Consider the following 57,272-nt stretch of genomic DNA (forward strand, 5'->3'; position numbering starts at 1 on the left):
CTGCTGATCCAGCGTAATGCCTAATGTTTGTGCACCCTGCTGCAGGCTCGCTTCCAGCGACGCGGTCTGCGTTGAACTCATGCTGCCACTCCTTGATTATCCCGGCAATTACCTGGGCGGTCGTTGTTTTTCATGCAATGCGCTTTTTCTAGGCCGCCTGGTCATCCGCATTCAGGCGCTTCATGCCGCCCTTTTTCAGATGCACCAGCAGCAGCGACAAGGCCGCCGGCGTGACGCCTGAAATGCGCGAAGCCTGGCCGAAGGTTTCCGGCCGGTGCAGGTTCAGCTTCTGCCGCACTTCGATCGACAGGGCCTGCACTTCCATATAGTCGAGATCGGCCGGCAGCTTGAGGTTTTCATTGTGCTCGTGACGCTCGACTTCGCGCGCCTGGCGGTCGATATAGCCGGCGTACTTGACCTGGATCTCGACCTGTTCCTTGACGCTGTCATCCTGCACGCCCGGACCGCCGAGTTCCTGGCCATCGACGCCCTTCAGCGTCATTAATTGTTCATAAGTAACATTTGGCCGGCGCAGCAGATCGACCAATGCATATTCGCGCTCCATCGGCTTGCCCAGCAAGCGCTCGGCTTCCGCAGCGGCGACGATGCGCGGATTCACCCACGTGGAACGCAGGCGCTCCATCTCGACCGCAACCGCTTCGCGCTTCTTTTCAAACTGAGCCCACTGGACATCGCCGACGCAGCCAAGCTGGCGGCCGATTTCCGTCAGACGCAGGTCGGCATTGTCTTCACGCAAACTCAAGCGGTATTCGGCGCGGCTGGTGAACATGCGATACGGCTCCTGCACCCCTTGGGTGATGAGGTCGTCGACCAGCACGCCGAGATAGGCTTCATCGCGGCGCGGTGTCCAGGCATCGCGCTCTTGTGTCTGCAAGGCGGCGTTCAGGCCAGCCAGCATGCCTTGCGCAGCGGCTTCTTCGTAACCGGTAGTGCCGTTGATCTGGCCGGCAAAGTACAAGCCCTGGATCTGCTTGGTTTCCAGCGAAGCCTTCAAGCCGCGCGGATCGAAGTAGTCGTATTCGATGGCGTAGCCGGGGCGCAGGATATGCGCATTCTCCAGCCCGCGCATCGAGTGCACCAGCGCCAGCTGGACGTCGAACGGCAGGCTTGTCGAAATACCATTAGGGTAAAACTCATTGGTGGTCAGGCCTTCCGGCTCGAGGAAGATCTGATGCGAATCCTTGCTGGCGAAACGATGGATCTTGTCCTCGATCGATGGGCAGTAGCGCGGCCCCACTCCTTCGATAACACCGGTGTACATCGGGCTGCGGTCGAGGCCGGCGCGGATGATATCGTGCGTTTGCTGGTTGGTATGGGTAATCCAGCATGGCAGTTGCTGCGGGTGCATGGCGGCGTTGCCCATGACGGAAAATACCGGTACTGGATCAAGATCGCCAGGCTGCGGTTCCATCACGGAAAAATCGATGGTGCGACCGTCGATGCGCGGCGGCGTGCCGGTCTTGAGGCGCCCTTGCGGCAGCTTCAATTCCTTCAGGCGCGCCGACAGCGAAATCGCCGGAGGGTCGCCGGCACGTCCGGCCGAATAGTTATTCAGGCCGACGTGGATCTTCCCATCCAGGAAAGTACCTGCCGTCAGCACCACTGCCCGGCTGCGAAACTGGATGCCGACCTGGGTGACGGCGCCGACGACACGGTCGCCTTCCACCAGCAAATCATCTACCGCCTGCTGGAACAACCACAGGTTTTCCTGGTTTTCCAGGCGTGAGCGGATGGCTTGCTTGTACAGGATGCGGTCGGCTTGCGCCCGCGTCGCCCGCACTGCCGGGCCTTTGGAGGAATTCAGGATACGGAACTGGATACCCGCTTCATCGGTGGCGATGGCCATCGCGCCGCCCATGGCATCGACCTCCTTCACAAGATGGCCCTTGCCTATCCCACCAATCGACGGGTTGCACGACATCTGGCCGAGTGTCTCGATATTGTGTGTCAACAATAGCGTTTTTTGGCCCATGCGGGCGGACGCCAGCGCGGCTTCGGTGCCGGCGTGACCGCCGCCAACAACGATTACATCAAAATGTGTAGGAAAAAGCATAGTGCGCCTCTTGGAGACGATGAATAATGGTAAGCAGAGGGGTGATTATAAAGCATGCAGCCCTGCCATACATTCGTATGCCGGACATACAACAGATGTTTCACGTGGAACATATGAATATTGTGCGGTAAAAACAAAAGCGGCGATTGTTTCACGTGGAACAATCGCCGCTTTGTTAGAAATTCTCAGCCTTATTTTAGGAAGGCATCGTAGCCAGTTTTTAGAATCAACACCGATACCACGAATAAGAACAACTTCCTGACAAAACCACTTCCGTGTTTCAGCGCCAATCTGGTGCCCACCAAAGAACCGCCGACATTACAGATAGCCATAACCAATCCAAGCTGCCAGATGATATGCCCGCTATATCCAAACCACAGCAAGGCCGCCAGGTTAGTCGCAACATTGATAACCTTGGATACAGCCGACGCCGCCAGGAAATCGAAACCGAAAAACCGCACAAATAGGAAAATCAGGAAGCTACCTGTACCAGGGCCGAAAACACCGTCATAAAATCCGATGCCGCCGCCAATCAGCATCGCCAACAGCTTCTCTTTGGAACCTGTATGCAGCGGTGCGTGAATACTGCCGAAATCTTTCTTCTTCACCGTGTAGACGGCAACAGCCAACAAGATAAAGGGCAAAGACTTGCGGATCGCTTCGGTCGGGATGTGGGTAACGGTATAGGCACCAAGGAAGGCAAACAGGAAAGCCGCCCCGGCCGCAGGCAACGCAGAGTTCCAGGCTATCTTTACCCGTCGTGCAAAATTTACCGCCGCGGCGCCAGTGCCGAAGATACCCGCCAGTTTATTGGTGCCAAAAATAGTGGCGGGTGCGCCATTGGGCAGCATCGCGAACAGAGCGGGGATCTGGATCAGTCCCCCTCCTCCGACCACCGCATCAATCAAACCGGCAAGGAAACTGGCAAGCGCCAGAATGAGAAAATCAGGGAATAACTCAGGCATGGATGTACAGATAAAAAATTGGAAGGCTGTCAGCCAAAGGGGCGCTGGCTCAGGAAGGAAATAAAACAGGCAATTCTACTTCCGGCATGTGGCATTGGCTTAGCTTCCGGCTATGTTATTTCGTCATAGCTACCCAAGTAATTCCGTCATCTGGCATGGAGCGCTAAGTTCAAATAGGCAACATATCGTGTGTGCCGTTATCTGCCTATTATTTAAGCAATCAAACCTAGTGCTTGCCTAAAGAAAAAGCCCGTACATAACTTCTCATGTACGGGCTTTTCGCCAGCGGCAAACTGCGCAATAAAGAATCAACTGCTGCCAGAAGACCAGCGCTTGTTTAATGCGGCGGAAATCTCGCCGACGATCCCGCGCCGGAATGCCAGCACGCACACGATGAAGATGAAGCCAGTGACGATCGTCACCGATTCGCCCAGGCCGCTGAACCATTCGATATGCGTCACTCCTGCCAGCCAGTTGCCGATATCGCCCAGCTTGTTTTCCAGCATGATAATGATCAACGCACCGACAATCGGCCCGATGATGGTGCCGAGGCCGCCCACCAGCGTCATCAACACCACCAGTCCGGACATGGTCCAGTGCACATCGGTCAGCGTTTCAAAGCCCAGCACCAGGGTCTTGGTAGAACCGGCCAGGCCCGACAGCGCCGCCGACAGCACGAAGGCCAGCAGCTTGTAGCGGTTGACGTCGTAGCCCAGGGAAATCGCGCGCGGCTCGTTTTCCTTGATCGCTTTCAGCACCTGGCCGAAAGGAGAATTGACGGTACGCACGATCAGGGCAAAGCCAGCCACGGCGATCGCCAGCACCACGTAGTACAAGGTGAAGTCGTTGCCAAGGTCGATAAAGCCCAGCAGGCGGCCGCGCGGCACGCCTTGCAAGCCATCCTCGCCGCCGGTGAAGGGCATCTGCAGACAGACGAAATACAGCATCTGCGCCAGCGCCAGCGTGATCATGGTGAAGTAGATCCCCTGCCGCCGGATCGCCAGGCTGCCCATCACCAGGCCGATCAGCGCACCGGCAGCGGTGCCGGCCAGCAGTCCAACTTCGGTCGGCAAGCCCAAGGTCTGCAAGGCATAGCCGGCGACATAACCGGCGCCGCCAAAGAACGCAGCATGTCCAAACGACAACAGTCCGGTAAAGCCGATCAGCAGATTGAATGCGCAGGCGAACAGCGCAAAGCAGATGATCTTCATCAGGAATACTGGATAGACACCGAACGGCGCCGCCAGCGCGGCGGCCAGCAGCAGGCCGTAACCGATTTTCTTATTCATCATGACTGCTCCGTCTCTTATTTCTCTTTACCGAACAGGCCGGCTGGCCGGATCATCAATACGATCGCCATCACGATAAACACCACCGTGGCCGACGCTTCCGGATAGAACACCCGGGTCAGTCCCTCAATCACGCCGAGCGCCAGGCCGGTGACGATGGAACCCATGATGGAACCCATGCCGCCGATCACCACAACCGCGAAGACGACGATAATCAGGTTGGAACCCATCAGTGGCGAGACCTGGATCACCGGCGCCGCCAGCACCCCGGCAAAGGCCGCCAAAGCGACGCCGAAGCCGTAGGTCAGCGTCACCATCAGCGGCACGTTGATGCCGAACGCTTCCACCAGCTTCGGATTCTCGGTACCGGCGCGCAGGTAAGCGCCGAGCTTGGTCTTCTCGATCACGAACCAAGTGGCGAAACACACCGTCAATGAGGCCAGGACCACCCAGGCGCGATAATTCGGCAGCACCATGAAGCCGAGGTCGGTGGCGCCGCTCAAAGCGTCAGGCACCGAATACGGCTGCCCGGAGACGCCGTAGAACGAGCGGAAGATGCCTTCCACCATCAAGGTGATGCCGAAGGTCAGCAGCAAGCCGTACAGATGGTCCAGCTTGTACAGCCAGCGCAGCATGGTCTTTTCGATGACAATGCCGAACAGCCCCACCAGCAGCGGCGCCAGGGCCAGCATCACCCAGTAGTTGAGGTTGAAATAGGTCAGCCCGATCCAGGCCAGGAAAGCGCCCATCATGTACAGCGCGCCGTGCGCGAAGTTGATCACGTTGAGCAGGCCGAAGATCACCGCCAGGCCGAGCGACAGCATGGCATAAAAAGAGCCGTTGACCAGTCCCAGCAACAGCTGGCTCATCAAGGCTTGCAAGGGAATGCCGAAAATTTCCATGGCAATATCATCTAAAAATCACTCGTGCGAGTGAAGAACAATCAAACAGCGCAAAGGCGCGCGGATCTCCTAAGAGACCCACGCGCGCCCAGAACTGGCCAGGCCAGGCATAACGCTCAGAGAATCAGCGCGCCATCACTTCCACAACGCGCACTTGCTCTCGGCCTTGGGCGTGAATGCCTGCTCGCCCGGGATGGTTTCGATCTTGTTCAGATAGTCCCAAGGATATTTGGAATCGGCCGGCGCCTTGACCTGGTACAGCATCATGTCGTGCACCACGCGGCCGTCAGGGCGCAGATACGCATTCTTCGCATACATGTCGTTGAACTTGCTCTTGCGCAGCTGCGCCATCACCTTGTCGCCATCGTCAGTGCCGATGGCTTTAACCGCTGTCAGGTACTGCATCGCCGCCGAGTAATCGCCAGCCTGCAGGCTGGAAGGTTCCTTCTTCATCTTTTCAAAATAGCGCTTGGCCCAGGCACGCGATTCCGCATTCTGGTCCCAGTACCAGCTGTCGGTCAGGTACATGCCCTGCGTCTGCTTCAAGGTCAGCGAATGGATATCGTTGATGAACACCAGCAGGCCAGCCAGCTTGGCGTTCTTGGTGACGCCGAATTCATTGGCCGCCTTGACCGCATTGATCAGGTCGCCGCCGGCGTTGGCCAGGCCGATGATCTGCGCCTTGGACGATTGCGCCTGCAGCATGAAGGAAGAAAAATCAGAAGCGTTGAGCGGATGCTTGACCGAGCCCAGCACCGTGCCGCCGGACGACTTCACTACCGCGGTGGTGTCTTTTTCGAGCGAAGCGCCGAAAGCATAGTCGGCAGTGATGAAGTACCAGCTCTTGCCGCCCTGCTTCACCACCTGCGAACCGGTGCCATGCGCCAGCGCGTAGGTATCGTAGGCATAGTGCACAGTATACGGCGTGCATTCTTCATTGGTCAGGCGGGTGCTGCCGGCGCCGATTTCAAAGAACGGCTTTTTCTTTTCCGCCGCGATCTTGGCCATCGCCAGCGCCGTGCCGGAGTTGGTGCCGCCGATCAGCATGTCCAGCCCTTGCTGGTCGAACCACTCGCGCGCCTTGCTCGACGCGATATCCGCCTTGTTCTGATGATCCGCCACGATCAGTTCGATCTTCTTGCCGTTGATGCTGCCGCCCATGTCAGCGATCGCCATCTTGATTGCTTCCGCGCCGCCGGGGCCGTCGATATCGGAATAGACGCTCGACATGTCGGTGATGAAGCCGATCTTGATCACATCGCCCGAAACCTGCGCCGACGCCGGCAGTGCTGCGCCGAAAGCGATTGTGCTGCCCACCGCAACTGCCAAGGTCTTCAATTTGATATTCATTGTCTTCTCCATTTTTAAACCACCCGTGTTCCTTTAGCGCGCTGCCGCGCAATCAAGGACGCTCCCTAACGTCAACCTGCAGACCTACACACCTAGCAAAGCATTCAGTACCGGCATCTTCTCTTCCAGCTGCGACGACGCAAACGACTCGACGATCTGGCCATGTTCCATCACGTAAAAGCGGTCTGCCAGCGGCGCGGCAAAACGGAAGTTCTGCTCCACCATCACGATCGTATAACCCTTCGCTTTCAGGGTCGTGATCATGCGCGCCAGCGTCTGCACGATCACCGGCGCCAGGCCTTCGGAAATCTCGTCCAGCAGCAGCAAGCGCGCGCCTGTGCGCAAGATGCGCGCGACCGCCAGCATCTGCTGCTCGCCGCCGGAAAGCCGCGTGCCCTGGCTGTTCCTGCGCTCTTTCAGATTGGGAAACATGTCGTAGATTTCTTCCACCGACATGCCCTTTTCCGTGGTCGACAAGGACGGCGGCAACAGCAGGTTTTCTTCAGTCGACAGGGACGAAAAAATGCCCCGCTCTTCGGGGCAATAGCCAACGCCATGGTGGGCGATCTTGTAAGTCGGCAGCGCGATGGTTTCGACGCCGCCGATCTTGATCGAGCCCTTGCGCGTCCCGGTCAGGCCCATGATCGCGCGCATGGTGGTGGTGCGGCCAGCGCCGTTGCGCCCCAGCAGCGTCACCACTTCGCCCTTGTGCACACTCAGGTTGACGTTGTGCAGGATGTGCGATTCGCCATACCAGGCTTGCAGGTTTTCAATGCTGAGTGCAATCGTGCCCTGGGCAGATGCTGCGGCTGCGGGCGACGAGGAATGAACAGCGGCCATCAATGCGCTCCCACCAGTGCTTCGGCGCTGGTGCCCATATAGGCCTCCATCACCAACGTATTCTTCGATACTTCTTCGTAGCGGCCCTCAGCCAGCATGGCGCCGCGCTGCAGTACGCTGATCTTGTCGCAGATGCCGGATACCACATTCATGTTGTGCTCCACCATCAGGATGGTGCGGCCGACAGACACCTTCTTGATCAGCGCCGTGACACGATCGACGTCTTCATGGCCCATGCCCTGGGTCGGTTCGTCCAGCAGCATCAGCTCCGGCTCCATGCCGAGCGTGGTGGCGATTTCCAATGCCCGCTTGCGGCCGTAAGGCAGGTCGACAGTGAGGGTATCGGCGAACTCGGTCAGGTCGACTTCCGCCAGCAGCTCCATGGCGCGCTGGTTCAGCTGCGCCAGCGACTTGCCGCTTTTCCAGAAATGATAGGAGGTACCAAGCTTGCGCTGCAGGCCGATACGGACGTTCTCCATCACGCTCAGGTGCGGAAACACTGCAGATATCTGGAAGGAACGGATAATGCCCTGGCGCGCGATCTGGGCCGGCGCATCGGGCGTAATGTCGCGGCCGTTGAAGAGAATCTGGCCGGTGGTCGGAATCAGGAATTTGGTCAGCAGATTGAAGCAAGTCGTCTTGCCGGCGCCGTTAGGGCCGATCAGGGCATGGATATGGCCACGCTCCACCTGCAGGTTGACGGCATTGACGGCCGTAAACCCCCTGAACTCCTTCGTCAGGTTTTTTGTCTCCAAGATGATGTCGGTCATCTGGTCTCCCATTGATGTTGCTTTATTCGGAACATCCCGCGCCGATAGATGATATGGCATCCACCTTATCAGCCTTATATTTTTTTACGGATACTACCGGTGCCACTCTGACGGGGCAATACGTAGAAATACTATACAAAAACTGAGCTGAAAATCAGCTATGTCTTACAAAATAATTTAAAACACACAATATGCGGCCAATTAAGGGCTGCTTTCCATGATGAACTTCGCCGCCATCTCTGCAATCATCAAGGTGGGCGAATTGGTGTTGCCGGAAGTAATGGTAGGCATCACGGAAGCGTCCACCACGCGCAAGCCCGCCACGCCCTTGAGCCGCAACTTGCTGTCGACCACCGCCAGCGGATCGTCCGGCCGTCCCATCTTGCAGGTCCCCACTGGATGAAAGATGGTGGTGCCGACTTCGCCCGCCGCCTTGATCAAGTCGTCTTCAGTCCGGTACTGCAAGCCAGGCTTGAATTCTTCCGGCGCAAAGGGCCGCAAAGCCGGCGCCGCGGCGATTTTACGGGTCAGCAGTACCGAAGCCGCGGCAACCTTACGATCTTCTTCGGTAGCCAGGTAATTCAGCGTGATCTTGGGCGCAGTTTCCGCATTGCCGGAGGCAATCCGCACATGGCCGCGCGAACTCGGCCGCAGGTTGCAGACACTGGCGGTGAAAGCCGGAAAATCGTGCAAGGGATCGCCGAATTTTTCCAGCGACAGGGGTTGCACGTGATACTCCAGATTGGCGCTAGCTTGTGTCGCATCCGACTTCGCGAAAGCGCCCAGCTGCGAGGGCGCCATCGACATCGGACCGCTCTGCGTCAGCAGATATTGCATGCCGATCCTGGCCTTGCCCAGCCAACTGCTGCTCATCGTATTCAAGGTCTGTACGCCATTGACCTTGAACGCCATGCGGATCTGCAAATGGTCTTGCAGATTTTCGCCGACGCCAGGCGCATCCAGCATGACAGGGATCTGATATTGCTGCAGCAAAGCGGCCGGCCCGATGCCGGACATCTGCAAGATCTGCGGCGAGCCGACCGCGCCGGCGCTGAGCAGGGTTTCGCGGCTGGCTTCCGCAGTCCACTGCTTGCCGCCGCCGGAAAATTCCACGCCTTTGCAGACCAGCCCCTGCTCGCCGCGCTCAAGCAGCAGGCGCTGCACCTGGCAGCCGGTCATGATTTCCAAATTGCCGCGACGGGTCGCCGTACGCAAAAAAGCCTTGGATGCATTCCAGCGGATGCCGCGCTTCTGGTTGACGTCGAAATAGCCGCAGCCTTCGTTATCGCCACGGTTGAAATCATCGGTTTTAGGAATGCCCGTTTCGGCCGCAGCATCGCGGAATGCGTCCAGTATTTTCCATGACAGCCGCTGCTTCTCAACTCGCCATTCGCCGCCGGCACCGTGGAATTCACTGGCGCCGTTGTAGTGATCTTCGCTCTTCTTGAACAGCGGCAGTACATGCTCCCAGCGCCACGATTCATCGCCGCTCAGCTGCGCCCATTGCTCGTAATCGCGGGCCTGTCCGCGCATGTAGATCATGCCGTTGATAGAGGAACTGCCGCCCAGCACTTTCCCGCGCGGATACAGCAGGCTACGGCCATTCAGGCCGGCATCGGGCTCCGTGCGATACAGCCAGTCGGTACGCGGATTATTGATGCAATACAGATAGCCGACCGGAATATGGATCCAGATGTAATCGTCTTTTGCGCCCGCTTCAATCAGCAGCACCTTGCGCGAACTATCTTGTGTCAAACGATTCGCCAGCACGCAGCCGGCGGTTCCCGCGCCGATGATGATGTAATCGTATTTGCCTGCTGATTCCATGCGTCTCTTTCTATTTTCAGATCGCTGAAAAAATCTGTTCCGAGAATGCCAGCATGGCTGCAAGCGGCGTAAAAAATTCACCGCTTGCAGCCACAAAATAAACAATAATATTATTTACACCAAAAAACTTACTTTATTATTTATACCATTTATTTTGCCACTGGCATGGTGAATTCCGCCCCCTTTGAAATCGTCTGCGGCCAACGCTGCATGATCGATTTGTAGCGCGTATAAAAGCGCAATCCTTCTTCGCCATAGGCATGCGCATCGCCAAACAAAGAGCGCTTCCAGCCGCCAAAAGAATGCCATGCCATCGGCACTGGAATCGGCACGTTGACGCCCACCATGCCGACCTCGACGCGGCGTGAAAATTCGCGCGCGGTATTGCCGTCGGAGGTAAACAAGGACACGCCGTTGCCGAATTCATGGGCGTTGATCAGGTTCACGGCGGCAGCGAAATCGGGCACGCGCACGATGCACAAAACCGGTCCGAAAATTTCTTCCTGATAGATCTTCATCTCAGTCGTCACCTGGTCGAACAGGGATCCGCCGAGGAAGAAGCCGTTTTCCAATCCAGCCACTTTCAAGCCGCGGCCATCGACCAGCAACTTGGCGCCGGCAGCAACGCCACCCTCTATATATCCTTCGATTTTTTCCTTGTGCGCGGCAGTCACCACCGGTCCCATTTCGGCATCGGCTTCCATGCCGTTCTTGATCTTCAAAGCCTTCACCCGTGGTATCAATGCTTCGATCAATTTGTCAGCGACATTGCCCACCGCGACTGCCACCGAAATCGCCATGCAGCGTTCGCCGGCAGAGCCGTAAGCCGCACCCATCAAGGCATCCACGGCCTGGTCGAGATCCGCATCCGGCATCACCACCAGGTGGTTCTTGGCGCCGCCCAGCGCCTGCACCCGCAAGGGATACGCGCCCTTGCGCTTGGCGCCTTCCTGGTAGATATATTCTGCAATCGGCGTCGAGCCGACAAACGACACTGCCTTCACTTCCGGGTGCTGCAGCAAGGTGTCGACCGCCAGCTTGTCGCCCTGCACCACATTGAAGACGCCATCCGGCAAGCCGGCTTTCTTGAACAGCTCAGCCATCATCAGCGACGGCGACGGATCGCGTTCCGACGGCTTCAGAATAAAGGTATTGCCGGCCGCGATCGCCATCGGCGCCATCCACAGCGGCACCATCACTGGAAAATTGAAAGGCGTGATGCCGACCGTCACACCGAGCGGCTGGCGCAGGTTCCAGTTATCGATGCCGCCGCCGATATTGTCGGTAAATTGCGTCTTCAGCAGCTGCGGAATGCCGCAGGCGAATTCGACAATTTCCAGGCCGCGCGTGACTTCTCCCCTGGCGTCGGACAGCACTTTGCCATGTTCGCGCGTAATCGCCGCCGCCAGCGCCTCGTGATTTTGCTCCATCAACTCCTTGAACTTGAACATCACCCGCGCACGCTTCAGCGGCGCAGTCTCTGCCCAGGCCGGCGCTGCTGCTGCTGCTGCCGCAACCGCAGCATTGACTTCTTCGACGCTGCCCAGCACGACTTTGGCGGCAACCGCGCCGGTCGCAGGATTGAACACATCTTGCTGGCGGCCGCTGGACGATTCCGTCACCTTGCCGTTGATGTAATGCTGGATCAAAGGGGTGGCGCTTGATGAGGTAGTCATAAGGATTCCTTTTATTGAGTCTGGGTTGAATTCGATCTGTATTATTTTTTGCCCAGAATATCGTGTGGCATGCCAACAATCCAATGAGTTATGATCAATAACATTATAAGAAATGCTAATAATGAAACCTTCATGATGAAAATTTAAGCACATGGACCTCATCCAACTTCGCGCCTTTGTCACGGTCGCCCGTGAAGGCAATCTGACGCGTGCAGCCGAATTGCTACATGTCACCCAGCCCGCCGTCAGCTTGCAAATCAAATCCCTGCAGAGCAGCTTGAACCTGCAGTTATTCAACCGCATCCCCAGCGGCATGGCGTTGACCGACGAAGGCATCAAGTTACTGCCTTTTGCCGAACGCGCCATTGCCATCATGTCGGAGCTGCGCCAGCAAGCGGCAAGTTTGCATCCAGGTAATTCAAAAACATTGAGTGGAAAACTCGCGATCGGCACCATCCTCGATCCGGAATTCACTCGCCTCGGCGCCTTTCTGCGGCGCCTGGTGGAAAGTTATCCACAGCTTTCTACACAGTTGCAGCACAGTATGTCAGGCGATGTTTTACAGCAAATCAAGTCCGGCCATCTCGATGTCGGCTACTACCTCGGTACGCCGAACAAGAGTTTTCACCGGCTCACACTGACACAATTTACTTACTGCGTGCTTGCACCGTCGGGCTGGAAAAACCGGGTTTCCGGAAAAGATTGGCCGGCATTGGCAAAATTGCCCTGGATCTGGACGCCGCCGGAATCCGCACATCATCGTTTACTGAGCAAAACGTTTGCACAATATAAAGTGACGCCGAATAAAGTTGCCCTGGTAGACCAGGAACCATCGATGCTGGATCTGGTGAAATCGGGCGTCGGACTTTCTCTTGTCAGAGAATCAATTGCTTTACGAGAAGCGCATGCGCATGGCCTGGTTATTTCCGATACGGTCAATTTATCCACCGAATTGTCGTTCATCACACTGGAAAAACGTAAAGACGAACCGGTAATTGCAGCTGTATTTGCCATATTGGAAACAATTTGGAGAAACTGACATTCCGAAAGCTGGTTTTAAGGGGGTTAAATCCCCCTTTTTCAGGTTTCACTGCTCTTTGTGTTTACATTTATAGGTTTATATATATGAATAGTAGTAGTAGTTAACGCCCTGCTTTTCTGTGGATAACTATGAATTTGACTATTCATTCAAGCACTTACGACTTGGATAAGCGCTGAGTAAACCTTGTATCTGAAAAGAACATTTCTTGGATAAAAATGGGGTTGTAGATAACTGCTTTGCTTATGCACATTAGATTCCTGTAGTTATCCAAAGACTTATCCACAGTTGGAAATTTTCATTCTTTCTTTATCTACCTTCCGTGTAGATTATTTTCAGCTTTTTCCTCAATTGCAATTCTTGAAAAAAGAGATTTTTTGAGAAAAATTGCCTTTTTTACTTCGTTTTTGATTTTGTTTTTTTAAGGCAACTTCAAAAGAAAAGGCTTTTTGGTTTTGTATTTAAAGATTTATATATAAAAATAGTAATAGTAGTTAACACCCTGCTTTTCTGTGGATAACGACAAATTTGACTATTCATTCAGGCACTTACGAACTGGATAACAGCTTGGTAATCGGTGTATCCCGGCAGAATAATTCTTGGATAAAAAAACAGTTGTGGAAAACTATCTCTGATATCCACAATTCAAAAACAGGATATCCACAGCCTTATCCACAAAACCGCGAAAATTCGTGAATTTCGCTATTTTTTTTTGCAACGCAAAGCTATTTTTTTGGAAATTTCATTCGCTGCTTAAATGCTAGGCAGCGCCAATGCAAGAAAAATTTCTAGACAAGCTGAATCGAAAGCATTAATGTACGCAAAGCGTATATTTGGAGAAGCGAATGCTCGATCAGCAGACTTTTTTGCGCGACGCCATGCGTCGTCTGAACCTTACCCGGGAAAACTTTTCGGACCGGATCGGCATCCGAAAACGCGCATTGGATACCTGGTTGTTGCCGGAAACATCTGGTGAATACAGGGTCATGCCGGATATCGTGACAAAATTTGTCACTGAAATTCTTGGCGGCAGCGTGGCTACACAAGGGGATACGCAGAGCGTATACGTTCCGGATCCGAACGCACCGTTGCGCTCCCGCATCGGCTATCACGGTAAGCCGCAGCTATTGACGGTCGACCAGTTCTCCCGCGATTCGCTGGAAGAACTGTTCCGCATCGCCGACATCATGCAGCCCATTGCAAGGCGCCAGAAGGTCTCGCGCATCCTCGAGGGTGCCGTACTAGCCAATTTGTTCTTTGAGGCCAGCACGCGCACCCGTATCAGCTTTGGCGCGGCGTTTTGCCGCCTGGGAGGATCGGTTTGCGACACCACCGGGTTTACCTTCTCTTCCATGACCAAGGGCGAATCGATCTACGACACCAGCCGCGTCATCAGCGGTTACGTCGATGCACTGGTGGTGCGGCACCCGGAACAAGGCGCGGTGGATGAATTTGCGCGCGCCACTAACATTCCTGTGATCAATGGCGGCGACGGGCCTGGCGAGCACCCTAGCCAGGCGATTCTCGACCTGTACACCATCCAGCGCGAGTTCTCCCGGCTGGGCAAGCTGATCGACGGCGCCCACATCGTCATGGCCGGCGACCTCAAGTACGGCCGCACCGTACATTCGCTGATCAAGCTGCTGGCCCTGTACCGCAATCTGCGCTTTACCCTGATCGCTCCGGCTGCCTTGGAGATGCCGCCGCATATCCTGGAGCGCATCGCCCGTGCCGGCCATGTAGTGGAACAATCGACTTCTCTGGCGCAAGGCTTGAAGGGGGCGGATATCGTGTACGCCACGCGGATCCAGAAAGAGCGTTTCGGCGACGAGGCCATCGAGGGCTATACTCCGGATTTCCAGATCAACCAGGCCATGATCAACGCCAACTGCGGCGCCGATACCATCGTCATGCACCCGCTGCCGCGCGACGGCCGCCCCGGCGCCAACGATCTCAGCACCGACCTTAATCACGACCCGCGGCTGGCGATTTTCCGCCAGACCGACAATGGCATTCCGGTGAGAATGGCGATCTTCGCCACCTTGCTAGGCGTGGAGAACCAGGTTCAGCATTCGATGCGTGACGTCAGCTGGCGCTCGCCGCATCATGTCGGACCGGATGACGCCGCTTTCGATGGCCTGGATTGAAATCGGGGATAGCTCTGTAGATCTACAGTTCTATACAGATGTAGCTGTAGGGTGGGCACAAGTACCCACGCAGATATGGATGACGTGACGAACCGCGTGGCCAAAACGACTTGCCCACCCTACAGAATCGGCGAAGCGAGCGGACTACTTTGCCTTGCTTTGCTTCAGGATTTTCCCCGGCGGCGGCGCCACCGGTTTTTGTTTCGCCCGCGCAAGTAAAGCAGCGCAATCGTTTTCCTGTGCCGGTGTGATGTTAATCAGGGGCAGCACCGCCGCCACCGGCGCCAGCACACCCAGCGCAATGGCACCGCCGGCCTTCAGCGCCAGTATGCCCTTGTCGACGCCGACGTCCGGATTCTTGAACGTGCCGGAGACGTGCAGCGGCGATCTGAGCGAGAAAATCCGCATGCCCTTGGTTTCCGGCTTGACCGTCAGCGCCAGCGATTCCTGCGCCAGGTTGATCTGACCCTGGACGTTGATGACTGCGTCGTCGGTATCCATCACGAAAGTGCGGGCATCCATCACTCCTTTGGTCACCGCAAAGTCGCTGGCCAGGCAGTTCAGCTTGACCTGCTTGTCGCCGAACAGCTTGGTGATGAGCACGTTGCCGATATTCAGGCCGGCAGCTTCCAGCAGGAATTTGCTGATGGTGCCCTGGTTGATCAGGGTTTTCAATTCGCCATTGGAACTGCCCAGCAGACTGGCGACCGAATTGCCGACCGCCGACAAGGAGGCATCGCCATTGACTTCGCCGAGGCTGGCCTGGGCTGATTCAAAGGTAGGGAACAACTGTTTGATCTTCAGGTGGCGCGCCGAAATTTTCATGTCGGCCTTGATCAACTTGCCGCTGCCGTCCAGCTTGATGTTGGAAATCAGATTGCCGCCGGCGACGCCGAAATTCAAAGGCGTCAGCGACAGCACGCTGTCTTTCAGATGCAGGTCGGCGACCAGGTCCTGGATCGGCAATTCCTTGTCGCGCACGATCTTGCGGCCGGTGAACTTGACGTCGGCGTCGATGCTGCCCCAGCGGCTGGTATCGAACTGTTCCACCGGCAGCACCTTGTTGCTGGGCTGCGCCGCACCGTCGCCGCGATTCGCCTTGCTGGCGTTGGAATCGGCGCCGATCAGCGGCGCCAGGTCTTCCAGCCTGAGCTGGTTGGATAGCAGCGTGCCTTTCAGCAAAGGCCGCGGTTTTTGCGCGACATATTCCAGCGTGCCGGACAAATCGCTGGAGCCGACGCGGCCGCTGAACTTGTCGTAAGTCCAGTCGCCGCCGGCGCTGCTGAGCTTGCCGATCAGCCGCCCTTCGGTGGAAAACGGCGGCGTCGCCGGCAACACGATGCCGGTCAGCGGATACAGGTTGGACATGCTGGCGCCGGACAGTTTCAGGCGCAGGTCGAGCGCAGCCAGGTCACTGGGCTTGGTCAGTGTTCCTTTGACGCCGATCGCGGTCTTGCCGACGCGCACATTGGCTTGCAGCGGATAGGGCGTGCTGCTGTTCTGCAAGGACAGTACGGCGCCTGCCTTGCCGTCGCCGCTGACCGCCGCCTTGTTGAAGCTGCCGCTGACTTTCCAGCCAATGCCGTAGCCTTCCGGACTGGTCGCCGGCAAGCTGTCGATATCCGCTTTGATATCCAGCTTGCTGACTGGATCCAGCAAACGCACGGTGCCTTTGGCCAGCACCAGCTTTTGCAGATCCAGCTGCCAGGCTGACGGTCCGCTTGACTGGAAGGTCCAGTTATTGACGCCGTCCGGCTTGCGTTCCAGCGCCAGCACCGGCGATTCCAGTTCCAGCGACGGCAGCACGATGCGGTGCGCCAGCAAGGGCAAGGGGCTTAGCGAAAACGTCAATTGACCGATTTCCGCCATGTGCGGGCCGGTCTTGGCCCAATCCGGATTATCCAGCACGATGTCCTTCGCGCTCAGGCGTGGCCAAGGCACCCAGCGCCGCCAGCTATCGAGGTCGCTCTGCGATTTTTGCCAGGTCAGCGCCAGGTCGCCGCGAATTGCGAACGGCCGGCCGGCGGCTTCGCTGACACGCTGGTTGAGCCATGGCTTGGCGCGGTTCCAGTCGAAAGTGAGGACCAGTGCCGCTGATATGGCCATCAACAGCGCCAGCACCGCCAGCAACCATAAAAAGACGCGTCCCGGACGAAATTTGGAGGTAGTCATAGCTTTGTGAGGTTGGCATTGTTTAAAGGTTCAATCCGGCAAGTATCCCCGGATCTCGTCATTAATGCTTTAACAAGTGTAAATATTCTGACTGATGTCAGTGTCCGTGTATGTCATCGAGATCCCTTAAGCAGGCGTTAACCGTGAATATGAGAGCAGCTGGTTTGCATAGTGTGAGATATGCAAGAGTTTGTAACCCATTGTAGGCGATGCAAACTGACGTGCTAGCTTGTAAACATCACCCATTCCCGTTGTCTGGAGCAAAAAATGAACAAGAATAAGAAACCAGTGTCGTTATTGCTTGGCGCTTCTGTTTGCGTAGCGCTGATGTCGCTCGCCGGCTGCGATAAAAAAACCGATGCCGGCGCGCCTGTTGCAGCGCCGGCCGCGCCGCAGGCGCAAGCCGCACCGGCCTATGTGCCGCCTACCGCCGATCAGCTGTACCAGCTGGTCGGACCGATTGCCCTGTTCCCGGACAAGCTGGTGGCGCAAGTGCTGGCCGCATCCAGCTATCCCGACCAGGTCACCGCGGCCGATAACTGGCTGGGCCAAAACAAGAACCTGAAAGGCACACAACTGCAGGACGCGGCCAACCAGCAGCCTTGGGACGTCAGCGTCAAGGGCTTGACGCAGTTCCCTAGCGTGCTGGACCAGATGGCGCACAATATTCCCTGGACCTCGGCGCTCGGTGATGCTTATGTCAACGATCCGACCGATGTCATGAATGCGATCCAGGTGATGCGCCAGCGCGCCGCCGCCAGCGGCAACCTGAAGAACAACAAACAGCAGCGCATCGCCACGACGCCGCGCGTGCAGGCAGCGCCGCCGATCGGTTACGCGCCGCCGCCCGGCGAGCCGGCCTACTACGACGGACCGGAAATGGTGCCGCCGCCGCCGGAAACCATCGTCATCGAACCGGCCGAACCGGACGTGGTCTACGTGCCAGCCTACAATCCGGGCGTGGTCTACGGCGAGCCGCAGCCGGTGTATCCGGGCTATTCCTATGAACCGCCGCCGGCTTACTACCCGCCAGGTGAAATCGTCACCGCAGGCGTGCTGACCTTCGGCCTGGGGATTGCCGTCGGCGCGCTGATCGAACATCACAACTGGGGCTGGAATTCCTGGGGCGTGCACTGGGGCGGCGATGGCGGCGGCGGCAACTGGCGCGGCGATGGCGACCGTGATCACGGCGGCTGGCACCGGCCGGCTGTGGTGTACAACAACAACACCTATGTGTCGCGTTCCACCACGATCGTCAACCGCGTGACCAACAATTACAACAACACTGTCATCAACAACAATAGCAATAACAATAACAATAACAACAATACCCGCAACAACTTTGCGCCAGGCCAGGCGAACAACCCGGCTTTCCCGAATGGCCGCCCGGGTGGCCAGCCGGGCAACGGCGTTGCCAATTTCAATACGGCGCGGCCGAATTTTGCCCCGCAAAACAATCCGCAACAGGTACGTCCCGGCCTGAATGCGGCACCGAATGCCGCCGCGCCGAGGCCGAACCACGGCCAGCCGGATTTCAGCAACATGACAAGGCCGAATTTCGGCCGGGCCGCGGAAGGCAAGCTCCCGCCGGGAGGACCGTCGGCCGCAGCGACTGCAAACCAGCTGGCGCGGCCAGGCTTCGTACATCCGGCGCCGAACCAGGCCGAGCCAGGCGGCGCGGGGCAGCATCCTGGCTTCGGCCAGCCCGGACAGAACGGCCGGCAGGTGCCCAACCAGCTGCAGCAAAACGCCTTGACCCACGTGCCTGCCGTGCCGAAGAATCTAGAGGAACGGCCGCCGGTCAACCTGAACCAGCATCCATTTGGCGACAACCAGCAGCGGCCGAATTTCGAGCGGCCGGCTGAAATGCCGAAACCGCAGCCGCAAAACGTGCAAAACCGGCCGCCGCAGCAGTTCGAGAACCGGCCTAACGGTGGCCAGATACATCCGGAAATGAATCGCCCCGCGCCCGCCCCGGCGCCAGCGTTTAACCGTCCGGAAGCGCGGCCACAACCGCAACCACAGCCACAGCCTATGGCCCGGCCTGAACCGCGCCCGCAACCGCAGCCTATGGCGCGACCTGAGCCGCGTCCGCAGCCACAGGCGCAAGCTCCGCATCCGGCGGCGCAGCCGCAAAATCACGAAGCTCATCGTGAGGGTGACAAGCACCCTGACGACCGCAAGTAATCTCGCCGAGAGCTGTTGATCAGGCTGGCGGCAACTGCAATGCCGTCATCCAAAAAAAAACTGGCTGAACCACGGTTCAGCCAGCTTTTTTTGCACTGCAAGCCAATGACTCAGGCGGTGGCAGTCTCGGCTTCGGCGGCGCTATCTTCTTCATCCGACACCGAACTGCGGATCAGGTGATCGAATGCGCTCAGCGACGCCTTGGCGCCCTCGCCGACCGCGATCACGATCTGCTTGAACGGCACGGTAGTGACGTCGCCGGCGGCGAACACGCCGGGGATCGAGGTCTGGCCCTTGGCGTCGACTTCGATTTCGCCATGGCGCGACAAGGCAATCGTGCCTTTCAGCCATTCGGTGTTCGGCACCAGGCCGATCTGCACGAACACGCCTTCCAGCTCGACCGTGTGCACGGCATCGCTCTTGCGGTCCTTGTAGACCAGGCCGTTGACTTTCTTGCTGTCGCCGGTGATTTCGGTGGTTTGCGCCGAAGTGATCACGGTGACGTTTTTCAGGCTATGCAGCTTGCGTTGCAGCACTGCATCGGCACGCAGCTCATCGCCGAATTCGATCAGCGTCACGTGCGACACCAGGCCAGCCAGGTCGATCGCCGCTTCCACGCCGGAGTTGCCGCCGCCGATCACCGCCACCCGCTTGCCCTTGAACAGCGGGCCGTCGCAGTGCGGGCAGTAGGCGACGCCGTGGTTACGGTATTCGCGTTCGCCCGGCACGTTGATTTCGCGCCAGCGGGCGCCAGTGGCCAGCACCACGGTCTTGCTTTTCAGCGAACCGCCGTTGGCCAGCTTGATTTCGATCAGCTTGCCGGGAATCAGGGCCGACGCCAGCTGTACATTCATGATGTCGACTTCGTAGCTCTTGACGTGCTGCTCCAGCGCAGTGGCGAATTTTGGCCCTTCGGTTTCCTGGACGGAGACGAAGTTTTCGATCGCCAGCGTATCCAGCACCTGGCCGCCGAAGCGTTCCGACACCACGCCGGTGCGGATGCCCTTGCGCGCGGCATAAATCGCCGCTGCCGCGCCGGCAGGGCCGCCGCCGACGATCAGCACGTCGTAAGGCGCCTTGGCGCTCAGTTCGACCGCCTTGCGGGCGCCGGCGCCGGTATCCAGCTTGGCGAGGATTTCTTCGACGCTGGTGCGGCCCTGGCCGAACACTTCGCCGTTGAGGTAAGTGGTTGGCACGGCCATGATTTCGCGTTTTTCCACTTCGTCCTGGAACAATGCGCCATCGATGGTGGACTGGCGGATGCGCGGATTGATCAGCGCCATCACGTTCAGGGCCTGCACGACTTCAGGGCAGTTCTGGCAAGACAGGGAAATATAGGTTTCGAATACATAATCGCCGTCCAGGTTGCGGATCTGCTCGATCACGGCTTCATCCAGTTTCACCGGGTGGCCGCCGACTTGCAGCAGGGCCAGCACCAGCGAAGTGAATTCGTGGCCCATTGGAATCGCGGCAAAGCGGATGCCGCTATCGACGCCTGGGCGATTGATGGAGAACGAGGGCTTGCGTTCCTTGTCGTCGCTGCGCTCGATCAGCGTGATGCGCTCCGACAGCGCCGTGATTTCCTGCAACAGCGCTTGCAGTTCACGAGACTTGTCACCGTTGTCCAGCGACGCAACGATCTCAATCGGTTGCACGATTTTTTCCAAATAGCTTTTCAATTGGGTTTTGAGATTTGCATCCAGCATGGCGGTTCCTTGCATTCGTGACAATAAATTTGGGGTGCTGCAGGTCCGGACACCGTTTGGCGTCCGGACCGTAAAACACTTGCGGGGATTAGATCTTGCCGACCAGGTCCAGCGATGGTGTCAGGGTTGCTTCGCCTTCTTTCCACTTGGCTGGGCAAACTTCACCTGGGTGAGATGCAACGTATTGCGCTGCCTTGACCTTGCGCAGCAGTTCCGACGCGTCGCGGCCGATGCCGTTGTCGTGGATTTCGTACAGCTTGATCAGGCCTTGTGGATTGATCACGAAGGTGCCGCGCAGCGCCAGGCCTTCTTCTTCGATCAGTACTTCAAAGTTGCGCGACAGCGTAGTAGTTGGATCGCCGATCAGCGGATATTTCACTTTCCGGATCGCGTCCGAGGTGTCGTGCCAGGCTTTGTGAGCGAAATGGGTATCGGTCGAGATACCGTAGATTTCCACGCCCAGCTTCTGGAATTCAGCGTAGTTGTCGGCCAGGTCTTCCAGTTCTGTCGGGCAGACGAAAGTGAAATCAGCTGGGTAGAAAACGAATACCGACCATTTGCCCTTCAGGGTTTCCTGGGTGACCGGCACGAACTTGCCGTTATGGAGAGCAGTTGCGGAGAATGGCTTAATGTGGGTATTAATCAAAGACATAGAATTTCCTTACTAAGGCTGGGTTGGAGAAGTCTAAAGAGCAACAATAAATGAGATTGGGGAATTTGTATAATTGATTTATTTTTCAATTTCAATTCGAAAAAACTATCAACAACAGATAAACGCATCCTTTATGCGTTTGCAGCAATGTTGGTGCAAAGAAGTTGCCAGACATGCATGAATCGCAGGTTTTTGCCGGATGCATTTCCCAATTAAATGATAACAGGCCCTCGCCGCGGCGATATTTTGACGCTCGGGTGATGCGCCGCAGCATCCGGCGAGCAGCGACGGCGGACGTGAATCAGCGTGTTGGAGAGCGGTGCAGCGGCTGACGGGCTAAAACGGCGATCCAAAAAAAGCAGGCTGAACCGAGGTTCAGCCTGCTTTTCATCGCCCGCGTCAAATGTGCATTACAGCATTCAAGCCTGCAAGGTCATCAGGCTGGCGTTGCCGCCGGCGGCCGTGGTGTTGACGCATACCGCGCGCTCCGCCAGCAAGCGCCAGAGCGGAATCGAGACGTACTCGGAGGTTTCCAGCAGCGGCACCAGCGCGCCCGACTTCTCGCTCAATGCCGTCAGCAAAGGGCGCAGGCGCCCGGTGCCGGCGCCATCCACCAGCGCCAGCTGCAAACGCGCGGCGCCGCTGTCGGCGTCGAGCTTGTCGATCATCCGGATGGCAGCGCGCACTGCTTTCGGCAAACCTTCCGGAATCATCGCCGCGGCTGCCGTTTCCACTACCGGGAAATTGCCGGTGGCGAACACCGCTGCCAGCTGGTTCAGCATGGCGCCGACATTGTCCGCACTGCACAAGATGGCGCCGCGTGGGGCAAACGACAGGCTGTTGCGCTCGCCGGTCGGGCCTGGCAGCACCAGCGAAGTGCCGAGCCAGCTGGCGTGCATGTATTCCTCGCCCAGCGCGGCGATGCGTTGATGGCCGTGGGTCTTGGCCCAGCCCAGCAAGGCTTGCAGGACCGGCGTATCGATTGCCGCGTCGGCGTTCGGCGCATGAATCGTGTGCGCGCCCAGCGACACCAGCGGATTGCGCTGCAGCCGCTTCAGGTACAAAGGGCCGCCGGCTTTGGGGCCGGTGCCGGATTTTCCTTCGCCGCCAAACGGCTGCACGCCGACCACGGCGCCGACGATATTGCGGTTGACGTAGATATTGCCGACGTGCGCATGGCCGACGATGTAATCGATGGTTTCATCGATGCGCGAATGGATCCCCAACGTCAGGCCGTAGCCGCTGCCGTTGATCGCTTCGATCAGCTGCGGCAGCTCGTTGCGGGCATAGCGCAAGACGTGCAGGACTGGCCCGAACACTTCACGCTTCAGCTCCGCCATGGAGCCGATTTCGATCAGGGTCGGCGCCACGAAAGTACCGTTGGCCTGTTCCGGCGGCAGCGGCAGCTGGAAAAAATCCTTGGCGGTGCCGCGCATTTTTTCTATATGCGCCAGCAGCTGGCCCTGGGCGTCGGCATCGATCACCGGGCCGATATCGGTCGCCAGGCGGTCCGGGCTGCCGACCCGCAATTCCTGCATGGCGCCCTTCAGCATATGCAAGGTGCGGTCGGCGATATCGTTTTGCAGGCACAGCACGCGCAAGGCCGAGCAGCGCTGGCCGGCGCTGTCGAAGGCGGAATTCAGCACGTCTTGCACCACTTGCTCGGGCAACGCGCTGGAATCCATGATCAGCGCGTTCTGGCCGCCGGTTTCGGCGATCAGCGGCAGGTCGACCGATTCTTCCAGCGAACGCTTGGCCAGCGTGCGGTTGATGATCTGCGCGACCTCGGTCGAACCGGTGAAAATCACACCCTTGACGCGCGCATCGGCGGTCAGCGTGGCGCCGACGGTATCGCCCTGTCCCGGCAGGAATTGCAAGGCCGCATGCGGCACGCCGGCTTCATGCATCAGCTGCACGGCGCGCGCGGCGATCAGCGGCGTCTGCTCAGCCGGCTTGGCCAGCACCACATTGCCGGCGGCCAGCGCGGCGCTGACTTCGCCGACAAAAATCGCCAGCGGGAAATTCCACGGGCTGATGCAGACTACCGGGCCCAGCGCCAGCGCGTTCTGGGTATGGCGGATCTGCGCCGCGTAGTAGCGCAGGAAATCGACCGCTTCGCGCACCTCAGCAATAGCGTTCGGCAGCGACTTTCCCGCTTCGCGGATCGCCAGCGCGATCAGTTCCATCTGGTTTTCTTCAAACAGGGCAGCCGAGCGATCCAGCTTGTCGGCGCGTTCCGCCGGCGGCAGGGTTTGCCAATCCATGGCGTAGACGCTGGCGGCGTGCAGGGCCTTGTCGACATCGGCCACGCTGGCTTCAATCACGCTGCCGACCACGTCGCGGTGGTCAGCGGGATTGAGCACCGGACGCGCCGCCTGGCTATACGCTTGCAGCTCGCCGAGCATCGGCGTGGCATGCCATTGCTGCTGGCCGAAAATCTGGAAAGCGCTGTCGATCTGGCGCAGCACTTCTTCATTGCTCAGATCGAGGCCGGCCGAATTCTTGCGCTCGGCGCCGAACATGGCCGGCGGCAAAGCAATCTGTGGATGCGGCTCGCCGCCCAGCTGCTGCGCGGCCTGCAGCGGATCGGCAATCAGCGAATCGATGGAGACATTCTCGTCGACGATCTGGTTGACGAAGGACGAATTGGCGCCGTTTTCCAGCAAGCGCCGCACCAGGTAAGCCAGCAAGGTCTGGTGCGAACCGACCGGTGCGTAGATGCGGCAAGGCTTGTCCAGCATGTCTTTGCCGACCACCTGGTCGTACAAGGTTTCGCCCATGCCGTGCAGGCACTGGAATTCGTAATCGGTGACGTTCTTTTCTTTCGCCCAGCTGTAGATGGTGGCCAGCGTATGCGCATTGTGCGTGGCGAACTGCGGATAGATGACGTCGGTTGCCGCGAGCAGTTTCTGGGCGCAGGTCAGGTAGGACACGTCGGTGTAAACCTTGCGGGTGTACACCGGGAAGCCAGGCAAGCCGTCGACCTGCGCGCGCTTGATTTCGGAGTCCCAGTAGGCGCCCTTGACCAGCCGCACCATGAACTTGCGGCCGCTGCGGCGCGCCAGGTCGACCAGGTAGTCGATCACGAAAGGACAGCGCTTCTGATAGCCTTGCACCACGAAACCGATGCCGTCGAAACCGGCCAGGTCAGGATCGAAGGCCAGCGCCTCCATCAGATCCAGCGACAGTTCCAGGCGATCCGCCTCTTCCGCATCGATGTTGAGGCCGATGTCGTATTGCTTGGCCAGCACCAGCAGCTGCTTCAGGCGCGGCAGCAGTTCCTGCATGGTGCGCTGGCGCTGGGCGCGCGAATAACGCGGATGCAGCGCCGACAATTTCACCGAGATGCCAGGACCCTGCTTGATGCCGCGTCCGGCCGACGCTTTGCCGATGGCGTGGATCGCGTCTTCATACGAACGATAGTAGGCCGCCGCATCTTCCTCGGTCAGCGCGGCTTCGCCCAGCATGTCGTAAGAGTAGCGGTAGCCGCGCTTTTCATTGTCGCGGCTGTTGCCGAGCGCTTCGGCGATGGTCTGGCCGGTGACGAACTGGTTGCCCAGCATGCGCATGGCGACATCCACGCCCTTGCGGATCAGCGGTTCGCCGCCGCGTCCGATCAGCTTGGTCAGCGCCGAGCCGAGGCCGCGTTCGCTGTTGGTGCTGACCAGCTTGCCGGTGATCAGCAAGCCCCAGGTCGCGGCATTGACGAACAGCGACGGCGATTCGCCCAGGTGGCTGCGCCAGTCGCCCTTGCTGATCTTGTCGGCGATCAGGCGGTCGGCGGTCTGGTGATCCGGGATACGCAACAGCGCTTCCGCCAGGCACATCAGGGCGACGCCCTCTTCCGACGACAGCGAAAACTCATGCATCAAGGCATCGACGCCGGAGGCGCGGGTGCGCTTTTCGCGCACCGACTGCACCAGCTTGCGCGCCAGCGTCTGGCTGGCGGCATGCGAGCTGGCGCTGGTCTGCACCTGGGACAGCAGCCATTGCACCGCCAGCGTCTCGTCGCGCCGATAGGCGGCGGTAATGGCGGCGCGCAGCGGCGTGGCGTCGGCCATCATTTCTGCGTGGAAGGCAGCGAAGGCAGTGCTGGATGCAACGTGGGAAGGGGTAGTGCTGGATGGCTGGGATGACGGCTGTAGCGGCGGCATGGCGTTGTCTCTGTAAGGGTATTTGTTTTGTCAACTTGCTATGGTTTCAAACAAGCGGCGACAGCGGGACCGCCCGCGCTTGTGGCGGCGGGAAATCCGGCATTGCAGCCCTGCGCCCGGTTTGCCGGGAAGCATTGTTTTGAATGACTTCATCGGCTTTCCAGGAAAGCCAAGATGTTCGATTGTAGGCGGCATCGGCATGGATTAATTCTGGTAATAATGGCTGCTATCAAAATTTTGTTATTGGTGAGAAAATTTAACCGAATAAAATTTTTCGGAAGATAGTGCATGCTTGACAAGATCAGCAAGAAAATCCTGGCGGAACTGCAAAACGATGGCCGCATCAGCAATGTCGACCTGTCGTCCCGCGTCAACCTGTCCCCCGCTGCCTGCCTGGAACGGGTGCGCAAGCTGCAGGAAGCCGGCTACATCTTGCACTACACCGCCCAGCTCAATCCACAGCTGCTGGACGTCGCCCTGCTGGTCTTCATCGAGGTGGTGCTGGACCGCACCACGCCGGAAGTATTCGAGGCCTTCAGCCAAAGCGTACAGATCATCCCCGAAGTGCTGGAATGCCACATGGTGGCCGGCGGTTTCGATTACCTGGTCAAGGCGCGCGTCAAGGACATGAACGCCTACCGCGAATTCCTCGGTAAATCGCTATTGCAGCTGAAGGGCGTGCGCGAGACGCACACCTATGCGGTAATGGAAGAGGTCAAGCACACCACCAAGCTGCCGATACGTTGAAAATACGCAGAAATAAGCCATAAGAACGCCAGGCTTCTGCGGCGAGCGCCGCGTCGATTGTCAAATGCAGCGTCATGATGGAAAATCCCCCGCATCGCCACCACGGAAAATGACCATGAACCGACTGATACTAGCGGCGGCGTGTTTCGCCGCGCTGCAAGGATGCACCGCCATGAATGAACCGCTCGCACCGCCGTCGGCCACCACCCACGCTGCCAGCTCTGGCGCGGGTTGCGCGGCTGACAAACAAGACGACAACGCGCTGGTCGGCAAGACCGAACAGGAAGCCACGGCCCTGCTGTCCGGCTGCGTCTGGCGCATCGGCGAGCGCGACGGCGAACAGTTCGCCGGCACCATGGATTACAACGAAGCGCGGCGTACGCTGAGGATTGCCGCCGGCAAGGTGACCTGGGTGCGGCGCGGTTAAGAAGAAAATGCTGCTGCTGCGGCACGGCCGGAATCATGAGCAGCTGCGTCGTGATCCCGGCTGAGGTTGTCGACTAATCGACTGCGGGAAGCAGTTTCAGCGATACCAGTCCCAATCCCAGGTTACGGCTGTCCGCGCTGAGTCCCAGTGAAGCCGGAGAGACTGGCTTTTCCACGTCAAATGCGATCTTGAGCAAGCCTTTGTCCTGTGTCAGCAGGTCGCCAGGAATTTTCAGCTTTCTCACGCTGTCGCCGGCGTCGAGGGGGTATTGATACTTGAAGGTATCCAGCTTCCGGCCATTGATCGAAACCGCAATATTCAATGCCGGATGTGCCGGCGCCAGAAATGCGCGAGAAGTAAATTCAAGCTCCAGGGATTGATTGTCCGCTGCAGGCGCCTGCATGATCAAAGTCGCGGTCTGCCCATCCGACCACCTGCCCCAATCTTCCGCCGCTGACCAGCCGTCCAGGACGAACTTGTCGCCTGCGCCATCCTTTGCAAATGCAACCGTTTCCCCACTCTGATAATTGGCGATTTCGGCGTGATAATCGATGGCATCCGCGCCCAGCCATTTATTTCTGCCGATATCGTATTGGCAAACGCCTTGCAGACTGTGGTTCCTGACGTAATTGCCCACACGATAGACATACATGGGCCTGTCTTCAAAGATCCAATCCGCGGGATTGAAGGTCGCAAAGCCGTTCAGCGCCGGAATGCCGAAAGTATCTGCCAGCAGCATCGCCTGGACATTCTGGCCGTATATGCTGGTGATGAAATCATTGGATTTCGGGACCGGATTGTGGACAAAGAAAGACCTGCAATCCTTGGGTGCCGGGGCTGCATTGCCCACTAGCGCCATATGTTTTTTCACATCCAGGCCGATTTCTTTTTGCGTATTGATCTGCCCGAAACAGACTAGCGTCAAGAGCAAGAGAATCGGGATTCTGGCTTTCTGAAATAAATTCCACAGGCTGGAAAAATAAACAGCGATCAGCACTGAAACGGGGAAAGCCAGGAAAATATAGAACCTGGCGATGACCCGCAAACCGCGCCCGCCCGGGATCAATGAACGCACGAAGAACCACAGCGAGTGGCCCGAAAACGAGAGCGGCAACAGCATGGCAACCAAGGTAGCGCAGGCGAGCACCTTGAACCATAGTGGACTGGCTCGAGATTTTTTCAAGATCAAGGCAAAGATGATGACTGCCGACAGGATGAAAACATCCGGCGTGAACCCGACCTGGAATTCGCCTGGCCGCCACATCCCTGGGAAGCGCTGGTCGAAAAACTCAAAGACACGTCCCCACAGCAGGCTGCCTTTGCCATAGTTGAGCATGTCGGCAAGATGCAGGCTGTAAAAAATCTGGCTGCCGTAACCCTGGCCGCCGGTCTCCTTCAGCTTCGGCAAGTAGACATACAGGAAGGGAGCGATCGCCAGCAGGAAAACCAGCAGGACGAACGCCAGCTGGTATTTTGCAGACAGGGCAAGCTTGAAAAATTCTTTTACTTTCTGGAAGTCGTGGCAGGCATAGCAAGCGACATAAACGATGACAAACAAACCGAAAAACCACGCCATGTAGAAACCGGTGATCAGCAGGGCGCCATACATGAGGGAAAAGGCCGCGCCGTACAGCAGCATGGCTTTCTTTTGCTGTGCAAAAACGCTGCGCACCGCTTCCAGCAGAAGCACCGCCAGCAAGGGCACAAAGCCGACGCTGAACAGCTGGCCGTGATAGGCGTGTATCGAGGAATTGATAAACAAGGTGAACAAGGCGGCGCCCAGCAGCGCCACGATATTCTTTTGCTGCAGGCGTCCCAGGAAGACGGCCATGGAAACGAAGCCGATCGCCTTGACCGTCATGTGCACAAGTTCCTGCGTCACCAGCAGATCGAAACCCAGCAAGCGGTACGGAATGCCGATCAGGCCATAGAGAAAATAGCCGTCGTTATAGCCGAGCACATCCTGGTAGGGATAAAAATACTGAGGCTGGTTCCAGATCTGGCTGGATTCGAAAACGTGATACCAGTGAGACACCAGGACAGCTTCAATCACGGCATCGTAGTCGCCGCCGAAGGTCCAGGAAAAATGGGAATTGATTTGCTGGTAGAAGAAGATATAGATGGATAGCATGCCGGCTGCTATCAGGAGGAAGTAATAACTTGTCTCTTGCGCGGGGTTTTTCAGATTCTTCATCAATATAGAGTGTCCGTATATCTATCGCATCCAGAGAGCTGACCGCCATGCCGATGGCGGCCATGCTCGGGTTTTACTTATACCCGACAGCGGAAGGTTCTGGCAATTTTGTAATCAACAAGAATGCGCCCGGAGCGGCGGCGGCCAAGTGACGAGATAGGACTTGGAAATGCGGCCAGTGCGGGCCGCATGGCATGCTCAGGTACTGCTGCGTATCGCCAGCCTGAAACCAAGATCGACGCTGGTTTTTTCCACCGCTTCGCGCCGCAGCATCTTGATCAGCAGCTGGGCGGCGGTGAAGCCGATGTCGTAGCGCGGCGTGACGATGGTGGTGATGCCGGGATTGGCGTAGGCCGACCAGGGCAAATCGTTGAAGCCGGCGATCGCCATCTGGCCGGGGACCGAGAGGCCGCGGCGCTGGCATTCGAACAGCACGCCCAGCGCAAGGTCGTCGTTGCAGCAGAATATCGCATCGCATGCCGGGGTCTGCTGCAGGATCTGGCCCAGCATCTTGGTGCCGAGTTCCACTGTCGACGGCGCCGGCGTCAGGACTTCGATGTCGGTCGCCAAGCCGGCTTCGGCCAGTGCGCGGCGATAGCCGTGGCGCCGCTTCATCATGCGCGGATCGAGCTGGGCGCCGAGGAAGCCGGGATGGCGGTAGCCGCGTTCGATCAGGTGGCGGGCGATGCTGTAGCCCGCTTCTTCATGCGAAAAGCCGACCGTGACGTCGCTGCCTTGCGGATCGATATCGAACATGCGCACTGCCGGCACGTTGTGCGCCGCCAGCTGCTCGCGCAGCGCATCCTGCTGCTCTATGCCGCTCAACAGGAAGCCGTCCGGCGCATGCGCCAGGTAAGTGCTGATCAGCTGGCTTTCCTTGTCCGCCGAATAGCCGCTTTCGCCGATCAGGAATTTATAGCCGTGCTGGTTCAGGCTGTCGCGGATGCCGGTCAGGGTTTCCACGAATACCGAGTTGCTGAGCGACGGCACGATGACGCCGATCACTTGCGATTTGGCCGAAGCCAGCGTGCTGGCTGCCTGGTTCGGCACATAGCCGAGCTGCTTGATGGCGGCGCTGATGCGCTCGCGCGCTTCCAGCTGCACCAGGGCCGGTGTTTTCAGCGCCCGCGATACCGTCATCGGACTGACGCGCGCCAGCCGCGCGACGTCCACGATAGTGACCCTGCCGCTGGCGCGGCTATGGCGTTGTTGCTTGATTTCCGGGCTGTTCATGGATGATGGGAAGGTTAAGGTCTCTATGCACTTGGCGTATCGCCAGTGGTTTTTGTTTATTGTCGGTAGCCTGCCTGCTTGATCTGCGTCGGGCGGCGGATCGCGTCTGCGGATTTTGTCCGCAAATCTTGTCCATTTAGCCAGCCCGTCCAATGTTACACGCAAGCCGTACCGCGTTGTTATGGTTTCCTTGGAGTAAGGATACTAGCTGCGCAGGCACTCTTCCCCAGGAGTTACTTGAAGATACAATGTTAGCGCTAACATCTGTTGTATCATCGCTGCCTTCGGCAAGCGCGGCACAAGTACTACAATTGGGCAGTCGAGCCCGGCGCAGGCCGGCTCCTGCCGTCTAGCCACTATCCATAGATCAAGAGGACGTTCATGCAGCAGCCAGAATACATGCTCGGCGTAGATATCGGCACCACCAGCACCAAGGCGGTGCTGTTTACCACTCAAGGGCGGATCGTGGCGCAGCACGCGGTGGAATATCCGCTGCTATGCACGACGCCGGGCATGGCTGAGCAGGATCCCGAACAGATCTATCAAGCCGTGCTGGCTGCGATCAGCAAGGCCGTCAGCACCGGCCGTGCCGAACCTGGCCAGATCGCGCTGGTGTCGTTCAGCGCCGCCATGCATAGCGTGATTGCAGTGGACCAGGACGGCAAGCTGCTCAGCAACAGCATTACCTGGGCCGACAACCGCGCCGGCGCCTGGGCCAACCGCATCCGTGACGAGCTGGACGGCCACCAGATCTATCTGCGTACCGGCACGCCTATCCATCCGATGTCGCCGCTGTGCAAGATCATGTGGCTGCGGCACGACCAGCCAGAACTGTTCGCGCGCAGCGCGCGTTTTGTCGGCATGAAAGAGTACGTGCTGTTCCGCCTGTTCGGCGCCTGGCTGGTCGATCATTCGATCGCCTCCGCCACCGGCATGTTCAACCTGCAACAGCTGGACTGGGACCAAGGCGCGCTACGCATGCTCGGCATCAGCCCGGCGCAATTGTCGACGCTGGTGCCGACCACCCATCACCTGAGCGGCCTGGCGCCTGCAGTGGCGCAGCAGCTCGGCCTGGCGCCGGCGACGCCGTTCGTGATCGGCGCCAACGACGGCGTCCTTTCCAACCTCGGCGTCAATGCCATCGGTCCCGGCCAGGTAGCAGTCACCATCGGCACCTCCGGGGCGATGCGGACCGTCATCGACAAGCCGCTGACCGATCCCGCCGGCCGCACCTTCTGCTATGCCCTGACCGCCAAGCATTGGGTGGTCGGCGGTCCCACCAACAATGGCGGCAGTATTTTCCACTGGGTGCGCGAGGAGCTGGCGACGGCCGAGTCCGCCGCCGCCAAGGAGGCCGGGCACGATCCTTACGATGCCTTGACCAAGATTGCCGAGGGCGTGCGCGCCGGCGCAGAAGGATTGCTGTTCCATCCCTACCTGGCGGGCGAGCGCGCGCCCTTGTGGAACGCCGACGCGCGCGGTTCGTATTTCGGCCTGGCGACGCACCACGGCAAGCCGCACATGATCCGCGCCGCGCTGGAAGGCGTGATATTCAGCCTGTACAGCATTTTGCCAGCAGTGGAAGACTTGATCGGGCCGACCACCCACATGATGGCGACCGGCGGCTTCGCCCGCTCGGCCTTGTGGCGGCAGATGATGGCGGATATTTTCGAACGTGAAGTGGTAGTGCCGGAAAGCGTTGAGTCGTCTTGCCTGGGCGCCGCCGTGCTCGGCCTGTATGCGCTGGGCAAAGTCGATTCGCTGGACGTCATCGGCGCCATGGTCGGCTCCACTCACCGGCATGTGCCGATTCCCGAGAACGTGGCGCTGTACCGCCGCCTGTGGCCGATCTATGCGGCGATTCCGAAACTGCTGGAGCAGCAGTACCGGCAACTCTCGCAGTTCCAGCGTGAAACCGCGGTCACGTCGTCTTGAACCGTAGGGTGGGCAAGCTCTTTTGCCCACGCGGATAACCGGTTCGCGACTCCGCGTGGGCACAAATAGCTGCCCACCCTACCGTTCTTAATCTTCGTCTTCCGGATCGATCAGGTTGAATTTCTCATGCGCGGTTTCGCTCAAGTGGCCGCGCAGCCATTTATGCGCCGGATTGCGCGCATCGCGTTCATGCCACAGCATGTCGACATGCACCGCTGGCGTCGGAAACGGTAGCTCGCGCGCCACCAGCACGTCGGTCATGCCGGTGGCGCCGATCAGGTGGCGCGGCAGCACGGTCAGCAGATCGGAACTGGCGACCACCCGGCCGGCGGTGAAGAACTGGTTGACGGTCAGCAGGATGCGGCGCTCGCGTCCCATCGCCGCCAGGGTTTCGTCGATCAAGCCATGGGCGCGGCCGGAAAAGCTCACCAGCAAGTGATGCGAAGCGCAGTAGTTATCCAGCGTCAGCACCTGGTTCGCCAGCGGATGGTTCTTGTGCATCACGCACACGTATTCGCCGGTGTACAGGCGCTCATGGTGTATCGGCGAGGCGCTGGTGGTCTGGCCGCCGGCCAGTTGCGCCGCCACACCCGGGAAAAAGCCCACCGCGAGGTCGACATCGCCGCGCAGCAGCATCTGGCGCGGATCGCGGGTGGTCAGCGGCACCATGCGGATGTTCATTTGCGGTGCATTGCGTTCGATGGTGCGCACCAGCGCGGGCAGCCACAGCGCTGCGGTGGCGTCCGCCATCGCCATCTGGAAGGTGGTGTGGGCGCGCGAGACGTCGAAAGTCTCCGGCGTGATGGCGGTTTCCAGGTCAGTCAGGGCGCGCCGTACTACCGGCCACAGTTCTTCCGCATGCTGGGTCGGCTTGACGCCATGTGCGGTGCGGATCAGCAATTCATCGTTGAGCGTGTCGCGCAGGCGCTTCAGGGCGTTCGATACCGCCGGCTGCGTCATCGCCAGGCGGCTGGCGGCGCGTGTCAGGTTTTGCTCGGTCATGACTGCGTCGAAGACGCGCAGCAAGTTCAAATCAAGCGTTAGAAAGCTCATGTCTGGAATTAGTGGGTTGATTGTTTTTGGTTAATTTTTTTGGCTGGCCAGGCCGCGGAAATTATTTGCTCCGCAAGAAATATTCACAGATTCTATAACTGTTATATGAAAGCGCAATGACAGAATTCAAGATGCACCAGAATATTGCGTTGCCGCATAACCTTCTTATCAGATTAAATTATGTCTGATATATAAAATGGTTTCCATGAGGAAAATCAAGAAAATCGAATTCTCCCTCCATAAGCTTCATATTACACACATTGAATAGATAAGGAAGGCGCCAGGATTTCCCCCAGGGTGCGCTCATTATTCGTCGAACACATAACTGATATCCAAAATCAAAATTGGCGGCATGTTCAGGCAATCAATATACTGCAATGCAACAACATCATTGAAACGTAGTCAGTATGTCTTTATTCGCTTTTGCTCTGCCAGCCGAAATGGCCCTGTTCGATGCATCGGCGCTGCTTGCAGCCGCTGCAACCGCGCTCCGGTCCTTGCTGGGTTTAGGCGCACTGGCGACCTTGATGGTGGTTTTCAAGCCGCTCTGGATAGGGATCTTGCGTGCAGCCTTGATACTGATCAAGCCGCGCAAATCGCTGGAACAGCGGATCGCCCGTAGCAAGTTCAAAGGGCAGCAATTGATGCGCCGCCTGGCTAATGACCAGGCCGTCAGCCAGCCTAACCTGGCCGCCGAACTGCGCATGCTGGCTGGCCGCGATTAACCTTAAGGAGTTCGCCATGCACCAATACATTTATCACGACGAAGACGGCTTCCCGACTTTTGCAGTCATGCAATGGCTGCGCGCCCAAGTCAGCCGCGTGCTGGCCTGGATGGGCCTGAACGGCCTGTAATACGCCGCATCCGGCTGTACGGTTTTTAGATTTTTTGACGTCTCCTCTTTCCTGCGATGGAAGGATTCGCCCTGCTGCCTATGTGACAGCAGGGATTTTTTTGACCGGAACTGACGCCGCACGCAGCATAAAAAAACGCCCGCATATTGCGGGCGTTTTTGTTTTGCGGCACGGCAGCCTTATTCAGCCAGGCGTTTTTCCAGCGCTTGCTTCACATCGGCCAGCTGTTGCGGCAGATGGTATTTCAGCTTCTCGAACAGTTCCGTGTGCAGCGCCGTCTCGGCCTGCCAGGCAGCCTTGTCGATCGCAGTGATGGTATTGAACTGCTGTTCGCTGAAGTCCAATCCTTCCCAGCTCAGGTCGGCATAGCGCGGGGTGACGCCGAACAGATGTTCGACGCCGCCAGCGCTGGCCGCGCTGGCGCTGTCCAGCCGCTCCAGCATCCATTTCAGCACGCGCATGTTGTCGCCGAAGCCAGGCCAGACGAACTTGCCGTCGGCGCCGGTGCGGAACCAGTTGACGCAGAAAATCTTCGGCAACTCGGCCTTGCCTGCCAGTTTCTCGCCCAGGCTCAGCCAGTGCTGGAAGTAGTCGCTCATGTTGTAGCCGATGAACGGCAGCATGGCGAACGGATCGCGGCGCACGATGCCTTGCTGGCCGGCGGCCGCTGCGGTGGTTTCCGAACCCATGGTGGCCGCCATGTAGACGCCTTCCACCCAGTTGCGGGCTTCCGTCACCAGCGGCACGGTAGTGGAGCGGCGGCCGCCGAAGATGAAAGCCGAGATCGGCACGCCGGCCGGATCGTCCCAGGCAGCGTCGATCACTGGATTCTGGGTAGCCGCAACGGTAAAGCGGGCATTCGGATGGGCTGCCTTGGCGCCGCTTTCCTTGGCGATGGCCGGCGTCCAGTCCTTGCCTTGCCAGTCGATCAGATGCGCCGGCGCTTCCTTGCTCATGCCTTCCCACCAGACATCGCCGTCGTCGGTCAGGGCGACGTTGGTGAAGATGGTGTTTTCGCGCATCGACGCCATGCAGTTGAAGTTGGTCTTGTCGTTGGTGCCGGGAGCGACGCCGAAATAGCCGGCTTCCGGATTGATCGCGTACAGGCGGCCGTCGGCGCCCGGCTTGATCCAGGCGATGTCGTCGCCGATGGTGGTGACTTTCCAGCCTTCGAAACCGGCCGGCGGAATCAGCATGGCGAAATTGGTCTTGCCGCAGGCGGACGGGAAAGCCGCTGCCACGTAATGCTTCTTGCCGGCAGGGGATTCAACGCCAAGGATCAGCATGTGTTCTGCCAGCCAGCCCTGGTCGCGGCCCATGGTGGAAGCGATGCGCAAGGCGAAGCACTTCTTGCCGAGCAGGGCGTTGCCGCCGTAGCCGGAACCGTAGGACCAGATCTCGCGGGTTTCCGGATAGTGGACGATGTACTTGGTCGGGTTGCATGGCCATGCCACGTCTTTCTGGCCGGCTGCCAGCGGTGCGCCGACGCTGTGCACGCAGGGCACGAAGTCGCCGTCGCTGCCGAGCACGTCATAAACTGCCTTGCCCATGCGTGTCATGATGCGCATGTTGACGGCAACGTAAGGCGAGTCGGACAGTTCGACGCCGATGTGTGCAATCGGCGAACCCAGCGGGCCCATCGAGAACGGCACCACGTACATGGTGCGGCCTTGCATGCAGCCGTCGAACAGGCCATGCAGGGTGTTGCGCATTTCCGCGGGATCGGTCCAGTTGTTGGTCGGGCCGGCGTCTTCCTTCTGCGCGGAACAGATGAAGGTGCGGTCTTCCACCCGCGCCACGTCCGACGGATCGGAGCAGGCCAGGTAGCTGTTCGGACGCTTTTCCTGGTTGAGTTTTTTCATGGTGCCGGCAGCGACCATTTCGCTGCACAAGCGGTCGTATTCGGCTTGCGAGCCGTCGCACCAGTAGATACGCTCCGGCTTGGTCAGGGCCGCGACTTCGGCGACCCAGCTGATCAGCTTTTGCTGTTTGACATAGGCCGGCGCATTAAGTGTGGCGATGCCACCCATACGGGGTTGATTCATGACTACTTACCTCCAATACCAATAAAGAAATCTGCTGTTGCCTGCCCGGGGGAGCCGCGGAAAGGATCGCGGAACACGGCCGGCTGGCGGAATGCGTTGCGCTCACTGCGAGCGGCAAAAAATGAAATAATGCTCAGGTCTCAGATAACGATCAGTACCCGGTTTTATTGCTGCCAAAGGCGGCACACCGCGGCCTGAAGTTGTTTATTTTATGTACATTGTGGTGGAAAAGTCGGCCGATTGTACACCCGATTTGTAGTGAAAATGACCAACTATTGTAGTAAGGTATTTCCCGTTTTCCGGATGCTGTTGCTTTATTACGCGACAGCCGTTTTTTCACCGTTTTTGATTGAAAAACCGCTATGAAAATTGCCGTACTGGATGATTATCAGGATTGCGTCCGCCATCTCGACTGCTTCAAGCTGTTGGATGGCCACGAAGTCAAAGTGTTCAACAATTCTGCTCGCGGCCTGGGCCAGCTGGCGATACGCCTGGCCGATTTCGAGGCCCTGGTGCTGATCCGCGAACGCAGCAGTTTTTCCAAGGCCTTGCTGCAAAAATTGCCGAAGCTGAAACTGATCTCGCAAACCGGCAAAGTCAGCGGCCATATCGATGTCGAAGCCGCCACCGCGGCCGGCATTGCCATCGTCGAGGGCGTCGGCGATCCGACCGCGCCTGCCGAACTGACCTGGGCCCTGATCATGGCCGCCAGCCGCCGCATCCCGCGCTACGTCAGCAATCTGCAGGAAGGACAATGGCAATCGGTCTCGGCCCTGCCGCAAAACAATGTGCTGGGCACCGTGCTCAAGGGGCGCACGCTGGCGATCTGGGGTTATGGAAAAATCGGCCGCATGGTTGCCGGCTATGGCAAGGCGTTCGGCATGCGGGTACTGGTCTGGGGGCGCGACGCCAGCCGTGCCGCCGCGCTGGCGGACGGCTATCAGGCCGCAGAATCGAAACAGCAGTTTTTCGCCGAAGCGGATGTGCTGAGCCTGCATCTGCGCCTGAACGACGCCACCCGCGGCATCGTTGAAGCCGCCAACCTGGCGCAGATGAAAGCAAGCGCGATTTTCGTCAACACCAGCCGCGCCGAACTGGTGGCGGAAGGCGCTCTGCTGCCGGCCCTGCAGCAAGGGCGGCCCGGCTATGCGGCGCTGGACGTGTATGAAACCGAGCCGCTGGCGCCGGATTCGCCGCTGCTCAGGATGGAGAATGTGCTGGCTTCGCCGCATCTCGGTTATGTGGAAAAGGACAGCTATGAGCTGTACTTCCGCGCGGCTTTCCAGAATGTGGTCGAGTTCGCCAAGGGCACGCCGAAGAATGTCTTGAACCCGGACGCGCTGCTGCCGTAGGGTGGGCACAACGTGCCCACGCGTGACGGTTGAGCTGCATGGACGGTAGAGGTGCGCAGGTCACGCCTGGGCATGGATGCCCACCCTACGGTTGAATCAGTCGTCGTCGGCGCCGTTCGGCAGGATCAGCTTGTTCAGCCTGGCCGCCGGCATCGCCAGCGTGGTGTCGCGCCACATGCCTTGCCAGCCGGGCGGCCACGGCAGCGGCGGGCCGCTGTATTCCGGCAGGTTCTGGCGTACCAGGATCACCGGCAGGCTGTCCGGCATCGGACCTTCGCTCCAGCCCAGGCTGAAGGCGTAATCGGGCAGCAAGGCGTCGCATACCTTGGCAAACCAGTTGCTATGGTCCTCATCGCGCCCGAGCGCCTGCGCCAGCCCGTGCGGATCGAACTGGGCCAGCGCGCTGGCCAGCTCGGGCACGCTGGCGCCCGGCTGGTCGCCCCAGCCCATGATGGGATTGAAGTTGTAGTCGGCGCCGGAGCCGTACCAGCCTTCGCGCCGCGGCCTTTCCATCCAGCTGCGCCGGCCGCAGAACAGATGCCAGCGCCAGTGCAGGCCGGAGGGTTTGGGCCAACTGTACAGGTACAGGCGCTGATAGCCGGCGTCATGCAGTTCGCGCACCATCGCCATCAGGCGCGCATGCGGCATGCGGTCCGGCGGCGCCCGGCGGAACAGGATCGGTTCGCCGTCCGCATGCTGCAATTCGTCTGAAGACAGGCTCAGATCGAGGGTCCGCTTCTCGCTGCCGAAACGCGCAGAGACCCAGCCGGTCAGCAGATTGACCGACGTGATGACGCCGTAGCCGCGGAAGCGGTGGAAAATGACGGTGCCGGGAGCGATGGGTTTCATGATCTGGAATTCTGTAAAAAAGCGCGCATGCAAAAATCAAATGTTACCAGTGTAGCCGCTGCGCCGCGTTTTCCAAGGACTGGAGAAAGGCGCAACATCGATTTGCTTTGCTGAGTATAATCAGGCTACCCCCAAGGCAGAAAGGACTAGCCATATGAAGCAACGTCCACTAGTAGTCGACGAGCGATCAAGCAACCAGCCCATCAGCAAAACCCTCGGCAATGGCGGGTTTTCCGCCAGCAGACGCAACCTCATGTTGCTGGCCGGCGCAAGTTTCGCCATGATGAGCATCCCCCACTGGCTGCAGCAAGCCTCAGCCCAGAGTATCACTCCTGCCGCCCCTCCCGCTGGCGCTAACAATCAGCAACAATCAAACTTCATGGCTCTGTCGGCATTGCTGACCGCTAGCCCCAAGCTCAATCCGCGCACCGGCGCCAGGATTTATAGCGCACTGAGCACGCAGGCGATCGAGTTTGAAAAGCAGGCGGCGGCCTTGTGGCAATACAGCCAGGATCACAAGATCCAGGATGTCGATAACCTGGCTGCGGCAGTCGCCAGCGATAGCGCATTGTCGCTGCTGCTGCACCGTATCGTCAGCGCCTGGTACCTGGGCGTGGTGGGCGACGGCGGCGTGACCGGAGGCGCCAAGGTGATCGCCTTCGAGCAGGCGCTGATGTTCGACCAGGTGCGCGATGCAGTCGTCGTGCCGACTTATTGCCGTGCCGCTCCCGGCTACTGGGTGACCCAGCCGGCAGTATTGAAAGCGAGGGCTTGACCATGGCTGACAACTTGTCTGCAGATGTAGTGATTGTCGGTTCCGGCGTCGCCGGCGCCCTGGTGGCGCATCAGCTGGCCTCTTCCGGCGCCTCGGTGCTGGTGCTGGAAGCCGGGCCGCGGCTGGAGCGCTGGCGCATCGTTGAAAATTATCGCAACACGCCTAGCAAAGACGATTTCATGGTGCCCTACCCGTCCACCAAATATGCGCCGCATCCCGAATACACGCCGGAAAACAATTACCTGATTCTCAAGGGCACGCACAAGTACAACTCGCAGTACATCCGCGCGGTCGGCGGCACTACCTGGCACTGGGCCGCGGCCGCCTGGCGCTTCCTGCCCAACGACTTCCGCATGAAAACGCTGTATGGCGTCGGCCGCGACTGGCCGATCAGCTACGACGAACTGGAACCCTATTACTACCGGGCCGAAGTCGAGCTGGGCGTGTCCGGCCCCAACGACGGCACCGATCTCGGTTCGCCGCGCAAGCAGCCCTATCCGATGGATCATTTGCCGCTGTCGTGGAACGACCAGCGCTTCAGCGCCGTGGTCAACGCCAACGGCCACAAGGTGGTGTCGGAGCCGGTGGCGCGCAACAGCCGCGCCTACGATGAGCGGCCTAACTGCTGCGGCAACAACAACTGCATGCCGATCTGCCCGATCGCGGCCATGTACAGCGGCATCATCCACGTCGAGAAGGCAGAAAAAGCCGGCGCCAGGGTGCTGCCCGACGCCGTTGTCTACCGCATCGAGGTGGATGCCAAGGAACGCATCAGCGCAGTCCACTACAAGGATCCGGACGGCGCCAGCCACCGGGTGACCGGCAAGTATTTCGTACTGGCGGCGAACGGCATCGAGATTCCCAAGCTGATGCTGATCTCGACCGACGACAAGCACAAGAACGGCGTCGGCAACAGCTCGGACCAGGTCGGCCGCAACCTGATGGACCATCCCGGCACCGGTGTCACCTTCCTCGCCAATGAAGATTTGTGGCCGGGGCGCGGACCGATCGAAATGACTTCCATGGTGGACATGCGCGATGGTCCTTTCCGTGCGGAATACGCCGCCAAGAAACTGCACCTGAACAATATGGCGCAGACCAACCATGCTGCGCAAAGCGCCTTGAAGGATGGCCTGGTCGGCCTCAAGCTGAACCAGGAAATCCGCCGCCGCGCGGCGCGTACGGTCAACATCAACAGCTTCCACGACATCTTGCCGAATCCGGAAAACCGCATACGGCCAAGCGGCGAGAAGCGCGACGCGCTCGGCATTCCGCAGCCGGAGATCACTTATTCGATCGACGACTACGTCAAGAAAAGCGCCGTGATGACGCATGACACCTATGCCAGCATCGCCGCCATGTTCGGCGGCACCGAAGTCAAGTTCGACGACGATTTCGCGCCCAACAACCACATCATGGGCGCCGTCATCATGGGTGGCGATCCGCGCGATTCGGTGGTCGACGCCCATTGCCGTTCGCACGACCATGAAAATCTGTTCATCGCCAGCAGCGCGGTGATGCCGGTGGCTGGCACGGTCAATTGCACGCTGACGATCGCCGCCCTGTCGCTGCGCATCGCCGATACCTTGAGGACAGTGCTATGACGGCCCGCTCGCAAATCTCTACCTGGTGCGGCGGCCTGGCGCTGGCGGCCGGCCTGGTGCATGGCGCCTTTGCCGCCGACGCGGTTGCCAACACTGCGCCCAACGCTGACCAGATCAAGCGCGGCGAATACCTGGCCAAGGCCGCGGACTGCATCGCCTGCCACACGGTCGATCCGGCCAAGCCCTTTGCCGGCGGCTATCCGCTGGCGACGCCGTTCGGCACCATCTACGGCCCGAATATCACGGCCGACAAGGAAACCGGCATCGGCGACTGGAGCGACGACCAGTTCGTGCGCGCGCTGCACGAAGGCATCGACGATGAAGGCAAGCGGCTCTACCCCGCTTTCCCTTACGCTTCCTTCACCAAGCTGTCGCGCGACGATGTGCTGGCGATCAAGGCCTATCTGTTCAGCCTGCCGCCGATACAGCAAAAAATGCCGGAAAACAAATTGCCCTTCCCGCTTAACCAGCGTTGGCTGATGGCCGGCTGGAACCTGTTCAATTTCACGCCGGGCGAACTGAAGACGGATACGGCCAAGAGCCCGGAATGGAACCGCGGCAATTATCTGGTCAACGGCCTGGCGCATTGCCAGGAATGCCACACGCCGCGCAACCTGACCATGGGGCTGGATCTCAAGCGCTCCTTTGGCGGCGCCCAGCTGGGCGGCTGGACCGCGTTCAACATCAGCCCCGATCCGGTCAGCGGCGTCGGCGGCTGGAAGGACGAGGAACTGGTGCAGTACCTGAAAACCGGCGTCGTGCCAGGCAAGGCCTCGGCTGCAGGCGGCATGGCGGAAGCCATCGAACACAGCTTGCAGTACCTGACCGATGACGACCTGAAAGCGATCGTCACCTATCTGCGCAGCGCGCCGGCGGTCAGCGATGCTGCCGACAAGAAGCCGCGTTATGCCTGGGGCCAGCCGGCCGACGACGATGCCGAAATCCGCGGCATTGCCGCGGTGTCGGTCAGCAGCAATGCTTCCGGCGGCGCCGAGCTGTTCAGCGGCAACTGCGCCAGTTGTCACTCTGCCAGCGGCAGCGGCGTGGTCGGCGGCTACTATCCGTCGCTGTTCAACAACAGCGTGGTTGGCGCCCGCGATCCCGGCAACCTGCTGATGGTGATCTTGAATGGCGTGCAACGCCGCGGCGCCAAGGAAGAAACCTTCATGCCTGGCTTCGCCGGCCACCTGAATGACGGCCAGATCGCCATGCTGGCCAACTACGTGGTCAAGCAGTACGGCCATGCCGATACGCCGCCGATCACGCCGGAGCAGGTCAAAGTGCAGCGCCAGGGGGGACCAGCCTCGCCCCTGATCACATTATTGCCGGTGGGACTGGCGGCGGCAGCGCTGATCGTGGTATTTATACTGTTTTCACTGTTCAGGCGCGGCGGCCGTCGCCGCTCCAAGCCGTCCTGACACAGCCACATTATAAAAAAGGAAACGGATTCTCATGGCTTTACGCATCATCGCCACCGGCGGCACTTTCGATAAACACTACGACGAGATCGCCGGCAAGCTGACCTTTGCCGCCAGCCATCTGCCGCAGGTGATCGAGCGCGCCCGCATCACCACGGAAATCGCGCTGGAAGAACTGCCGCTGCTCGATTCGCTCGACATGCAGGACATTGACCGCCGGCGCGTGCTGGCGTCTTGTTCGCATGCCAGGGAAGAGGCGATCGTCATCATCCACGGCACTGACACCATGCGCGAGACGGCCGCAGTGCTGGGTGCGGCCACGCTGGACAAGACCATCGTGGTGACCGGCGCGATGATTCCCTACGCCATCGCCAATTCCGACGCTCTGTTCAATTTCGGCTTTGCCTGCGGTATCGCGCAAGCCCTGCCGCATGGCGTGTACGTGGCGATGAACGGCAAGATTTTTGCCTGGGACAAGGTCACCAAGAACCGTACCGCCGGGGTGTTTGAACCGCTCTAACTGCCATGGCGTAGGGTGGGCACGGTTTTGTGCCCACGCGAGACCTGAACAGACGAAAAAAAACGGGGCAGATTTTCTGCCCCGTTTTCATTTGTGCTTGCAGCTTAAGGATTCTTGACGCCAGTCAGGCCACGCGCCTCCAGCAGCGGCCCGACATCCGGGCCGCGGCCGTAGAAATCCTTGAACAAGGCGCTCGGATCTTCGCTGAAACCGCGCGACAGCACCTTGGCGCGCAGCAGGTCGCCATTGGCGCGTTTCAGGCCGCCGTGGGTGTTCATCCAGTGCTCGGTATCCTTGGCCAGCACGTCGCTCCAGATATAGGCGTAGTAACCGGCGGAATAACCGCTGGCGAAGATGTGCGAGAAGTAGGTGGTGTGGTAGCGCGGCGGCACCACATAACCCTTGGCGTGGCCCAGCGCCTTGGCTTCAAACGCCATCACGTCGGTGACATCCGGGGTCTGGTTGGTCGACAGCTGGTGCCAGGACTGGTCCAGCATCGCCGCCGCCAGATACTCGGAGGTTTCGTAGCCGGCGCTGAACTTGCGCGCCGCCAGCAGCTTCTTGAAGAGCGCGCGCGGCATCGGCTTGCCGCTTTCGTAATGGGTGGCATAGTGCGCCAGCACCTTCGGATCGTAGGACCACATTTCATTGAACTGCGACGGGTATTCGACAAAGTCGGGCGGCACCGAGGCGCCCGAGAACATCGGATATTCGACGTTCGAGAACAAGCCGTGCAAGCCATGGCCGAACTCGTGGAACATGGTGTTGACTTCGTCGAAGGTCAGCAGCACCGGTTTGCCTGCCGGCGGCTTGGCGATGTTGATATTGTTCGATACCACCGCTTTAGTGCCGAACAGACGCGACTGCGACACATAGGTGTTCATCCAGGCGCCGCCCTGCTTGTTGTCGCGCGCGAACGGGTCGAACAGGAACAGGCCCAGTGCCGAACCGTCTTCGTTGAATACCTCGAAGACGCGCACATCCTGCTGGTATACCGGCAAGTCGGTGCGTTCCTTGAAGCTCACGCCGTACAGCTCGTGGGCGGCGTAGAACACGCCTTCCTGCAGCACATGGTTGAGTTCGAAGTAAGGCTTGATCTGGGATTCGTCGAAGTTGTAGCGCGCCTTGCGCACCTGTTCAGAGTAAAAACCCCAGTCCCACGGCTGCAGCTTGAACGGCTTGGTATGGCTGGCCTTGGCCTGGCGCTCGATCAGCTGCTGCATGACGGCCGCATCCTTGCGCGCGATAGCGTTGGCGGGCGGCGCCAGCTGCGCCAGCATCTTGTTGACTGCGGCCGGCGTGCCCGCGGTTTCTTCTTCCAGCACATAGGCCGCGTGGTTTGGATAACCCAGCAGCGCAGCGCGCTGGGCGCGCAGCTTGACGATCTGAGCCACATTGCCGACGTTGTCGCCGGCGCCGCCATCGCCGCGGTTGATCGAGGCTTTATAGACGCGTTCGCGCAGCTGGCGGTTCTTAAGCTGCATCAATACCGGCTGGTCGGTGGTGTTTTGCAGCGTGATCAGCCATTTGCCTTCCAGCTTGCGGTTTTCGGCGGCTTGCGCAGCGGCGGCGATGCCCTCGGGCGACAGACCGTCCAGGTCGGCCAGCTTGTCGACTACCACCGCGCCTTCATTGCTGGATTTCAGCAGGTTTTGCTGGAATTGCGTGGTCAGCGAGGAAATCTGCTGGTTCATCTTGCGCAGCTGGTCTTTTTCCGCCGGCGACAGACGCGCGCCGGCTCTGACGAAATCGGTCCGGTAACGTTCCAGCAAACGCAGCGACTCGGGATCGAGACCCAGGCTGGCGCGCTGCTGGTACAACTGCTCGATACGGGCGAACAGGGCGGGATCGAGATAAATCGCATCCTCATGCTCGGCCAGCTTGGGCGCGATATCCTGCTGGGTCTGGTCCAGCACAGGGCTGGTGTTGGCGCTGATCAGGTTGAAGAAGACATCCTTGACCCGTCCCAGCATCTGGCCGGAGCGTTCCAGCGCCACGATAGTGTTGTCAAAGGTCGGCGCGGCCGGATTGGCGGCGATGGCGCTGACTTCCTGGCGCTGCTGCGCCATGCCGGCTTCGAACGACGGCTGGTAGTCGGAATCCTTGATCTTGTCGAAAGGCGGCAAGTTGTAAGGCAGGGAGCTGATCTGCGCAAAAGGCGAAGATGCGGCATAGGCCGCGGTGGCGGTTGCGGCATCCTGCGAAGCCTTGGTCGGCACATCGCAAGCCATCAAGCTGATGGCCGCGCTCACCATCAATCCGCATACCGTGATACGTCTCGTCGAAACTTGCATCTATTCTCCTGGTGTGAGTACGGCAATTGTTATTTTGACGAAACATTCTACGCCGCATTCGTGAAGAATGGATGAGGGTTTGCTGCTTGAATTTCCAGGTCAGGAAAGATTGAAATGGCGGGCCGGGCCGGCGCCATGCAGTGCTGTCCGGCCCGTGTCCTGCAGGTTTAGAAACGGTGCTGAATGCCGCCGATGATGCCGGTCTGGCTGCTGCCGTAGGCGATATCGTCACGCGAAAGCCCGACCAGCTGCTGGTTCTTGGCCTTGGCATAGGCCGCGCTCAGGTACAGGTCGGTCCGCTTCGACAGCGCGTACTTGCCGCGCACCGAATACATGATCGGATCGGCGTCCTTGCCGCTCGGGAGGTTCTTGATGTTCTGGTAGTAGATGGCGCCGATCAGCGTTACTACCGGCGTCACCTTGTAGCTGGCGCCGCCCCAGAAGAAATCGCTGCGCAGGTCGGGTGCATTCGAGGCCAGCGTTTTCTTGTAATTGCGATAACCCAGGTTCAGGTCCAGGTTACCGTTGAGCTGATAATCGCCGGCCAGGTGGATGCTGGTGGCCTTGTCGAAAGCGCTGTTGGTCGCGCTGGCGGCGGCGCTGTTGACGCGGTCGAAGGTGGCGGCGATGCGGAACGGACCGTTTTCATAGCCCACGCCGAGATCGTATTTGGCGCTGTCGGTGGTGCTGCCGGCGGTCTCGCCGAAGCCGTAGGTGGCGCCCAGCTTGAAGCCGCCGAACTTGCCCTGGTACTTGAGGATGTTCGACAGATTGGTCGGCATGCCATCCTTGCGGCCGCCGGTGGCGCCGGCCGAAGTCACCCACGAATACTGGCCGGAATAGCCCATGGGATCGAAGGGCAGGATGAAATCATAGGTGGTGGTGAACGAACGGCCGATGACCAGGCGGCCGAAGCTGCCCTCCAGGCCGACATTGGCCTGGCGGTTGAACAGCACGCCGGCGCTGTCGAACTCGCCGGTGTCGACCTTGAAGCCGTTTTCCAGCTGGAACACGGCTTTCAAGCCGCCGCCCAGGTCTTCGGTGCCGCGAAAGCCGATGCGCGAGGTATTCATCGCGCCGGAACTGACGCGCACCAGGCTGTCCTGCTTGGCATTGGCGTGATTGACATACTCGATCCCGGTATCGATGATGCCGTAGATGCTGACATTGGTTTGCGCGTAGGCGCCGGACGCCAATGTTCCGAGCGCGGCCAGGGTTGCCGCCGCCAGGTAGTTTCTTTTCATGTTGCTTCCTCCGTTATGGTATTTTTTTGTTGGCTGTGCGATTGCTGAGCAGCTGCACAAAGGCTGTTGTGTAACGTCTCCCCCTTTCTATGGCTTTTGCTGATTCAACGTTTTCGTAGGGTGGGCGCCCGTACCCACGCGGAGGCGGCGGGATACGAACCTCCGGGACGCGAAAGTCCGGGATCCCGATTTCTGCGGCACGGCGTGGGCACGGGGTGCCCACCCTGCTTAGAAGGCCCACAGCGCCTCTTGCGGCAACTGCAGCCAGTACTCGCCCGGCGCCAGGCGTTGCCGCGCATAGGCGCGCAGGACGCTGCTGTCGGCGCCGCTTTCAGCGTTGTTACGGAACACGCATTCCCAGCGGTCGCCCAGGTACATGCAAGTCGCCAGCGGCAGCTTGATGCTGTTTTCCACCGGCGCGTCGGAAATATTGACCTGCTCGACGCGGATAATGGCGATCGCTTCCGTGGAATCATTGCTGGCCGCGGCGCCGCGCAGCGTCGCCGTGACGTTGCCGCCTTCCACCTGCAGCAAGGCGCGGGCGCCGTCGCGCTGCAGCAGCCTGGCCGGCAGGCGGTTGTTGCTGCCCATGAATTCCGCCGTGAACAAGGTGTCCGGCGTCTCGTACATGCTTTGCGGCGTGCCCTGCTGTTCGATCTTGCCGTTGTTGAGCAGCAGGATGCGGTCCGAGATCGCCATCGCCTCGGCCTGGTCGTGCGTCACCATCAGCGCAGACAGGCCGAGCCGCACGATCAGCTCGCGCAGGAAGGCGCGCGCTTCTTCGCGCAGCTTGGCGTCCAGGTTGGAGAGCGGCTCGTCGAGCAGGATCACCGGCGGGTTGTACACCAGCGCGCGGGCGATCGCCACCCGTTGCTGCTGGCCGCCCGAGAGCTGGTGCGGAAAGCGGTCGCCCAGGTGGCCGAGGCCAAGCTGGCCGAGCACGGTCTTGACCCGCGCGGCGATATCGCTGCTGCTCATCTTGCGCAGCTTGAGGCCGTAGCCGACATTGTCGGACACGGTCTTGTGCGGCCACAAGGCGTACGACTGGAACACCAGCCCGAGATTGCGTTCTTCGGCCGGGATTTCCAGCTTGCGCTGGCCATCGAACATGATCCGTTCGCCGATCTGGATGCTGCCCGCTTTCGGCGACTCCAGGCCGGCGACAGCGCGCAGCAAGGTGGTTTTGCCGCTGCCGGATGGCCCCAGCAGGGCGACCACTTCGCCGCGCTGCAATTCCATCGATACGCCCTTGAGGATAGGATTGGCGCTGGCGCCGCTGCCGTAGTCGAGATGCAGGTTGTTGACACTTAATTCGCTCATGATGATTTCCTGTTTTCTGAAGTACTTAATCGTGCAGCTTGATGCCGAAGCGCAGCGCGATGCCGAGGCCGATGGCCACCAGCGTGATGTTGATAAAGGACAGCGTCGCCACCAGGTCGACCGAGCCGGACGCCCACAGCGAGACGATCAGCGCACCGATCACTTCGGTGCCGGGCGACAGCAGATACACGCCGGTGGAGTATTCGCGTTCGAAGATCAGGAACACCATCAGCCAGGCCCCCAGCACGCCGTAGCGCACCAGCGGCAGGGTAACGTCGCGCGTCACTTGCGAACGGCGCGCACCGACGGCGCGGGCAGCTTCTTCCAGTTCCGGTCCGACCTGCAGCAGCGCCGTCGTGATCAGGCGCAAGCCATACGCCAGCCACACCACGGAATACGCCAGCCACACCGAGAAAATGGTGGAACGCAATTCGCGCAATTGCGGAATGAAATTTTCCACCAGCCAGTTGGCGACCACGTTGTCAAAGCCCTTCAGGAAGCTGTCGAGGAAAGACGGCACGAACAGGAAAACCCACAGGAACGACAAGCCGGCCAGCAAGCCCGGCACGGCGCGCGGAATCAGCACGCTGTAGTCGAGGAAGCGGGTGATGCCGTCGGCCTTGCGGTGCATCGCCAGCGCGATGCAGCAATAGCAGGCCACCGCAATCGCGCCGCCGATGACGCCGATCAGGATGGTGTTGACGATGCCGCGCACCAGCGCCGGCTGTTCCCAGATGTCGCGGAAATGCTGGAAAGTCAACGCATCGAGTAGCGATACGCCGTAGCCCCAGTGCGACACGAAGGCGCGCAAGGCGATGCCCGACAAAGGAATCACGATGGTGAAAATCAGCCAGGCGGCGATCAGGCTGAACGCCAGCCATTTCCATTTGCCCAGCGGCAGCGCCTTCTGCCGCGCGCCCTTGCCCTTGATCGAGACATACTTGTTGGCCGAACGCAGCAGCCAGCGCTGTATCATCACCAGCGGCAAGGTCACCGCCACCAGGCACACCGCGACCGCCGCCATCAGGTGATAGGAAGGCGTGCCGAGCTTGTTGGTCAGCTTGTACAGATAGGTCGGCAACACCAGGTGGCCTTCCGGATCACCCAGCACCAGCACCAGGCCGAACACTTCAAAGCCAAGGAAAAACACCAGCACGCCGGCATACGCCAGCGCCGGCATGATCATCGGCAGCGACACGTTCAGCGCCACTTGCAGCGGCGAAGCGCCGGCCACGCGTGCAGCTTCCTCGACATCGGCGCCGAGGCTCTTCAGTGCGGCCGATGCGTACAGGTAAACGTGCGGCACGTGGGTCAGGCCGGCGATGATGACGATGCTGGGGAAGGCATACACATTCCAGGGCGTCGCTTCGATGCCGACCAGCCGCAGCAGGTCTTGCATCCAGACGGTATAGAAGCCGACCGGCCCCATCGATACGACATAGCCGAAGGCAATCACCATCGGCGATACGAAAATCGGCACCAGCAGCATCGGCGCGATCCAATTGCGGCCAGGCAGGTCGGTGCGCACCATCAGGAAGGCCAGCATGCCGCCCAGCGGCACCGCGATCAGGGCCAGGCCGCTGGCCAGCAGCAAGCCGTTAATGAAAGCCTGGCGGAAATCCGGATCGTCGAAGATGAAGCGATACGGTTCCAGGCTCAGGGTCTTGATGGGCGCAAAAAACGGCGCGGATAAAAAGCTTTGATAGAAAATCAGCAGCAGCGGCAGGAAAATCGCCACCGCCGCCAGCGTGACCACCAGTCCGCGCGGCCAGTTGATGCGCGCCAGCCGGGAGCGGCTGGCCAGCGGATGGGGAGGAGAAATCGAAGTCATAGTGTGTACCCTGCAGAAAAATCTGCGTCGTAGAAATCCGGCTATGCGCCGCCGGTCAGACGCTCCCGTCATTCCCGCGCACGCGGGAATCCAGGTTAGTAAGTCAAGTAAGCAAAAATGGATTCCCGCGTGCGCGGGAATGACCGGGGCGCGTAGCCGGGGTCGCCCAGACGTGGCCGACGAGGCGGGGTCGCCTAGACGTGGCCGCTTAGAGGCAGCTGATTTATTTCTTGCCCGCGGCAGCCTTCCATTGCTTGAGGAAAGCCAGGCGCTTGGTCTGGTCGAGGTATTGCAGCAAGGCCGGGGTCAGCGGAATCGGTTTGAGCGCATTGCCGAGCTGCGTCGTCAGGCCGGCCACGGTGGAATTGCCGCTGACATCCGAGCGCAGCGAATACAGCTGCGATTCGGTCGAGATGATGGTCTGGCCGCGCTTGGACAGCAGGTAATCGACCCACAGCTTGGCGGCGTTCATGTTCTTGGCCGACTTGTTGATGAACACCACGCGCGACAGCACCAGGTTGTAATCCTTGGTGAAAGCCACGCCCAGCGACGGGTCCTTGGCCGCGCGCGCCTGCGCATAGGAACCGATGACGTTGTAGCCGATCAGGTTCTCGCCCGAGGAAATCCGTTCCAGCATGGTGCCGGTGGACGACTGCACACGGATGCTGACATCGCCGAAGGTCTTGGCCAGGTCCCAGAATTGCGGATTGATCTGCGCATCTTCGGTGATGAAGGAAAAGCCGACACCGGATTTTTCGATATCGTAGGTGGTGACTTTGTTGCGGAACTTGTCTGCTTTTGTACTCAGCAGCTTGACCAGGTCGGCATGGGTGGACGGCACTTCGTCGGCGCTGACCAGGCGCTTGTTATAGACAATCGCCAGCGGCTCGAAAGTGGTGCCGTAGGCGCTGTCCTTGTAGTTGGCCCAGGCAGGAAGCGCTGCCGCTTCCTGCGATTTGTAGACCGCTCCGTAGCCTTCGCTGACCAGCTTGAACTGCAGGTCCATCGCCGACGACCACAACACATCGGCAGTGGCGCCGCCGGCGGCAGCTTCGGAGATGAAGCGGTTATACACTTCGGTCGAATTCATGTCGTTGAACTCGACCTTGACGCCGGGATAGAGCGCGCTGAAATCCTTGATCAGCGGTTCCGCCGCCTTGGAATCGGTGGCGCTGTAGATCACCAGCTTGCCTTCTTTCTTGGCGCCGTCGACCACCTTGGCGTAGTCAGCCGGATAGGCCGCCGGCGCTTGCGCAGATGCGTTCAGCGCCAGGCTGAATGTGAATACCGCAATTGCGGCTGCTAAGGGTTTCTTGATCAACATGGGTGTCGTCTCCTGATGGTTATGGGTGCTGCTGATGAATTCACTGTTAAAAGCCGCAGGCAACAGTCGAGCACGGGCCTACCGGCAGGTGGTAGCCACTTTGAGTCGCTTGCGGGAGGTTGCCGGGCCGGGGCCGCGGCGGGTTTATCCGAGGTTTATCTAATCAAGCCGAGCTGGTCCGATTGCTTGCGGTAGTCCGCAACGGTATTTTTTATGTAGACGGTCAGCTTGTCGCCGCTCATGGCGAATGGTGAAAGCCCGGTAGCGGCGCGCAGCTGCGCGAATTCCGGGGTCGCCATCATGGCGTCGAAGCGCTTGACCCAATGCTGGTAGGCGGCGTCGCTGACTTCCGGTCCGACATAGACGCCGCGGATGATCGGCCAGCTCACCGCCAGGCCCTGCTCGCGCGCGGTCGGCACCTGGGCCAGGGCGCTCGGCAAGCGTTGTTCCGACAGCACGGCAAGGATGCGGATTTCACCGTCCAGCGAATGCAAAGTGGCTTCCGAAGCGTCGCCGGAAACCACTTGCACATGGCCGGCGCGCAAGGCGGTAAAGGCTTCGCCGCCACCTTCCAGCGCAACGAAGCGCAAGGTCTTGGGATCGATCTGGCTTTGCTTGGCCAGCATGGAGATCTTCAGCCAGTCCTGGCTGCCGACGGTGCCGGCGGCGCCGATCGTGACCTGGGCCGGATTTTTCTTGAGCGCGGCCAGCAGGTCGCGCAAGGTTTTAAAGGGAGAGTCGGCGCGCACCGCGATCATGCCGTAGTCGACGCCGATGGCCGCCACCCAGCGCACATTGCCGACGTCGGCGTCGCCGTATTTGCCCTGCGCCAGGTTCATCAGCGAGCCGCCGGAAAACGCCACCAGGGTATCGGCCTCGGCGCGGCGCTGGCTGACGATGGAATTCCAGGCGACGGCGCCGATGCCGCCAGGCAGGTAACTGATTTTCAGCGGGGCTTCCCGGGCGTCGGCGACGGCGGGTATCTGCAAGCCTTTCTGGATCAGCTTGCAGGTGACAGCCATGCCGCCGCCCGGCTTGGCCGGGGCGAGGCATTGCAGCGGCGCTGCCTGCGCGCCGAAAGTGCCGAACGTGACGAATGCACCGAGTGCACAAATCCTGGCGATTGCGGAATTCATTGTCTCCTACCCATTCTGTTGTTATGCCTCCTGCGGCCGTGGCGGCGGCAGGGGTGAAACCGGGCTTTTATACGTTTTTTTGCATCATAGCGGCCCCAGTCTTTCATTTTCCTTTCACTCACATTTTGCCAACGCTGGCTTTCTGTGTGAGTATTAACGTCCTCTTTTTCAATCCCACTGCCGGAAGCCATGCGGATTTTACTGATTGAAGACCATGTCGAGCTGTCGCGCTGGCTGACCAAGGCATTGCAGGATGCCCACTGGTCGGTCGAATGCGCCATGAACGGCGCCGACGCCGACAGCCTGCTGCACACCCAGCAGTATGCACTAGTGATACTCGACCTCAGCCTGCCGAAAATGGATGGCCTGGAAGTCCTGAAGCGCTTGCGCGCACGCGGCAGCAAGACGCCGGTGCTGATCCTGACCGCGCGCGGCGGCTTGCAGGACCGCGTGCAAGGCTTGAACCTGGGCGCCGACGACTACCTGGCCAAACCCTTCGAGCTGGTCGAACTGGAAGCGCGCGTCAAGGCGCTGCTGCGGCGGGCCCAGGGCGGCGAAGCGCCGGTGTATAGCTGCGGCGCGCTGCAGTTCGACACGGTCACGCGCATGTTCAGCTACGGCGGCGCGGCGCTGGCGCTGACGCCGCGCGAGCATGCGGTGCTGGAAGTCTTGATCAGCCGCGCCGGCCGCGTGGTCTCCAAGGAAAAGCTGTTCGACGAAGTGTTCTCGCTGGTGGACGACGCCAATCCCGATGCAATTGAAATCTATATCCACCGGTTGCGCAAGAAACTGATCCGCAACGGCGCCGAAGCGGTCGCCATCACCACCCTGCGCGGCCTCGGCTACCTGCTGGAAGTCGCCGTCGAAAAATGACTGCCGCCGCCAGCACCGCCGCCAAACCCGCAAAATCGCTGGGCAGCTTGCGCAGCCAGCTGCTCAGCTGGCTGCTGATTCCCTTGCTGCTGCTGGTGGCGCTGGATGCTTTTTCGGTCTATCGCAATGCCCTCGATGTCGCCGACCTGGCGTATGACCGCGCCCTGCTCGCCTCCACCCGGGCGCTGGCGGAGCGCGTCTCGGTGGTGGATGGCAAGGTGGTCGCCGACGTCCCCTACGTCGCGCTGGACAGTTTTGAAACCGATACCCTGGGACGCATCTACTACAAGGTCACCGGCACCAACGGCGAATTCGTCTCAGGCTATGAAGACTTGCCGGCGCTGCCGCCGGATGTGCCGCGTTCGGAAATCTATCCGGCGCTGGTGCGCTTCTATCATGCCAGTTATCACAACCAGCCGGTGCGCATCGCCGCCCTGTATCAGCCGGTCTACGACGATTCAATGCGCGGCATCGCCCTGATACAGGTCGGTGAAACCATGGACGCGCGCAGCGACCTGACGCGCAAGATCCTGTTCAGCACCTTGTGGCGGCAAGGCCTTCTGGTGAGCGTGGCGGCGCTGCTGGTCTGGTTTGCGGTGCGCTTCGTGCTGCGCCCGCTGATGCAGCTGAAAGCGACGGTGGAAGCGCGCGCCAGCACCGACCTGGCCGATTTCGACGCTGACCAGGTGCACAAGGAAGTGCGGCCGCTGGTGGTCGCCATGAACGGCTACATGGGACGGCTGCAAACCCTGATCAGCGGCCAGCGCCGCTTCATCGCCGATGCCTCGCACCAGCTGCGCACGCCGCTGACGGTGCTCAAGACGCAAGCCGAACTGGCCCTGCGCGAGCTCGATCGCCATCCCGGCGATCCGCGCGCCTGGCAAGAGATGCGCGAGCTGGTCGCCAGCATGGCCGGCACTACTGACGCCACGGTGCACCTGGCAAACCGCCTGCTGACGCTGGCGCGCGCTGAACACGGCGTGGCCGAGAGCGGTGTGCAGCCGGTGTCGCTGACCGACATCACGCGCCAGGTCGGCCTGGAACACGCGCTTGCCGCCGTCAAGAAGCACATCGACCTGTCCTTCGATGCTGCACAGGAGCTGACGGTCGACGGCAATGGATTGCTGCTGCATGAACTGGTCAGCAATCTGCTGGACAATGCGATTCGCTATACTCCGGCCGGCGGCAAGGTGATCCTGCGTGTGCGCTACGACAGCGTGACGCAGCGCGCGCTGCTGGAAATAGAGGACAGCGGCATGGGCATTGCCGCGGAAGACCGCGAACGGGTCTTTTCGGCCTTCTACCGGGCGCCGTCGGCGCAGCAGCAGAATCCCAGCGGCGCCGGTCTCGGCCTGGCTATCGTGCGCGATATCGCTAGCTCGCATGGCGCACAGATCGTGCTCGGCGACGCCGGCGACGGCGCGGATGGCGCCGGCGGCCTGAAAGTCACACTGAGTTTTCCTTTGTCGTCGTTGCTGCATTCGACTTAGGGTTTGCGTTTTACCTCGACCTTGGTAAGCTAAGCGGCATGATGTTTCTGACGGAGGAGACCGGCTTTGAGCGATACGCCCATCAAGATGGTGCACGGCACGGCGCTGACCGATGCGCAGAAAAAGGATTTGCTGCATCGGCTGGCGCGGGTCGAAGGCCAGATCCGCGGCGTGCAGAAGCTGATCGCCAACGCCGCCGTGCCGGCCGACTGCGACAGCGTCGCCCAGCAGCTGGCGGCGGCGCGCAAGGCGCTGGACCGCGCCTTCATCACCTTGCTGACGGACGCCATCGTCACCCACAGCGCGGCCGCCGCCACGCCGGAGCAGGCCTTGCAGAGCGCGCAGCACCTGGCGGCGCTGCTGGACAAGTTCGGGTGAATATTCCTCTCGATTGAGGCACTCCTGAATCGCGTAGGGTGGGCACCTGTGCCCACGCGGACTCGTCTCGACAAGACATGGGCCAAAACTCTGTTCACCCTGCCAGAACGATTCGATACTGCTGCCGAACTTTAGGCGCATCCCTTATTTCTTTGGCGCCGGGTCATTCCTATAATTCCTTTCACAAGATGTGACGCTGAAAAGGAGCAAGGCATGATGGTGGCTGGCAATCGTTCCGCTGCGCAAGCCGGGATCGGCATGATAGAAGTCCTGGTGGCGATGGTGATCGTCGCTTTCGCCATGCTCGCCCTGATCGGCATGCAGACCACCGCCCTGCGCTATCAGAACAGCGCCCATTTGCGCGCCACGGCCAGCCAGTTCGGCGCCGATCTGGCCGAGCGCGTGCGCGCCAATCTCCGTGGCGCACAAGATGGCGCTTACAACTTGCCGCGGCAGGCCTATCCCGCGCTGGACACGCTGGCGCCGGCCTGTTTCAATCCAGGCCATTGCACCGCGCAGGAACTGGCGGCACAGGATCTCCACGACTGGCGCCGCCGTCTCGGCCGCGCACTCGCGGGAGGCTGGGGCGAAATCAGCGGTTCGGCAAGCCGTGGCTTCACGGTACGGGTGTACTTCCGCGATGCCAGCGTCGCTGCCGGCCAGTTTGCCGAAAATTGCCTACCGTCGGCCGCCGATCCTGCTAGTTACAAGGATGTGGCTTGCTTCGCTACCGCGTTCCTGCCATGACGCGGCTTCGCCATTGCCGGCAACGCGGCGCGGTGTTGCCGATGCTGCTGATCAGCTTGCTGGTGATGGCGTTTCTTGGCGCCAGCGCCTTGCGCACTGCCTTGCAGGAAGAAAAGATGGCCGCCAATGCCGACAGCCGGCAGCTGGCGTTCCAGGCCGCCGAACACGCCTTGCGCTTTTGCGAGCATCAGCTGCAGCTGACCCCGGTGACGATTCCGCAACTCCGGCAGGGACCGCCTGCAGCAGACGGCAGGCAATACTGGGAAATGGCCGACAGCTGGCGCAATGACGAGGTCTCCGTGGCGGTGGCGCGCATCGGCACTGAAGGTGTTGCGCCGGCCGCGCCGGCCCGCTGCCTGGTCGAGCGCCTGCAGCTTGAGGCCGATCTGCAATTTCGGCAATACGTACTGCCAGCGCCGCTAACGCGCCCCGCCTTCCGGATTACCGCGCGCGGCGTCGGCGCCAGCAATGCAGCGGTGGTTTTATTGCAGAGCTACCTGCTTCTATAAGCCGGATTTTTGCCGAGAGAATGCTGACCCATGAATCTCCTGTTTACCTGCATCTGCGCCATGGCCTTGATCCCGTCGCCTGCCTGCGCCGCCGAGACGCCGGATGAGCCGCCCTTCGTCTATGTCAGCAGTTACCAGGCGGGGTCGTGGCTGGGGCATGTCAAAGCCTATCCGGTCGGTGCTGACGGCGTTGACAAGACCGCGCTATGGGATGCGGCCGACCTGGTTCCGCCATGGCAGCTGCGCCATATCGGCACGACCTCGGGCGGCGGAAACGCCATTGCATTTGAATGGCCGCAGCTGGACGATGCACAAAGAACCATATTGTTATCGGAAAATCTGTTGGAGTACCTGAGAGGCAATGCGGCGCTGGAAGCCAGGAACGGCGCCGGCAGCTTCCGCAACCGCAAGGGCCGGCTGGGCGACATCATGTACTCCGCGCCGCTGTATGTCGGCGTCTCCGATTCCGCCTATCAGTTCCTGCCGGCCAGCGCCGGCGGCGCCGCCTATCTCGATTATGTCAAAAGCAAACGGCAGCGCCAGGCCATGCTGTATGTCGGCGCCAATGACGGCATGTTGCATGCTTTTGACGCCTTTAGCGGGATTGAAGCCAGCGCCTTTATTCCGCCAGCAGTATTTTCCGCGCTGCCTGAATTGAGCGAGAGCGACTACGTGCATCGCCCATACGTGGATGGCTTGCTGACGGTCGGCGACGCCTATCTGGCAACTGCCGGCGGCGCGGCCTGGACTTCCATTTTGCTGGGCGCAACCGGCGGCGGCGCCAGGAGCTTGTTCGCCCTTGACGTCAGCGCCCCGCCGGCTGCTGCATCCATACTTTGGCAACGAAGTGCAGACAACGACGGTAGCGGCGCCAGCGATGGCGACATGGGGTACTTGTCCGGGGAAGCGTTCGCCATCCGTTTGACCAATGGCGACTGGGCGGCAATCTACGGCAATGGCTATCAAAGCGACAATCTGGACGCCGTGCTGTATCTGGTCGCCTTGTCCAGCGGCCGTCTGATCAGGAAAATCACGCTCGGAAAAGGCGATGCCGAAACACCGAACGGCCTGGCGACGCCGGCCCTGGTGTTCAATCTGCAACGGGCGGTCAGCGCCGCCTACGCCGGCGATTTGCAAGGCCGGCTCTGGAAGGTCGACCTCGGCGCGATCCAGCCCCAGCGCGGGCAGACGGCCTTCAGCGGCACCGCCTTGTTCATCGCGGCTGACAGCAGCGGCAAGCTGCAATTGATCGCGCAACAGCCCTTGCTTGAGCAGCACGCCAAAGGTGGCGTTCTGGCCATGTTCAGCGGCGGCAAACCCGGCGACGGCCGGATTCCGGGCGCGGCGCAAAAGCAAAGCTTGTATGGCG

Annotated in this window: 42 protein-coding genes; 18 read left to right on the forward strand and 24 right to left on the reverse strand. The window is 59.9% G+C overall.

Annotation, left to right across the window (positions count from 1 at the left end):
• Positions 1–148 precede the first annotated feature (148 nt).
• The 9 genes from mnmG to VNZ65_RS05745 all read right to left on the reverse strand — a co-directional run bounded on the left by mnmG (position 149) and on the right by VNZ65_RS05745 (position 11,693).
• Entirely contained in the window at positions 149–2,074 is a 1,926-nt protein-coding gene (gene mnmG / locus VNZ65_RS05705) for a tRNA uridine-5-carboxymethylaminomethyl(34) synthesis enzyme MnmG (RefSeq protein WP_325666942.1), read from the reverse strand.
• 191 nt (positions 2,075–2,265) lie between these two features.
• Positions 2,266–3,039, reverse strand: coding sequence for a sulfite exporter TauE/SafE family protein (locus tag VNZ65_RS05710; protein ID WP_325666944.1), 774 nt, complete (start codon positions 3,037–3,039; stop codon positions 2,266–2,268).
• Between the two features lie 308 nt (positions 3,040–3,347).
• A complete protein-coding gene (locus VNZ65_RS05715) occupies positions 3,348–4,328 on the reverse strand; it encodes a branched-chain amino acid ABC transporter permease (protein ID WP_325667020.1) in 981 nt (326 codons plus the stop codon).
• A 17-nt stretch (positions 4,329–4,345) separates the two neighbouring features.
• Positions 4,346–5,230: a branched-chain amino acid ABC transporter permease gene (locus VNZ65_RS05720; RefSeq protein ID WP_325666946.1), complete on the reverse strand. Its 885-nt coding sequence runs from the start codon at positions 5,228–5,230 to the stop codon at positions 4,346–4,348.
• 135 nt (positions 5,231–5,365) lie between these two features.
• The gene (locus tag VNZ65_RS05725) at positions 5,366–6,574 is read right to left on the reverse strand and encodes an ABC transporter substrate-binding protein (protein ID WP_325667022.1); all 1,209 of its coding nucleotides are present in this window, start codon (positions 6,572–6,574) and stop codon (positions 5,366–5,368) included.
• A 90-nt stretch (positions 6,575–6,664) separates the two neighbouring features.
• On the reverse strand, positions 6,665–7,420 hold the full coding sequence (locus VNZ65_RS05730; RefSeq protein ID WP_325666948.1) for an ABC transporter ATP-binding protein: 756 nt from the start codon (positions 7,418–7,420) through the stop codon (positions 6,665–6,667).
• Positions 7,420–8,190: an ABC transporter ATP-binding protein gene (locus VNZ65_RS05735; protein ID WP_325666950.1), complete on the reverse strand. Its 771-nt coding sequence runs from the start codon at positions 8,188–8,190 to the stop codon at positions 7,420–7,422. The genes VNZ65_RS05730 and VNZ65_RS05735 overlap by 1 nt, the downstream gene beginning before the upstream one ends.
• 201 nt (positions 8,191–8,391) lie before the next feature.
• Positions 8,392–10,017 carry a GMC family oxidoreductase gene (locus VNZ65_RS05740; protein WP_325666952.1) on the reverse strand — a complete coding sequence of 542 codons (1,626 nt, stop codon included), beginning with the start codon at positions 10,015–10,017 and terminating at the stop codon, positions 8,392–8,394.
• Between the two features lie 149 nt (positions 10,018–10,166).
• The gene (locus tag VNZ65_RS05745; RefSeq protein ID WP_325666954.1) at positions 10,167–11,693 is read right to left on the reverse strand and encodes a CoA-acylating methylmalonate-semialdehyde dehydrogenase; all 1,527 of its coding nucleotides are present in this window, start codon (positions 11,691–11,693) and stop codon (positions 10,167–10,169) included.
• 151 nt (positions 11,694–11,844) lie between these two features.
• On the opposite strand from VNZ65_RS05745, the gene VNZ65_RS05750 reads away from it, so the two are divergent.
• Both VNZ65_RS05750 and VNZ65_RS05755 read left to right on the forward strand, forming a co-directional pair.
• Complete coding sequence (locus tag VNZ65_RS05750; protein ID WP_325666956.1) at positions 11,845–12,732, forward strand: LysR family transcriptional regulator; 888 nt, start codon at positions 11,845–11,847, stop codon at positions 12,730–12,732.
• 845 nt (positions 12,733–13,577) lie between these two features.
• Positions 13,578–14,879: an aspartate carbamoyltransferase gene (locus VNZ65_RS05755; protein WP_325666958.1), complete on the forward strand. Its 1,302-nt coding sequence runs from the start codon at positions 13,578–13,580 to the stop codon at positions 14,877–14,879.
• Between the two features lie 144 nt (positions 14,880–15,023).
• On the opposite strand, the gene VNZ65_RS05760 is transcribed toward VNZ65_RS05755, so the two are convergent.
• Entirely contained in the window at positions 15,024–17,051 is a 2,028-nt protein-coding gene (locus tag VNZ65_RS05760; RefSeq protein WP_325666960.1) for an AsmA family protein, read from the reverse strand.
• Between the two features lie 267 nt (positions 17,052–17,318).
• Here VNZ65_RS05760 and VNZ65_RS05765 point away from each other — a divergent pair, with 267 nt between their 5' ends.
• Complete coding sequence (locus VNZ65_RS05765) at positions 17,319–19,238, forward strand: DUF3300 domain-containing protein (protein WP_325666962.1); 1,920 nt, start codon at positions 17,319–17,321, stop codon at positions 19,236–19,238.
• 110 nt (positions 19,239–19,348) lie between these two features.
• Here VNZ65_RS05765 and ahpF read toward each other — a convergent pair whose 3' ends face one another.
• The 3 genes from ahpF to putA all read right to left on the reverse strand — a co-directional run bounded on the left by ahpF (position 19,349) and on the right by putA (position 25,750).
• Complete coding sequence (ahpF, locus tag VNZ65_RS05770; RefSeq protein ID WP_325666964.1) at positions 19,349–20,944, reverse strand: alkyl hydroperoxide reductase subunit F; 1,596 nt, start codon at positions 20,942–20,944, stop codon at positions 19,349–19,351.
• 88 nt (positions 20,945–21,032) lie between these two features.
• Positions 21,033–21,596, reverse strand: a complete 564-nt coding sequence (ahpC, locus tag VNZ65_RS05775; protein WP_325666966.1) for an alkyl hydroperoxide reductase subunit C — start codon at positions 21,594–21,596, stop codon at positions 21,033–21,035.
• 419 nt (positions 21,597–22,015) lie between these two features.
• Positions 22,016–25,750: a trifunctional transcriptional regulator/proline dehydrogenase/L-glutamate gamma-semialdehyde dehydrogenase gene (putA, locus tag VNZ65_RS05780; protein ID WP_325666968.1), complete on the reverse strand. Its 3,735-nt coding sequence runs from the start codon at positions 25,748–25,750 to the stop codon at positions 22,016–22,018.
• Between the two features lie 288 nt (positions 25,751–26,038).
• Between putA and VNZ65_RS05785 the strand changes: the two genes are divergently transcribed.
• Positions 26,039–26,497: an Lrp/AsnC ligand binding domain-containing protein gene (locus VNZ65_RS05785; RefSeq protein WP_061945582.1), complete on the forward strand. Its 459-nt coding sequence runs from the start codon at positions 26,039–26,041 to the stop codon at positions 26,495–26,497.
• 115 nt (positions 26,498–26,612) lie between these two features.
• On the forward strand, positions 26,613–26,924 hold the full coding sequence (locus VNZ65_RS05790; protein WP_325666971.1) for a hypothetical protein: 312 nt from the start codon (positions 26,613–26,615) through the stop codon (positions 26,922–26,924).
• A 73-nt stretch (positions 26,925–26,997) separates the two neighbouring features.
• On the opposite strand, the gene VNZ65_RS05795 is transcribed toward VNZ65_RS05790, so the two are convergent.
• Both VNZ65_RS05795 and VNZ65_RS05800 read right to left on the reverse strand, forming a co-directional pair.
• Complete coding sequence (locus VNZ65_RS05795) at positions 26,998–29,055, reverse strand: DUF7024 domain-containing protein (RefSeq protein ID WP_325666973.1); 2,058 nt, start codon at positions 29,053–29,055, stop codon at positions 26,998–27,000.
• Between the two features lie 261 nt (positions 29,056–29,316).
• Entirely contained in the window at positions 29,317–30,351 is a 1,035-nt protein-coding gene (locus tag VNZ65_RS05800; protein WP_325666975.1) for a LacI family DNA-binding transcriptional regulator, read from the reverse strand.
• A 381-nt stretch (positions 30,352–30,732) separates the two neighbouring features.
• Here VNZ65_RS05800 and gntK point away from each other — a divergent pair, with 381 nt between their 5' ends.
• Positions 30,733–32,286, forward strand: coding sequence for a gluconokinase (gntK, locus tag VNZ65_RS05805; protein ID WP_325666977.1), 1,554 nt, complete (start codon positions 30,733–30,735; stop codon positions 32,284–32,286).
• A gap of 87 nt (positions 32,287–32,373) precedes the next feature.
• Here the strand turns inward: gntK and VNZ65_RS05810 are convergent, their stop codons facing one another.
• Positions 32,374–33,339 (reverse strand): LysR family transcriptional regulator, encoded by a 966-nt coding sequence (locus VNZ65_RS05810; RefSeq protein WP_061945593.1) that lies wholly within the window; start codon positions 33,337–33,339, stop codon positions 32,374–32,376.
• Positions 33,340–33,746: 407 nt separating this feature from the next.
• Between VNZ65_RS05810 and VNZ65_RS05815 the strand changes: the two genes are divergently transcribed.
• Positions 33,747–34,064 (forward strand): hypothetical protein, encoded by a 318-nt coding sequence (locus VNZ65_RS05815; protein WP_325666980.1) that lies wholly within the window; start codon positions 33,747–33,749, stop codon positions 34,062–34,064.
• A 309-nt stretch (positions 34,065–34,373) separates the two neighbouring features.
• Here the strand turns inward: VNZ65_RS05815 and VNZ65_RS05820 are convergent, their stop codons facing one another.
• Positions 34,374–36,239, reverse strand: coding sequence for a phosphoenolpyruvate carboxykinase (GTP) (locus VNZ65_RS05820; protein ID WP_325666982.1), 1,866 nt, complete (start codon positions 36,237–36,239; stop codon positions 34,374–34,376).
• 362 nt (positions 36,240–36,601) lie between these two features.
• Here VNZ65_RS05820 and VNZ65_RS05825 point away from each other — a divergent pair, with 362 nt between their 5' ends.
• Positions 36,602–37,591 carry a D-2-hydroxyacid dehydrogenase family protein gene (locus VNZ65_RS05825; protein WP_325666984.1) on the forward strand — a complete coding sequence of 330 codons (990 nt, stop codon included), beginning with the start codon at positions 36,602–36,604 and terminating at the stop codon, positions 37,589–37,591.
• A 96-nt stretch (positions 37,592–37,687) separates the two neighbouring features.
• Here the strand turns inward: VNZ65_RS05825 and VNZ65_RS05830 are convergent, their stop codons facing one another.
• Positions 37,688–38,440 (reverse strand): L-asparaginase, encoded by a 753-nt coding sequence (locus tag VNZ65_RS05830; protein ID WP_325666986.1) that lies wholly within the window; start codon positions 38,438–38,440, stop codon positions 37,688–37,690.
• Positions 38,441–38,594: 154 nt separating this feature from the next.
• Here VNZ65_RS05830 and VNZ65_RS05835 point away from each other — a divergent pair, with 154 nt between their 5' ends.
• From VNZ65_RS05835 to VNZ65_RS05850, 4 genes are read left to right on the forward strand one after another with little or no spacing between them, the layout of a single operon-like run.
• Positions 38,595–39,215, forward strand: coding sequence for a sorbitol dehydrogenase family protein (locus VNZ65_RS05835; protein ID WP_325666988.1), 621 nt, complete (start codon positions 38,595–38,597; stop codon positions 39,213–39,215).
• 2 nt (positions 39,216–39,217) lie between these two features.
• Positions 39,218–40,819: a GMC family oxidoreductase gene (locus VNZ65_RS05840; protein ID WP_325666990.1), complete on the forward strand. Its 1,602-nt coding sequence runs from the start codon at positions 39,218–39,220 to the stop codon at positions 40,817–40,819.
• Positions 40,816–42,237 (forward strand): cytochrome c, encoded by a 1,422-nt coding sequence (locus tag VNZ65_RS05845; protein WP_325666992.1) that lies wholly within the window; start codon positions 40,816–40,818, stop codon positions 42,235–42,237. The genes VNZ65_RS05840 and VNZ65_RS05845 overlap by 4 nt, the downstream gene beginning before the upstream one ends.
• Positions 42,238–42,271: 34 nt before the next feature.
• The gene (locus VNZ65_RS05850) at positions 42,272–42,757 is read left to right on the forward strand and encodes an asparaginase domain-containing protein (RefSeq protein WP_325666994.1); all 486 of its coding nucleotides are present in this window, start codon (positions 42,272–42,274) and stop codon (positions 42,755–42,757) included.
• Positions 42,758–42,861: 104 nt separating this feature from the next.
• On the opposite strand, the gene VNZ65_RS05855 is transcribed toward VNZ65_RS05850, so the two are convergent.
• The 6 genes from VNZ65_RS05855 to VNZ65_RS05880 form a co-directional block, all read right to left on the reverse strand.
• On the reverse strand, positions 42,862–45,051 hold the full coding sequence (locus VNZ65_RS05855; protein WP_325666996.1) for a M3 family metallopeptidase: 2,190 nt from the start codon (positions 45,049–45,051) through the stop codon (positions 42,862–42,864).
• Positions 45,052–45,218: 167 nt separating this feature from the next.
• Entirely contained in the window at positions 45,219–46,295 is a 1,077-nt protein-coding gene (locus VNZ65_RS05860; protein WP_325666998.1) for a porin, read from the reverse strand.
• A gap of 228 nt (positions 46,296–46,523) precedes the next feature.
• Positions 46,524–47,615 (reverse strand): ABC transporter ATP-binding protein, encoded by a 1,092-nt coding sequence (locus VNZ65_RS05865; RefSeq protein WP_325667000.1) that lies wholly within the window; start codon positions 47,613–47,615, stop codon positions 46,524–46,526.
• Between the two features lie 25 nt (positions 47,616–47,640).
• Positions 47,641–49,446 carry an iron ABC transporter permease gene (locus VNZ65_RS05870; RefSeq protein ID WP_325667002.1) on the reverse strand — a complete coding sequence of 602 codons (1,806 nt, stop codon included), beginning with the start codon at positions 49,444–49,446 and terminating at the stop codon, positions 47,641–47,643.
• 223 nt (positions 49,447–49,669) lie between these two features.
• Entirely contained in the window at positions 49,670–50,770 is a 1,101-nt protein-coding gene (locus VNZ65_RS05875; RefSeq protein WP_325667004.1) for an ABC transporter substrate-binding protein, read from the reverse strand.
• A gap of 155 nt (positions 50,771–50,925) precedes the next feature.
• On the reverse strand, positions 50,926–51,906 hold the full coding sequence (locus VNZ65_RS05880) for a Bug family tripartite tricarboxylate transporter substrate binding protein (RefSeq protein ID WP_325667006.1): 981 nt from the start codon (positions 51,904–51,906) through the stop codon (positions 50,926–50,928).
• A gap of 189 nt (positions 51,907–52,095) precedes the next feature.
• Between VNZ65_RS05880 and VNZ65_RS05885 the strand changes: the two genes are divergently transcribed.
• From VNZ65_RS05885 to VNZ65_RS05910, 6 genes are all read left to right on the forward strand, one after another.
• Positions 52,096–52,779 (forward strand): response regulator, encoded by a 684-nt coding sequence (locus tag VNZ65_RS05885; RefSeq protein ID WP_325667008.1) that lies wholly within the window; start codon positions 52,096–52,098, stop codon positions 52,777–52,779.
• Positions 52,776–54,269 (forward strand): sensor histidine kinase, encoded by a 1,494-nt coding sequence (locus tag VNZ65_RS05890; RefSeq protein ID WP_325667010.1) that lies wholly within the window; start codon positions 52,776–52,778, stop codon positions 54,267–54,269. The genes VNZ65_RS05885 and VNZ65_RS05890 overlap by 4 nt, the downstream gene beginning before the upstream one ends.
• A 66-nt stretch (positions 54,270–54,335) precedes the next feature.
• Positions 54,336–54,647 carry a metal-sensitive transcriptional regulator gene (locus VNZ65_RS05895; RefSeq protein ID WP_325667012.1) on the forward strand — a complete coding sequence of 104 codons (312 nt, stop codon included), beginning with the start codon at positions 54,336–54,338 and terminating at the stop codon, positions 54,645–54,647.
• Between the two features lie 213 nt (positions 54,648–54,860).
• A complete protein-coding gene (pilV, locus tag VNZ65_RS05900) occupies positions 54,861–55,394 on the forward strand; it encodes a type IV pilus modification protein PilV (RefSeq protein WP_325667014.1) in 534 nt (177 codons plus the stop codon).
• The gene (locus tag VNZ65_RS05905) at positions 55,391–55,903 is read left to right on the forward strand and encodes a pilus assembly PilX family protein (protein ID WP_325667016.1); all 513 of its coding nucleotides are present in this window, start codon (positions 55,391–55,393) and stop codon (positions 55,901–55,903) included. The genes pilV and VNZ65_RS05905 overlap by 4 nt, the downstream gene beginning before the upstream one ends.
• Positions 55,904–55,933: 30 nt before the next feature.
• On the forward strand, positions 55,934–57,272 hold a 1,339-nt coding region (locus tag VNZ65_RS05910; RefSeq protein WP_325667018.1), incomplete at its 3' end, for a pilus assembly protein.

It is taken from the genome of Collimonas sp. (assembly GCF_035566555.1).
In the GTDB taxonomy this organism is placed as follows: domain Bacteria; phylum Pseudomonadota; class Gammaproteobacteria; order Burkholderiales; family Burkholderiaceae_D; genus Collimonas.

Bases quoted from the DNA above. Each gene is read 5' to 3' on its own strand.
- mnmG (WP_325666942.1), bottom strand. From the start codon at position 2,074: ATGCTTTTTCCTACACATTTTGATGTAATCGTTGTTGGCGGCGGTCAC.
- VNZ65_RS05710 (WP_325666944.1), bottom strand. From the start codon at position 3,039: ATGCCTGAGTTATTCCCTGATTTTCTCATTCTGGCGCTTGCCAGTTTC.
- VNZ65_RS05715 (WP_325667020.1), bottom strand. From the start codon at position 4,328: ATGAATAAGAAAATCGGTTACGGCCTGCTGCTGGCCGCCGCGCTGGCG.
- VNZ65_RS05720 (WP_325666946.1), bottom strand. From the start codon at position 5,230: ATGGAAATTTTCGGCATTCCCTTGCAAGCCTTGATGAGCCAGCTGTTG.
- VNZ65_RS05730 (WP_325666948.1), bottom strand. From the start codon at position 7,420: ATGGCCGCTGTTCATTCCTCGTCGCCCGCAGCCGCAGCATCTGCCCAG.
- VNZ65_RS05735 (WP_325666950.1), bottom strand. From the start codon at position 8,190: ATGACCGACATCATCTTGGAGACAAAAAACCTGACGAAGGAGTTCAGG.
- VNZ65_RS05740 (WP_325666952.1), bottom strand. From the start codon at position 10,017: ATGGAATCAGCAGGCAAATACGATTACATCATCATCGGCGCGGGAACC.
- VNZ65_RS05745 (WP_325666954.1), bottom strand. From the start codon at position 11,693: ATGACTACCTCATCAAGCGCCACCCCTTTGATCCAGCATTACATCAAC.
- VNZ65_RS05750 (WP_325666956.1), top strand. From the start codon at position 11,845: ATGGACCTCATCCAACTTCGCGCCTTTGTCACGGTCGCCCGTGAAGGC.
- VNZ65_RS05755 (WP_325666958.1), top strand. From the start codon at position 13,578: ATGCTCGATCAGCAGACTTTTTTGCGCGACGCCATGCGTCGTCTGAAC.
- VNZ65_RS05760 (WP_325666960.1), bottom strand. From the start codon at position 17,051: ATGACTACCTCCAAATTTCGTCCGGGACGCGTCTTTTTATGGTTGCTG.
- VNZ65_RS05765 (WP_325666962.1), top strand. From the start codon at position 17,319: ATGAACAAGAATAAGAAACCAGTGTCGTTATTGCTTGGCGCTTCTGTT.
- ahpF (WP_325666964.1), bottom strand. From the start codon at position 20,944: ATGCTGGATGCAAATCTCAAAACCCAATTGAAAAGCTATTTGGAAAAA.
- ahpC (WP_325666966.1), bottom strand. From the start codon at position 21,596: ATGTCTTTGATTAATACCCACATTAAGCCATTCTCCGCAACTGCTCTC.
- putA (WP_325666968.1), bottom strand. From the start codon at position 25,750: ATGCCGCCGCTACAGCCGTCATCCCAGCCATCCAGCACTACCCCTTCC.
- VNZ65_RS05785 (WP_061945582.1), top strand. From the start codon at position 26,039: ATGCTTGACAAGATCAGCAAGAAAATCCTGGCGGAACTGCAAAACGAT.
- VNZ65_RS05790 (WP_325666971.1), top strand. From the start codon at position 26,613: ATGAACCGACTGATACTAGCGGCGGCGTGTTTCGCCGCGCTGCAAGGA.
- VNZ65_RS05795 (WP_325666973.1), bottom strand. From the start codon at position 29,055: ATGCTATCCATCTATATCTTCTTCTACCAGCAAATCAATTCCCATTTT.
- VNZ65_RS05800 (WP_325666975.1), bottom strand. From the start codon at position 30,351: ATGAACAGCCCGGAAATCAAGCAACAACGCCATAGCCGCGCCAGCGGC.
- gntK (WP_325666977.1), top strand. From the start codon at position 30,733: ATGCAGCAGCCAGAATACATGCTCGGCGTAGATATCGGCACCACCAGC.
- VNZ65_RS05810 (WP_061945593.1), bottom strand. From the start codon at position 33,339: ATGAGCTTTCTAACGCTTGATTTGAACTTGCTGCGCGTCTTCGACGCA.
- VNZ65_RS05815 (WP_325666980.1), top strand. From the start codon at position 33,747: ATGTCTTTATTCGCTTTTGCTCTGCCAGCCGAAATGGCCCTGTTCGAT.
- VNZ65_RS05820 (WP_325666982.1), bottom strand. From the start codon at position 36,239: ATGAATCAACCCCGTATGGGTGGCATCGCCACACTTAATGCGCCGGCC.
- VNZ65_RS05825 (WP_325666984.1), top strand. From the start codon at position 36,602: ATGAAAATTGCCGTACTGGATGATTATCAGGATTGCGTCCGCCATCTC.
- VNZ65_RS05830 (WP_325666986.1), bottom strand. From the start codon at position 38,440: ATGAAACCCATCGCTCCCGGCACCGTCATTTTCCACCGCTTCCGCGGC.
- VNZ65_RS05835 (WP_325666988.1), top strand. From the start codon at position 38,595: ATGAAGCAACGTCCACTAGTAGTCGACGAGCGATCAAGCAACCAGCCC.
- VNZ65_RS05840 (WP_325666990.1), top strand. From the start codon at position 39,218: ATGGCTGACAACTTGTCTGCAGATGTAGTGATTGTCGGTTCCGGCGTC.
- VNZ65_RS05845 (WP_325666992.1), top strand. From the start codon at position 40,816: ATGACGGCCCGCTCGCAAATCTCTACCTGGTGCGGCGGCCTGGCGCTG.
- VNZ65_RS05850 (WP_325666994.1), top strand. From the start codon at position 42,272: ATGGCTTTACGCATCATCGCCACCGGCGGCACTTTCGATAAACACTAC.
- VNZ65_RS05855 (WP_325666996.1), bottom strand. From the start codon at position 45,051: ATGCAAGTTTCGACGAGACGTATCACGGTATGCGGATTGATGGTGAGC.
- VNZ65_RS05860 (WP_325666998.1), bottom strand. From the start codon at position 46,295: ATGAAAAGAAACTACCTGGCGGCGGCAACCCTGGCCGCGCTCGGAACA.
- VNZ65_RS05865 (WP_325667000.1), bottom strand. From the start codon at position 47,615: ATGAGCGAATTAAGTGTCAACAACCTGCATCTCGACTACGGCAGCGGC.
- VNZ65_RS05870 (WP_325667002.1), bottom strand. From the start codon at position 49,446: ATGACTTCGATTTCTCCTCCCCATCCGCTGGCCAGCCGCTCCCGGCTG.
- VNZ65_RS05875 (WP_325667004.1), bottom strand. From the start codon at position 50,770: ATGTTGATCAAGAAACCCTTAGCAGCCGCAATTGCGGTATTCACATTC.
- VNZ65_RS05880 (WP_325667006.1), bottom strand. From the start codon at position 51,906: ATGAATTCCGCAATCGCCAGGATTTGTGCACTCGGTGCATTCGTCACG.
- VNZ65_RS05885 (WP_325667008.1), top strand. From the start codon at position 52,096: ATGCGGATTTTACTGATTGAAGACCATGTCGAGCTGTCGCGCTGGCTG.
- VNZ65_RS05890 (WP_325667010.1), top strand. From the start codon at position 52,776: ATGACTGCCGCCGCCAGCACCGCCGCCAAACCCGCAAAATCGCTGGGC.
- pilV (WP_325667014.1), top strand. From the start codon at position 54,861: ATGATGGTGGCTGGCAATCGTTCCGCTGCGCAAGCCGGGATCGGCATG.
- VNZ65_RS05905 (WP_325667016.1), top strand. From the start codon at position 55,391: ATGACGCGGCTTCGCCATTGCCGGCAACGCGGCGCGGTGTTGCCGATG.